The sequence below is a fragment of the Amycolatopsis panacis genome (assembly GCF_003600245.1).
Classification (GTDB): Bacteria; Actinomycetota; Actinomycetes; order Mycobacteriales; family Pseudonocardiaceae; genus Amycolatopsis; species Amycolatopsis sulphurea.
In genome coordinates, this window is record NZ_QZFV01000021.1 from 113,204 (window position 1) to 156,540 (window position 43,337).

Below are 43,337 nucleotides of genomic sequence, written 5' to 3' on the forward strand. Positions count from 1 at the left end.
GTTCGAGGGTGCGCCCGTCCCGGGACTGGTACAGGACATGCACGATCTCGCCGTCTCCCGACCACCACCGGCGCTGGAGGGTGTAGGGAGTGCCCAGGACCTCCGGTTCGCCCGGGACGGTCAGGTTCTCCTTGGTGCGCACGTCGAGCACGTGCCACGTCATCGTCGGCTGCGCTTCGTCGCCGGGCATCGGGTAGCGCACCCGGTGGGTCACTGGCCGCCCGCCGTCCTTCGGGCTGGATTCCACGAGGACCTGCTCGGGCAACTCGCGCTGATCGATCCGGTGGGTGATCAACCGGGTGGATTCCGGCGACCATTCCGCCACGAGCAGCGAAATCATCCCCAGCAGGGGCAGCTTCACCTTGGTCGCGGCCTCGGCCACTCCGCCGTAGTCCCAGTGCTCCTCGGCGTCGTCGGTGAGTGCGAACTCCTGCTCCCCGTCCCGGCTGCGCACCCAGACGTTGCCGTCCCGCCGGAACGCCACCCACGCCCGGTCCGGCGACGCGATCTCCCACGGCAGCAACGGCACCGGGTCGTCCTCGACCCGGGTGCAGGTCCCGGCCTGATCCGACCATTCCCAGCGCGCGTCGAACGCCGAGAAGCGGATGACGTCGGGGTCCTGGCCGGGGACCTCGAACTCGATCGACGTGAGCGGCAGGTCGTCGGCCTCGACGGCCGTCCCGCTCACCCGGGACAGCGCGGCGGCGAGCCGGTCGTGGTCGAACGCGTCGCGTCGGGTGCTCTTCGCGGGCTCCACCAGGACGTAGCTTCCCCCGGCCTCGTACCAGAATCGCGCCCCGTCGTCCGACCATTGCGGGACCACCTCGGCCCGCGGCACGAGCCGGGCCCGGTACGGCGCGAGCATCTGTTCCGCGCGGGCGTAGTCGGTTGTGGTGAGCTGGACGCGTTCGGCCGAGTCGGTCACAGCGGATCCTTTCGTCGGTGCCAGGCCGACGACGACACACTCCGACGCCGCGTCGGGGTCAACGTTAAAGTGAGCCAGATCACAAGCCATCGCCGCGTGCCGTGACCGGTCGAAGGAGAGAACCGTTGCTCAGTAGCGAACTCGCCGACGTCGCCGGGGTCACCGTCCGCATGCTGCGCCACTACCACCAGATGGGGCTGTTGCCCGAACCGCCACGGTCGGCGGGCGGCTACCGGCAGTACGACGTGGGCCACCTGGTCCGGTTGCTGCGCATCACCCGGCTGACCGCCCTCGGCGTCCCCCTGGCCGGCATCCCCGCGGTGCTGGACGATCCGGCCGCCGCCGAGCGACTGCTGGACGAACTCGACCGCAAGACCGCCGCGGAGATCGACCGGCTGACCGCACGGCGGGAAAGCATCGCCGTGCTGCGCCGCACCGGCTCCCCGCCGGACTTGCCCCCAGACCTCGCCGCGCTCCGCTCGCCCGGCGTGCAGGAGCCCCCGATGAACCGGCACCAGCACGAGCATCTGTTGCTGGCCGTGCACCTGCTCGAAGAGGCCGGCCGTGCCGAATTCATGGCCGTGCTCAGCACCAGCACGCCTGCCATCGCTCCCCTCGCGGCGCGGCTCTACGCCCTGGACGCGGACACGCCCGAAGACGACCTCACCAAGCTGGTCGGCGATATGGCCGACCTGCTGAAACCGATGACCGCGGAACTGCGCGAGCCGCCGCGGCTCGACCGGCGGGCGAAGGCGCTGCTGGATGAGCTGAGTGAACAGAACCTCCCGCCGGTCCAGTGCCTCGTGCTGCGCCGGGTCGAACAACGGCTGGCTCAGGCCGGGCCGGAATCGCGTGCCACCCTTCCCGAAGCAGCCCGGGAATGATGTGACGTAGACCACAGCGGCTGACTGTCCCCCGGCGCCGTAGCCGCTCGTCCACCCGGCGAAAGCACCGACGGAGGAGGATTCCATGCACAAGGTCATCGTTGCCGAGTTCCTGACGCTCGACGGCATTGTCGAGGACCCGGACGGCTCGGGCGGCACCCCGCACGGCGGCTGGGCGTTCCGCTACGGTCCGGGCCCGGTCTCCGGCGACAAGTTCCACCTGGGCACAGTCCTCGACACCGGCGTGAAGCTGCTGGGCCGCACCACCTGGGAGCTGTTCGCCCGGATCTTCCCCACCCGCGATGACGAGTTTTCCCGCCGCCTGAACGCAATGGAGAAGCTCGTCGTCTCCCGCTCGCCCGTCGACCTCGGGCGATGGACCAACTCGTCCCGGCTCGACGGCGACCTGATCGAGGCCGTCACCCAGCGGCTGCGTCGTCAGGACGTCCTGGTCACCGGCAGCGGTACGATCGTCGACCAGTTGGTCGCGCACGATCTCGTCGACGAATTCCGGCTGCTGGTGTTCCCCACGGTCGTCGGCAAGGGCAGGCGGCTGTTCGAGGGCGCCACCGCTCCGCTGGACCTGGAACTCGTCTCCAGCGAAGACGCCGGCGCGGGCGTGCTGCGGCAGGTATACGAGCGGAAGGGCGACCGATGCGCTACGCACTCCTGATCAACGAACGGCCCGGCGCCTACGACGGTCTCGATGAGGCGCAACGGGCCGCCATCACCGCCGAGTATGTGGCGCTGCGCGACGACGAGCGGGTGCGGTCGGGGGAGCGGCTGCGCCCGGCGTCCACGGCCACCACGCTGCGCGCCGGCGGCCTGATCACCGACGGGCCGTTCGCCGACACCAAGGAGGTGTTCGGCGGGTTCTACCTCGTCGAAGCGCCCGATCTGGATTCGGCGCTGGAGCTGGCTGCGCGTATTCCGGCCGTCCGGCTCGGCGGGTCGGTGGAGATCCGGCCGCTCGTCGAATGACCGGGTTCGGCGAGGACTTCTCGGCCGTCTTCCGGGCGGAGTGGGCCCGCATCGTCGCGACGATTGTGGGCTTCTGCGGCGACTTACACGTCGCTGAAGACGCGGCCCAGGAGGCGTTCGCCGTCGCCGCGCAACGGTGGCCGGTCGACGGCGTGCCGGACGTTCCGCGCGCCTGGCTGGTCACCACCGCGCGGAACCGTGCGATCGACCGGCTTCGCCGCGAGCGGCGACTCGCCGAGAAGCTGCGCCGGCTCGACCCGCCGGAGGAGGTGACCGACATGGCGACCACGGCGTTCCCCGACGAGCGGCTGGTTTGCCGTCGGTCTCAGCATCGTCGGCGTCAGCGTCTTCCTCACTCATCGCCAGAGGACCGGGCGCTGTCCCGGAGACGGAGGGCGGGGGTCTCGTTGAGTTTCAGCACACCGATGGCTTGCGGGCTGACTTGGGCACCAGCGGCGACGGAGTGGAGGATGCCGTTGTAGATGAGGTCCCAGATACGGCGATCCCGTTGCAGTTCCTCGAAACTGCGGGACAGGCCCAGGTCCTTGTCGTAGAGGAACAGGTGGAACGTGGTGCCGCCGTAGGACACGTCGATCTTCTTCAGTTCGTACAGGTCGACCCACAGTCGCTTTTTCACGCCCCAGCGCGAGCGTTCCACCATGAACCAGTCGGCCCCGGCGGCGTAGGTGAGGTAGCTGAACGGACCCGCCATGAGGATGGTGCCGACAGCGACGAGCACCCACATTTGCCAGTATCCGAACGCGGCAAGCCCATCACCGCTCAACAGCGAGATCCCAGCCACGATCACGAGCATGAGTCCGATGCCGGTCAGGACCAGCACGGCTTTCCCTCGGCGGCTTTCGCGGTGCCACGCCAGCACCGGTCCCAGCCCGGCGGGTGGTTCGGGCTTGTAGGAGAGCCGGGTCTCACGGTTGGGGTCGAGGACCGGATCGCGTTGCTTGGCACCGACGTACGACAAGCCATGCGGCGGGAACGGCTCGCCGCTCTGCGGGTCCGGACGCAGCGGTAGCCGGTCTGGGCATGAGGATCCGTTGTCCGGCGGCGGCTCGTTCGTCATGTGGTGTGGCCTTTCGCTCACTTCGGTACCAGCCAATCGGCCACGGCTTGACCGCCGATGGCACCAGCGATCCCGCCAACTGTGCCGACGACGAGAGACCCGACTGGCCCGAGCGGAGCGCCCGCGATTGCCCCGGCTGCCATGCTGGCTCCGGCGGCACCGAGGGCGCCGCCTGCGACCAGTGCCGAGGTGTCGGCAACGGCCTTGCCCCAGGTCTGCTCGCCTTTGGCTGCGCTCCACGCTTCGCTGCCCGCTGTGATGAGGCTGCCGACGTAGGGCATGCCTTTGAGCAGCTTCTGACCGGTCCGGAGCCCGATCCCCGCTTCCGGTGGCAGTATGTGCACGGCACCTTTGCCGGGGGTAGGCGGAGATGAGCTTGCGGACCGGTTCGGGGACTTTTTCGACGTACTTCCCGAACTGCTGTGCCCGGGTCTCGTAGTCGGCCTTGTTGCCTCGGGACTCGTCGGCCGCCCACTTGAGTAGTTCCTTCTCGGAGGCGGTCATGGTGAGCTGGGTGCCCTTGGCCCAGTTCTCGAAGAACTGGGCGCTGCCCTCGGCGCGCTGTGCCTTGAGCAGGTTTTCCATGCGCGGGTTTTCGAACGAGGAGATGTAGCCGTTCACGCGGGCGATGGTGGTGGTGCCCACCTTGTAGCCGTCGATCGAGACCGCAGGTCCTTCCGGCAGCACGAGGGTGTCTTGGAGAGCGTGGTGGGCGTTGCCTTCGGTGGTGCGGGCGGCGTCGACGATGGCTTTGCACTCGTTGTAGACGGCGACTTTGGCGTTGTAGTCGGCGACGAGTGCGTTGTACGCCTTGATGTCCCCGCCGTAGACGCCGATCTTCTCGTGCAGGTTGTTCGCGGTGCAGACCTCCACGGGTGCGCCGGGCTGGGGCATCGACACCGGGTCGGGTTCAACGATGAACGGGCCCTGGACGTTCAGTTTCCCGGCGGCGGCCTTGGCGAGCGCATCGTGCATGCGGGCGACCACGGCGTCCAGTGATGCTGCGAAGTCCCGCAGGCTACGTTCGCCGCGGCCTGCCCAGTCGGCCATCTGGTCGGCGATCACGTCGACGTGGTCGATTGATTCCCGGAAGGCGTTGCTGGCCGGTCCGTGCCAACCGGCTTCGGCGCTGGTGCGTGCTCCCCGGACGCTTCCCGCGGCTTGGTGCCCTGCGTCGACCACGGTGTGCAGCCAGTCGGCGGCGGCGACACAGGTGCTGGAGCTGCCGTTGACGGTGGTGTTGAGTGCTTGTCCCATGCTGCTCTCCCCCTTCAGCCGTGGACGTGCGTTTCCCGCTGGGTATCCGGGTCGGAGTCCCGTTTGTCGTTGAGCTTGAGTTGTCCGGCGTGGGTGTTCTCGATGTCGTCGTAGGCCCCGTTCGCGGCATGCACCTTCGATGCGGAGCCGCCGAGCGCACCGGCTGCTGCGGTCGCCATCCGGATCACGCCTGCCAGCGCCGCGCCGACTCCTGCGGAGGAGAACCCGGCATCGACACCGGTCACGGCGCGGGCGGCCACTCGGTCCAGCAGCTGCTCTCCGTGGTGTAGTTGCCCGACGATCCCGTTGAGCGCATCCGGTGTGTAGCTGTAGCCGCCGTTCTTCTCCCCATAGGGCATGCTCATGCCTTATTCCCCTCCGATCGCCGAGCGTGAGTTCCAGTCCTGCACCGGCCCTGTATGTCGGGACTCCTCGGCGAGGACCGGGTTGAGCAGGACACCGTGGGCGCCGGATTCCTCGATGGCGTCGGCCATGTGGTCCATGTGGATCGCCACCCATGGCTGGTGTTCCCCGCAGCCCACCACCAGCAGCTCCGGGGTGGTGTAGGCCAGCATCACTGGGCGTCCACGCCGGTCAGGTTGCAGTTCCAGTTCCACGACGTACTGGCCTTCGCGGACTGGACGTGAGGGCACGTAGAGCAGCCCGTTGTGTTCTTCCAGGGGTTCCAGGGTGTCCAGGGGCGACTGCTCGCGGCTGTCGACCTCCGGGTAGCGCGGTGCGAGATCCAGCACCGCGTCGAGCACCACGACACCGACGTCGAGGTCTTCGCAGAACGCCATCAGCCGGTCGCGGGTGATCTGCACCCACGGTTGTCCCGCGCCGCAGGCGCCCACCAGCAGGTCGATCGCGGAGTAGGCGACCACAGCCAGTTCCTGGCGGGCGGTGCGTCGCAACTCGATACCGCCAGGCTGACCACCCTCGGCTGGGGTGACCAGAGCGAACAGCAGCTCGGGTAGCCGATCCTCGGCGTCGTCGAGCCGTACTATCGCCCGCCGGGCCCCAGCGGCGTCCATTCCTGCGCTCACGTCCTCCCTGTCACTGCTCACCCGCCATCGCGTCCCTACCGTCCGGCCCCCACCGGTCTGGTAGCACATGCCGTACTGCGCCATGACGGGTGTACTGATGCTGTGTTCCCTCGGCTGCTGAGTGTAGCCATTGCGTCGGCAGCCGGAAGAGCTTCACTAAGTTCGGCCAGGAGTCACCCGGGTGGACTAGCGAACGCCCACCTCGGGTAGCACCCGAAATACCTAGTAGGCCGAGGACGGCGATCGGCAATTCAGGAATACCGAGACCGGCACTCCGCAGGGAGGCATTCTCTCGCCGCTGCTGGCCAACATCGCTCTGTCGATTCTGGACGAGTACTTCGCCCAGGTCGAGGGTGGTCCGGCGACTCGCGAGTGGGAGCGCCGCAAACGACGGCTGCGTGGCCAGGCCAGCTATCGGTTGATCCGGTACGCGGATGATTGTGTGCCACGAACGCGACTGGAGGTTGCGATGTAGAAGATCGCACCGATGGTTGCGGTGCTGCACTGGTGATGGAGGTTGGCCCTCCGGGATCGCCCTGCAGGGGGAGGTCCCAAACCACCGTCAGTTGCTGCGGTGAATGAGCCGTGGTGGTGAGCGTGACGGAAAAGGCGCACGTGATGCGTCAGGTGGGAGCCGGGAAGGCGAACGTGAGTGAACCACTGATGAAGTGTCGAAAGCGTATTGACGTCATCGAAACCAGGGTCCAGTTGTTGCCCTGGGATAAGTCAGGGGGATACCTGTCTACTGCCCTGATGGTGACCGGCATAAAGGTGGCGCGAGCTCGGTTCAGGCACTGGTGTGGAACGTGGGAACGCCTCGCTCCGATGGCGTCGGTCGGGTGTTGGGCTGGCCGGCGCGAGGGAGAATTCCGAATAGCGGAAACTATGAGGGAGAGAGTACCGATGCGGGGCAGGCGGGCGGACCGTCTTGTAGTAGCGATGATGCCTGGTAATGCGGGCGGAGCGAAGGGGACGGGTTGCCCTGGTTCGCTTGGTGGTCAACCGGCGGTGCGGGGAGGAGCCAGGTGAGCGGACCGAAGCAGCAGGACAAGCCGTTTCAGATCGACAAGATTGTGGTCTGGGAAGCTTTTCAGAGGGTGAAGGCCAACAAGGGCGCGGCGGGTGTCGATGAGCAGTCGATCGCCGAGTTCGAGCAGGATCGGGACAAGAACCTGTATCGGATTTGGAACCGGCTCTCATCGGGCAGTTACTTCCCGCCGCCGGTGAAAGCGGTGGAGATCCCGAAAGCAGGAGGCAAAGGGGTACGCGTTCTCGGCATTCCCACGGTGGCCGACCGGGTCGCCCAGACGGTGGTGAGGATGTATCTGGAGCCGAAGGTCGAACCGATCTTCCATCCGGACTCCTACGGCTACCGACCGGGAAAATCCGCGTTGGACGCGGTGGGGACGTGCCGGAAGCGGTGCTGGAGAGCGGATTGGGTGATCGATCTCGACATCCGGGCGTTCTTCGACACGGTGCCCTGGAATCTCGTGCTCAAGGCGGTCGCTCACCACACTGACCAGAAGTGGATCCTGCTCTACGTGCAGCGCTGGCTTCAAGCTCCGCTGCAACGGCAGGACGGCACACTGGTCGCCCGGGATCGTGGGACTCCGCAAGGATCGGCGATCTCGCCGCTGTTGGCGAACCTGTTCATGCACTACGCGTTCGATGCCTGGATGGTGCGGGAGTTCCCGAACATCGGGTTCGAACGGTACTGCGATGACGCGGTGGTGCACTGCCCCAGCGAAGCGCAGGCCCGCCTGGTGCGGGACGCGATCGCTGCCCGGCTGGCGAGGGTCGGTCTGGAGTTGCATCCGGACAAGACGCGCATCGTCTACTGCAAGGACGCGGACCGCACCGGCTCTCACGAGCACGAGAAGTTCACGTTCTTGGGGTATGAGTTCCGTCCGCGGCTGGCCAGAAACAAGCGCGGCACGCACTTCGTGTCGTTCTTGCCCGCGGTCAGCACGGACGCGATGAAGGCGATGGGCCGGGAGATCCGTTCCTGGCATCTGGCCAAACGCAGTGACAAGTCCCTCGATGACCTTGCGCGGATGTTCAACAACGTCGTGCAGGGATGGATCAACTACTACGGGCGCTTCTACAAGTCTAGGTTGCTCTACTTCCTCCGCAGGCTCAACCGGCACCTCATGCGGTGGGCCTGCCGGAAATACAAACGGCTCAAACGCCGAGAACGCCGCGCAATGACCTGGCTGGCCGAGATCGCCCGGCGATCTCCCCGCCTGTTCGCGCACTGGCGGCTCGGCGCCCGTCCTGACGGCTGGGCAATGGGAGCCGGATGAGTCGAGAGGTTCAAGTCCGGTTCTGCGAGAGCCGGGCGGTGCGATCCCGCCCGGCTACTCACCTCGTCGTGCTCGTGTACGGCCAGGAACACGACGTGGTTGCCCTGCGCGAAGAAATCGACCTGGTCCTGGCCACGATGGGCCTTCGCTTGTCGGGACCGAAAACCAGGTGCGAACGGGCAGGGGGTCCGGTCGGTGACCCGGGTGCTGTCGCTGCTGTCCGCGGTCGCGCGGGGCCCGAAGACGCTCACCGCGCTGGCCGGACATTCCGGGGTCAGCCTGAGGACGGCCTCCCGCCTGCTCGGCATCTTGAAATCCACCGGCTATGTCAGCCAGGATACCGACGGCGCCTACATTCCCGGCCCCGAGCTGATCTCCGCGACCGACCTGTGGGCCGGTATCCGGTCGATCGCCATGCAGACTGTGGGAGACCTGCGTGCGCGGGCGGACGCGTTCTTCGTGGCGCCGGTGACGACCGGCTGTGCATCGAGTCCGCGGAATCCAGCAGGCTGGTCCGGCGTCCGCCTTCCCGGCGAGCGCAGCCCGATTTACCTTGGCCCGGAGGGAAAGGCGTTGTGCGCCGAGATCAGGGAGCGAGGCCACGCCTACAGCGCCCGCGAGTCGACGGAGGAATCCTGGTCCGTGGCCGCGCCGGTATACCGGCAGCGCACGCTCGTCGGCGTGCTGGCGGTCCTCGTCCCGCTGGCCCGCTCCGACGACGACTACGTCCAGCGGCTCACCCGCCTTACCTGCGAAGTCGCCGCCAAACGGAGGGGGTGAGCCTTCGCGGAATCCCGTCGTACGCCGCCGGACCGAACACGGACCCGGTGCGCCAACGCCATGCCACGGCAGGCGCGGATGGGCCGTCCGGCGGCTGGCTCAGCGCCGAGGCCGGGTGAGCCGACCGCCCACGATCGTCGCGGTGACGTCCGCCGCGCGCGCGACCAGCGGGAGCTGGCGCAAATGAGCACCTCGCGTCCGCGACGTCGCCGGGTCGATCTCCATCGCGTCGAACGGCTCGCCGACGACCAGCCCCGGCGACTGCCGCCGCACCCGCGGCAACCCGAGTGAGCGGTGGCCTCCTGCCGTGCCGGCCCCCCACAGCGCTTCCGGAGTGAAGATCCCACGGCGTCGACACCGCAGTCGCTGGTCGAGCTCCAGGCGGCCGAGCTCCTCCCACGGGTCGATGACAACATGCTGGTCGGACCCGATCGCCAGGCACGCCCCCGCGGCCAGCAGTTCGGGAGCAGGGCCGATCCCGTCACCGAGGTCGGCCTCGGTCGTGGGGCACATGACGATCGTCGCGCCGGCCTCACCGAGAAGGCGGATGTCGTCGGGGGTGAGATGCGTCGCGTGCACGGCCGAGAACCGTGGGGACAGCAGCCCGTGCGCGGACAGCAGCCCGACCGGCGTCAAGCCGTGGCTGTCCAGGCAGGCTTGATTCTCCGCGGGCTGCTCCGATACATGCGCGTGCACGGGCACGTCCGCAGGCAGTCCGTCGGCGATCACGGCGAGATCGTCGCGCGACACGGCTCGCACGGAGTGGATCGCCGCACCCAGCGTGACCAGTCCTCGTCCGCTGCCGGCGAGCGTGTCCCGCAGGGCATGCCACCGTGCCAGCCACCTGTGCACGTCGGCGTCCCCGAACCGCCGCTGTTCGGCGCCGAGCGGCTGCCCCACGCCACCCCGCAGGTAACACGTGTCGAGGAGCGCGAGCCGGATGCCGGCCGACGCGGCGGCGTCGGCGAGCGCGAGTTCCATGGCATGACCGGGATACGGCTCGCCATTCCGATCATGGTGGACGTAGTGGAATTCGCCGACCGCGGTGTAGCCGGCGTCGCGCATCTCCGCGAACACCCGCGCAGCCAGGTCGCGATAGCTGTCCGGGGTCAGGCGAGCGGCGGTCCGGTACATCCGGTGGCGCCACTGCCAGAAGTCGCCGCCATCGGCGTGGGTGCGGCCGCGCAGCTCACGGTGGAACGCATGGGAATGTGCGTTGACGAATCCGGGGACGACCACGCCGAGCGGGGTGTCGCCTGGCCGGGGCGACACCCCGACTGCCACCTCCGCTATCTCCCCGCCTACGACTCGCAACCGCACCTGTTCGAGGAACACTCCGTCGACGAGCGCGAATCCGCAGTGGTAGAACCGGTCGACGGCGGTCATGGGATCGGCTTCCCAGCGAGGTCACGCAGGACGGCGGCCAGTCCCCGGGCGCCCACTTCACAGTCTTCGTCGCGCGCGGTCTCACCCGGTGCGTGGGATACGCCGGTCGGGTTCCGCACGAAGATCATCGCGGCCGGGAGGTACGCGGAGAGCACACCGGCGTCATGGCCGGCACCGGTCGCGATGGACGGTGCCCCACCGAGCACGCCGGCAATACGCTCGGTCAGTGGCTGATCGAACGCGACCAGCGGCGAGAACGACTCCTCACGGACATCGAGGACGCAACCCTCGGCCGCCACGCATTTCCGTATCAACGCGACGGTCGAGTCCAGCTGGGCACGCACCTGCGCGTCGGAGTGGGCGCGGATGTCGAGCCACGCGTCGACGCGCGAGGCGATCACGTTCGTCCCGTTCGGCGTGACCGCGATGCGGCCGACCGTACCGCGGGCCGTCGGGTGCTCCAGCGCGACGTCGCGAACGGCCAGCGCCGCCGCCGATGCTGCGACGACGGGGTCGCGCCGTCCCGGCATGGGAGTGGTGCCCGCGTGATTGCCTTCGCCGGAGATCGTCAGCCGCCACCTGCCGTGTGCCATGATCGCCGAGGCGACGGCGAGCGGCAGACCGCGCTCTTCCAGGTCGAGGCCCTGTTCGACGTGTAGTTCGACGAACGTGTCCAATAGGGCGACGCGGTCACGATCGGGACCGATCCGGGACACATCCATACCCGCCTGCCGCCACGCGTCCGCGAGCGTGACACCGCCACTGTCGACGCGGGCCAAAGCCGCCTCCGGGGTGATCTCGCCGGCGAGCAGCCGCGCGCCCAGGCACGGCATGCCGAAGCGTGATCCCTCTTCCTCGCTGAAGGCGCAAATCGCGATCGGGCGCGCGGGACGCCAGCCTTCCGCGCGCAGGAGCGCCACCGCTTCGAAGGAACTCGCCACACCGAGGGGACCGTCGTAGGCGCCCCCGCCGGGGACCGAGTCGAGGTGGCTTCCCGTTGCGATCACACCGGGTCCAGGATCGCCCCACCACGCCCAGAGGTTGCCGTTCCCGTCCACCTCGACGGCCAGCTCGAGCTCCCGCGCCGAGCGGCGGAACCAGTCACGCAGTGCCAACTCGGCCGGCTCGAGCAGGTGACGCGAATATCCCCCGCGCACGGGATCGCGACCGATCCCACTGATCTCCTCCAGCCTTTCAAGCACCGACACGACTCGCCCCTCTCACCTGGCTGCGCGAAGATCGCGCGTGTCGTCGGTCGATGTCAATGCGGTCACGGACGTGGTTGGTCGGCATGGGCGCTGTCAGGGCCATTTCTGTCAAGGAGTCGTCTTTCTCACGGGGTTTTCGAAGTGGTGATCGACGCACCATGGCGCTACATGTCATCTCCCCTTCCCGCGGGCGAGCGGTCGGTGCCGGGCCGGGGCTGGCAGACCGAGCCGAAGAACGTGGTCAGCTGATCGGCAACCGTCTCGGGCTGCTCCAGCGGGCAGGCGTGCGCCGCATCCGGCACGCACCGCACGGCACCGCGCCGCACACCCCTCGCGATCTGCGCCGACCATCGTTCGGGCACGAGCTGGTCATACTGTCCCCACAACGCCAGGACCGGCGGCGCCACCTGCGCAAGCCTCGCCGTGACGTCGTAGTCGGCGAGCGCCTCACAGGCGCGCGCATAGCTCTCGTCGTCTGTATCGCGGAGCGCGCGAAGCAGGCGATCAGCCCTGTCGGCGTGCAGTGCACAGGTCGACGGAGCGAACCAACGCCGCAACGAGCCGGCCACGAGAGAACCGGTTCCACTCGCTCGCACCGATGCCGCGCGCTCGGCCCACGCCGCGGGGGAGTCCACGCGCGCCCCTGACGAGACGATCGCGGCCGCGACGATCCGGTCGGCGTGCCTCAGTGCCAGGTCGAGTCCCACCGTGCCGCCGATCGAGACACCGGCATAGAGGAAGCTCGACACACCGCGCGCCTCCAGGCGCGCCACGATCCCGTCGGACAGGTCGCCGATCGTGAACGCCTGTCTCGCGGCAGGCGAATGACCGTGTCCGGGCAGATCCCAGCACATGACCCGGAACGACCGCGCCAGCAGCGGGACGGCAGCCGCCCACAGCGCAGCGGAGGTGCCCAGCGAGTGCCCGAGCACGAGGTGAGTCGCGCCGGCGGGACCGACCGGATCGGTGAACGTGAGGGCCGGGCCGGCCACGACCTGGTCCTGCGATCTTCGCCGGTCGACCGCGGTCATGGACGGGCCCGGCGCGTCGCGTCCGCGCCCTTGTTCGAGCACTGGCGTCACCTCACGTGATTGAGAAAGTGCCTGGTCCGTTCGGAACTCGGCGAATCGATGAGCTGCCTGGCCGGCGCGATCTCCGCGATCCGGCCCTGATCCATGAACGCGACGCGGTCCGCGACGTCGCGAGCGAACCGCATCTCGTGGGTGACCGCGATCATCGTCATGCCGCCCTCGGCCACGCGGCGCATGACCGAGAGCACTTCACCGACCAGTTCGGGGTCCAGGGCGCTGGTCGGCTCGTCGAACAACATCAGCGTGGGCTCCATGGCCAGCGCGCGGGCGATGGCCACACGCTGCTGCTGTCCGCCCGAAAGGTGACGCGGGTAGGAATTCTGCAGGTGCTCGAGTCCTACGTCCGCCAAGGCGGCCTTGGCTCGCTCGACCGCGTCGCTCTTGGCGAGGCGGCGGACCTTGACGAGCCCGATCGTGACGTTCTCGAGCGCGGTCAGGTGAAGGAAGAGATTGAAGTGCTGGAACACCATGCCGATGCGCTGGCGGTACCTGGCGATCTCCGACTCACTGGCCTCGTGCAGCTCACCGTTCTTGACGACGGCGCCGGCGAACTGGTCCGCCACGCGGATGTAGCCGCTGTCGCTCTGCTCGAGATAGTTCACGCAGCGAAGCAGGGTGCTCTTGCCGGACCCGGAAGGCCCGATGAGACAGAGCACTTCGCCGGGCATGACCTCGAGATCGATCCCCTTGAGGACCTCCACATCGCCGAAACGCTTGACCACGTCGCGGATGGTGACGAGGGGTTGCCGGTTCATTCGGGCGCCTCCGCGAGACGAGGTTTGACGGGATTCTTCTGGGGGCCTCCGGACAGGGAGTACTTCTTCTCCAGGAAGTGCTGGCCGAAGGTCGCCAGCGTGACGAGCACCAGGTACCAGAAGCCGGCCACCATCAACAGTGGGATGACCTGGAAGTTGGAGCCGTAGATCTGCTGGGCACGCGTGAGCAGATCGCCGCCACCGATGACGGCGACGAGCGCGCTCGCCTTCAGGAGGCTGATGAACTGGTTGCCCGTCGGCGGAATGATCACCCTGATCGCCTGGGGGATCACGATTGTCCGCATGATGAGTCCTCGTTTCATCCCCAGACTGTGGGCCGCCTCTCGCTGACCGTCGGGAACCGACATGAAGCCCGCCCTGATGATCTCCACCATGAAGGCGCCTTCATGAAGTGACAGTCCGATGATCGCCGCTGTGAAGCCGGTGATGAGGGTATTGGTGTCCCAGCTGAACCCACCGATGCCCACTCGCGGGATGAACAATGCCGCGTTGAAGCAAATGAGCAGGAGAATCAGGAGCGGCAGTCCGCGGAAAAGGCCCACATACGCTCGCACGAGGGTGCGGAACACCGGGTTGCGGGACTCGCCGAGCAGCGCCAGCAGGCAGCCGATGAGGACCGCGAAAACCTGGGAGATGAGCGACAGCTCAATCGTAACCCACATGCCTTGCAGGATGGGATCGGAAAAGGCGTACCGCGCGAACACGGGCCATCCCATGTTTTCGTTGGTCGCGAAACCGTAGACGATGCTCGCCGCCAGCAGGGTCGCCACCACTCCGCTGATCCAGTAACTCGTGTGCCTGCGCGGAATGGGCTTTGCGTGGGGGTCTCTCACCTCGGCGTTCGCCGTCGGATCGGCCACGGTGCACCGTCCTCTCGTTGTCTCGTGAGCAGGTGATCGAGTGCCGGACGAGACGGCATGGACGCCGCTCGATTACCTGCGGCCGGACATGCGCGACGGTCCACCGGGCGCTCTCCGCATCACGCGTCGCGCAGGAATAGAAGGGACTGTTCCGATCGGTAACGCTCCACGCCCGATGTCGTCGGCGTCGCCTCGATCAGAACCCGCAGGCTCCGCACGGCTGCGGCAGCGTCAGCGGACGAGTCGTTGCCAGGTTTATGCCGGGCTCGTTCAGCCCGTCCTCCTTGATGTCCCACTTCGCCATGACCTTGTCGTAGGTGCCGTCCTTGACCATCGCGTTGAGTGCACCGAGTAACGCCTGAGCGGTGCTGTCGGCATCGGGCGCGACGACAATGCCGACATAGGTGCGTGACAGCAGTGGGTTGGGGACGACGTCAAATGCTTTGTTGGACACCTTCGCCTGCCACGCTCCGGTAGCGGTGTTGGTCACGGCGAAGTCGATCCGGCCGGACTGCAGGGCGGTGTTCTGGTCGCCGGCGGACGGGAAGTTGGTCACCTGCACCGGTGCGCGTCCCGCCGTCTTGCAGTTCTTCGTGAACAGCTCCACGTCGGTGACGAACTCCGTGCCGGTTTGCACGCCCGCGCGCAGGCCACAGACACTCAGCGGGTTCTTGGTGATGCCCTTGTTGTTCTTCGAGCTGGTGAGGACACTCTTCGTCGCGTACGCGTAGTCGATGAACTTGACCGTCTTCTCGCGCTCCACGTTGTCGGTGATGCATTCCATGGCAGCGGTGAAGCGGCCACTTTGGACTCCGGGCAGCAGACCGTCGAACGAGATCGCCTCCTGCTGGATCTTGACCCCCAGCCGCGGGGCCATCGCCATCAGGAGATCGTGGTTGAAGCCGTCGATCTGACCGGAGTCGTTGGTGAAGTCGCACGGCGGGTACTGAGGATCTGTCGCGACCATGAGCACACCCGAGTCGCGAACCTGCTGCGGAAGCTGGTCGTGCAATCCCGGAATGACCTGGGCGCTGGGCGTCTGGTCCGCGCTGGGCGACGTGGTCCCGGACGCGCAGCCGGAAACAAGCAGTGCCGTGGCGGCTACTAACGAGAACGTGGCTACGAGCGCACCGGAGTTGGGCATCGCTGGCTCCTAATACGGGTGGGGACGACGGGTGTGTTGAACAAGACTATTCATGTGTGTCGGTGAATGTATCAATCGATATGCAGCTGGGCAAGCCCTGGTTTCGCACGTCGTCAAGCTGTTTCGCGGCTGTAACCCAGGGCCTCGCGCCGGCCCGTGCGGCGCGGCGCCTTCCGGTCATCCACGGCCGCGGACATGCCGAAGGGGGTGGGCACCCCGGTGTGCCCACCCCCTTCGGCATGCCGCCACAGTCGTGACGACGGTGCGACCGGCCCCCTCAGTTCACCGCGCCGAGCGGCACCCCGCTGATGTCCACGAAGACCCCGTCGAGGACTTCCGCGGCGATGGCCTCCATCTCGCCCGCCATGATCCGGTCGTCTTCGAGGAAGTCGGCATTGGCACGGACGAGCCCGTAGGTGGGGCGATTGGCGGGCGCCGCGCGGCCTTCATTGCGCAGGTCCAGCCCCTGCGCGGCGCACAACAGTTCGATCGCGACGATGTAGGCCGCATTGCGCACCATCGGCCCCAGTCGCAGGGAGGCGTGGGTGGCCATGCTCACGTGGTCTTCCTGGCCCGCGGAGGTGGGGATGCTGTCCACACTGCACGGGGTCGCCTTGGCGCGGTTCTCCGCGACGAGCGCGGCGCTGGTGACCTGGGCCATGATGAACCCCGAGTTCAGTCCCGCGTTCTCCACCAGGAAGGGCGCCAGCCCGCTCATGGAGGAGTCCATCAGCATCGCCTGGCGACGTTCGGAGATGGAGCCGATCTCGCAGATCGCCATGGCGATGATGTCCGCCGCGTAGGCGATGGGCTGCCCGTGGAAGTTCCCGCCCGAGAGCACGGCACCGTCGTCGGGGAACATCAGCGGGTTGTCGGAGACCGCGTTGATCTCCTGTTCGATCGTGCGCGCCGCGAACGCGAGGAGGTCGAGTGCCGCGCCCATCACCTGCGGCTGGCAACGCAGGCAGTAGGGGTCCTGCAGGCGGCGTCCCTCGAACTCGATGCCGAGCACCGGGCTGTCTTCGACCAGGCGCCGCAGGGCGCCCGCGACGCGGATCTGCCCGTCGTGCCCGCGGATCTGCTGGATGCGGTCGTCGAGCACCACCTGCCGGCCCGCCGTCGCTTCCAGGGTGAGTGCCCCCGCGGCGAGTCCGGCGTTGAACACCGCCTCGGCCCCGAACAACCCGCGCAGGGCAATGGCAGTGGAGGCTTGAACACCGTTGAGCAGGGCCACGGCCTCCTTGGGGCCGAGCACCACCGGCGTGATCCCGGCCTTGGCGAGTCCCTCTGCGGCGGTGTATGTGACTCCATTGATCCGCACCCGGCCCTCGCCGATCAACGCGCCGGCCAGGTGTGCCAACGGTGCGAGGTCTCCGGACGCGCCCACCGATCCCTGGGCGGGGACGACCGGCAGCACGTCGGCGTTGATCAGCGCCGCCAGCATTTCCGTGATCTCGGTGCGGACGCCGGAGTGGCCCCTCGCGAGTCCGATGAGTTTGACGACGAGGATGGCGCGCACGATCTCGTCGGGCAGTGGGTCACCCACCCCGACCATGTGTGAGAGCACCGACCGCCGCTGCAACTCCGCGAGATCACCGGGGGAGATCCGCCGGTCCGCGAGCTTCCCGAAACCGGTGTTCACGCCGTACACGACATCTCCGCGGCCGATCGCGTCGAGGATGACCTGATGTCCTCGCCGGACGTTTTCCAGTGCCTGTTGAGTGAGCTCCACCTTGACGGGGCCCCGGTAGACAGGCCGGAGCGCGTCGAGGCTCAAACGCTCGCCGCTGATGGCGATGGTGGTCATGGTGATCGGTCTCCTCTACTTCGTCGCGGTGAGCGCGCGCCAATGCAGAAATTCATTCAGCAAGCACGGTCACCGTATACACCCCATGCAGTCGGGGCAACCTTGCGCGTATGGTTTCGCCATGACCCACACGACGGCCGTCGTCCTCGCTTCCCGCCCAAGCGGTGCGCCCGTTCCCGGAAACCTCCGCCTCGAAGTGCGGAAAGTGCCTGCCGTGCAGGAGGGCCAGGCGCTGTTGCGCACGATCTACCTGTCCCTGGACCCGTACATGCGCGGCCGGATGAACGCCGGCAGGTCGTACGCGAAGCCGGTCGGGATCGGCGAGGTCATGGAAGGGGGGACGGTCTGCGAAGTGCTGGAATCGGCCTCCCCGCTGGTCACTCCCGGGGACATCGTGCTGGCGCATTGCGGGTGGCAGACGCATGCCGTCGAGGACGCCCGGCTGCTGCGCCGGATCGACCCGGGCAAAGCGCCCATCTCGACCGCCTTGGGCGTGCTGGGGATGCCGGCCTTCGCCGCGTACGTGGGTCTCACCGAGATCGGCCGCCCGCGCCCTGGCGAGACACTCGTGGTGGCGGCCGCGGCCGGGCCGGTCGGCTCCATGGTGGGGCAGATCGCGCGGTTGCACGGCGCGCGCACTGTCGGGATCGCGGGCGGGCCGAGGAAGGTCACCTGGCTGAAGGAACTGGGTTTCGATGTCGCGATCGACCATCGCTCACCCGGTTTCGCGGACGATCTGAGCGCGGCTGTCCCGCACGGCATCGACATCTACTTCGAAAATGTCGGCGGTGCGGTGTGGGACGCGGTGTTCGATCACCTGAACGACTTCGCGCGCGTCCCGGTCTGCGGTCTGATCTCGCAATACAATCAGACGAACCCGCCGGCGGGGCCCGATCGGCTCCCGTTGCTCATGAACGCCATCAACACCAAGCGGCTGCTGGTCCGAGGATTCACCCAGCGAGATTTCGTGGCGACGCACTACGAGCGGTTCCAAAGCGACGTCTCGGGCTGGCTTGCCGGCGGAAGCCTCAAGTACCGGGAGGACTTCGTCGACGGCATCGAGAACGCCGCCGAGGCGTTCTTCGGGCTTCTTCAGGGCAAGAACTTCGGCAAACTCATCGTCAGGGTCTCCGACGACCCGACGAGTACCGCGCCCGCGTCGCACGGCGAGTGAGGCGATCCCGTCGACGATCGAGAGGCTTTCAGGCCTCGAACACGTCGAGATCGAGAGCGTGCCGCTCGAAGCGCTCGAGCCCGTCCTGCGAACTGCTGGGACTGGAATCGGCCATCGCATGAAGCAACGCGCTCGACATGATGTTGACCGCGGCCGAAGTGTCGAACAGTAAACCGCTGGCGAGCCGGACCGTGATGAGCTCGTCGGCCTCGTGCCCTACCGTCGCGAACGACTCGTCGCTGAGCACCGCGACCTTCAGCCCGATCTTTCGTGCGTCGCGCACGAGCTCGCACGCCTCGCGGGGGTAGCGGGGAAGAATGAAGAACAGACACCAGGTAGCACCCTGGCCGTGTGCCCGGGCGAGAATCTCTTTCGCCTGGGTGTCTCCCCGGTCGATCACGGAGATTTCGGAATGGACCTTCGCGCCGAGATAGGCGAAGTGCTCCGCGAACGAGCGGGACACTCGAAGCCCGACGACTGGAAGCGGTTTCGACGACATGATGGCGGCGCCGACTCGGGAGATCTGTTCCCCGAGACCGGCCGAATTGCCCAGCCACTGCAGGTTCGCGATCTCGGCGCTGATCGCCTCGTCGAGGGGACTCGCGTCCACGGTCTCCGGCGCGAGCGTGGACATCTCCAAACGCGCCCACTTCTGCAGGGCGCGTTTGAAGTCGGAGAACCTGGCGTAGCCCAGTGCCGTGGCGAATCTGGATACCGACGGCTGACTGACGCCGACCTGCTGCGCGATGCTCTCGCTCGTCAGGAACGCCGCCGCGTCGCGATGGTCGACGATGTAGCGCGCGATCCGTCGCTGCGCCGGAGAGAGCCGGGCATTCCTCAGCCGGTCGTAGATGTCGTTTGAGGAGGTGCTTGCACTCCTCGTCATCTCGGCCCTCCTATGGAGCTGTCCTCGAGGCTCAGCGCTTCGCCGCGCTCAGGAGCCTGGTGATCAAACGTCTCCAGTATCTCCAGGAGCAACCTCGCGGTGGTCTCGGGGTCGCTGATGTTGGGAGAATGTCGCGCCCCGATCTCGTGGACGGAAGAGGAAGGCGCATGCCGGGCGATCTTCCGCGCCCAGTCCCGTTCGACGAGGTCGTCCCGCACGCCGCTGACGAGCGCGAGCGGAACCTTCACGTCCCGGAGGTTCTCCGGATACCTGTCCGCGGCCCTGGCGGCCGCACTGAACGGCGTGGCCAGCCCGGCCGCCGCGACCGCTCGATAGTGACCGGGGTTGCTCACATCCCGCATCCGGAGATCGACGTGGCTGTCGATACCGTCGAAATCACCGGTGAGAAGGCGGACGATACGCAGCATGTCCGCCCTGGAGCCGTCGAAATGCGACAGCGACACCAATGATTCCTTCGTGCGATAGGGGCCTCCGGTCCCCGCGATCGACACGGCCGACCGCACGCGCCACGCACACCACGGCAGTGTCGGCGCGCGCAGGGCCATGGCTCCGCCGAAGGAGTTCCCGACGAGGTGCGCGGATGTCGCGCCCAGCCCCACCGCGTCGAGCAGTCCGGCGACCTGGCGCAGCCTGAACTCGTAGGGAGCGACGTCGAGCTGGACCATTTTGCTGGAACGCCCGTAGCCGTACAGGTCCGGTGCGAGCACTCGGTAACGTGTGGCCAGGATCGGGATCACGTCACGCCAGCTTGCTTCCGCCGATCCGCCCCACGCCCCGTCGTGCAGGAGCACGACCGGTCGCGCGCCGCGGTTTCCCGCGGCCAGGTAACTCGTCTCCAGCCCACCGAACGTGGTCTGGGCCCGCTCGATTGGTGCCATTCCATTATCCCGTCTCACAGGAATTCGTAATCGTCTTCGTTGACCGACTCGGTGATGTCCCAGTACTCGACGTTGGTGTACGGCCAGATCTGAGATACCCGGCCATGTCCGTTCTGGTACCACGTACGCACGTAGGGTTGGCCCCACGCCATTTTGCGATTGCCCTCGTCCACCCACGCGACGAAACGGTCGAGCGCCTCCGGGCGCACATCGATCGCGGCGATCCCCCTGCTCAGGATCTCGTGAACCGCCGACAACGAATACTCCACGGCGCGTTCGAGCATGAAATGCAGGCTTCCCGCGACGACGCCACCGACATTGGGGCCGTAGACGAGGAAGAAGTTGGGGAACCCCGGGACGGTGATGCCGTTGTAAGCGCGTGCGTCGCCATCCCAGAAATCGTGGATCTCGCGGCCGTCGCGACCGATGACCTCGACTTCGTCCAGATAGTCGGAGGGCTTGAAACCGGTCGCATACACCACGACATCGACCTCGTGTTCCTGGCCGGCCGCGTCGACGATGCCCGTCTCGGTGAACCGTTCGATTCCCTCCGTCACGAGCGTCGTCTTCGCCGACCGCAACGCGGCGGCCCACACCTTGTTGTCACGGAGCATTCGCTTCGCGCCCGGCGGATAGCTCGGAATCGCTCGTTCGAGAAGGTCGGGTCTGCCTTCCAGTTGCTCCTCGACGCGGGCGGTGAGGTACTCCCTCAGCTCCTGGTTCTTCGGGGAGACGCTCGCGGGGGCGCCCGCCCAGTTCTCCTGAGCCGTCACCGTGTGCGCTCTGCCCGGGATCCCAGTGAGGATGACCCACAGCCGGTACCACTGCACGTAATGCGGCACCTTGCGCCGCAGCCAGGTGAAGGCGTCCGTGACGCGGTGGTGGTAGTTGGGTGCCGGCAGCATCCAAGGCGCGCTGCGCTGGAAGATGACGAGCGAGTCCACCTCGCCGACAATCGCCGGCACGACCTGATACGCGCTCGCGCCGGTACCGATGACGGCCACCCGCTTGCCCGTGATGTCGACGTCGTGGTCCCACTCCTGGGTGTGCATGGCCGCGCCGCGATACAGCTGCGCACCGGCGATCTCCGGGATGTTCGGCCGGTCCAGCTGCCCCAGCGCACTGACGACGGCGGAGAACCGCCGCAGCTGCTCGGTCCCGTCGGCGCCGCGCGTCGTGGCCTCCCACAGCCGTGCTTGCTCGTCCCATCGCAGGCGCACGAGGCGGGTCGAGAACTCGATCTCGTTCGTGATCCCGGCACGGTCGGCGACGTCGCGAAGGTAGTCGAGGATCTCGCCGCCTCGAGCGAACTGATGGGGCCAGTCGCCCCGCTGGGCGAAGGAGTAGGAGTAGCCGAAGGTCGGCGTGTCGAGACGGACACCAGGATAGGTGTTCTTCGCCCACGTCCCGCCCACGGTCGTGCCGGCCTCGACGAGGACGAAGGGGACACCGGCCTGCGCGTACCGGTAGGCCGCCGCGATGCCGCCGACTCCCGCGCCGATGATGAGCGTCGAGAACGCGCGCCCCCGCGCCACTCCGTCGAAGTGCCAGCCAGGCCGTCCGCCCTTGCGCTCCGCGATGTCGAGCTCGTGCGTGAGCATGTCGGCCCACTCGTCGCGACCACCCGTGAGATAGCCGAGGATCTCGCGCACGGTCGAGTCCGGCAGCATCGCGACGGAATCGATCTTCTGCTCGCGTATCCGCCGCAGCCCCGTCAGCGCGAGCGCGGCCGCCTTCTGCCGCTGATCCGCCGTCATGTCACCGTGTGGATGTGGCTCCGTGTCGATGGGAGTCAGCGGGGGCATCAGGTCCGCCGGCAGGAAGGTGGTGTCGCGGAGTACGGCCGCGATCGCGGCCAGCAGGACCGGCAGCTCCGCGCCGGCCACGATCTTCTCGAGGAACGCGTCGTCTTCGACGATCACCTCCGATCGGGGCTCCCAGTACAAGTCGTCGAACTGGTCAGTCCCCTCGTCCCGGCGCTCGCGAGTGCGTGCCATGTCGAGTTACATCCTCTCCGTCGGCCAACGCCCGTCTGTATAATCCTATTCGAATCTGGCGAGTTCGCATAGACTGGTGTCATCCACGCCACGAGTCCCGCCGCGGATGCGCCGGCGACGACGGGCCGACAAGACAGTGAGGAAGATCCGATGAGTGTCTCAGCTGACATCGTGCAGGAATGGTTGGACAGCTTCGGGCGGGTCTGGCGCGAACGCGACGCCAAGGGGGCTGCCGCGATCTTCACCGAAGACGCCAGCTACCGGAACACCCCGTTCCTCGAAGAACCCTTCGTCGGCCATGACGCCATCGAAGGGTTCTGGCAGGTCGCGGTCGCCGATGTGGCAGACGTGGACTTTCGCTACGGAGTCCCGGTGATCGAGGGCGATCGCGTTGGCGTCGAGTGGTGGACGACCCTGAAATCCGGCGGGGAAGATCACACACTGGCCGGCAACTTCCTCCTCACGTTCGCGGGCGACCGGGTGTCGGATCTCCGTGAATCATTCGTGAAGCAGAAGGGCGCGCATCGGCCCCACGCCGGTTGGGGACTGTGACCCATGGCCGGCGGGGCGGAGAACCGAAGTGACATACTGATCGTCGGCGCGGGCGTGATCGGCGCCAGTGCCGCACTGGCGCTGGCGAAGTCGGGCCACGACGTGCTCGTGATCGATCGCAACAGCGGCATCGGCGACGGATCCACGGGTGCGTCAGCCGGGATCATCCGCGTGCACGCCAGCGACGCGCAGAGTTCGGCACTCGCCGACGACGCGCTGGCGGTGTGGCGCGACTGGCGGGAGTTCCTCGGCGCGGACGAGTCGGAGGACCTCGCCCGGTTCGTGCGGTGCGGTTCGCTCATCCTGGACGCGGGCAACGGATTCACCGACCAGGCAGCCCTGGCGATGAGCGGCGCCGGGGTCGCCTTCGACCGGTGGACCCTGGACGACATGAGCGGCCATTTCCCGTACTTCGATTTTCACCGGTTCGGGCCGCCCCGGTCCGTCGAAGACGAGGCGTTCTGGGCGGAACCCACCGAGTTTCTCGGCGGCGGTCTCTACACGCCGCAGTCGGGCTACGTGGGAGATCCGACGCTCGCCGCGGTCAACCTGATGCGGGCCGCGCACCGGGCGGGCGCGCGCCTGCGGCTGCCGGCCACCGTGGCCGGCTTCGACGTCGACGGCGACCGTGTGGTGGGTGTGACGCTCGCGGACGGCACCGCGCTGCGGGCCGGGGCCGTGCTCGTCGTCGCCGGGCCGCACAGCGACAGCCTGCTCCGGGGCATCGGCGCGACCTCCGACTTCCGCGTCCGCACCCGGCGCATCCGCGAAGAACTCGGCCACGTCCCGGCGCCCCCTGGTCTGGACCTCGCGCTGCAGGGCGTGCACCTCGTGGACGGCGACCTCAACATCAACTTCCGGCCGGAACGCGGCGACGCGTTCCTCGTGGGCAGCAACGGAGATCGCGCCGACGAGCAGACCGTCATCCAAGATCCCGACGTGTTCGACCGGCTCGTGACGGCGGCCGCCTGGGAGCGGACGACCTTACGGCTTGCCCGGCGCATCCCGGACCTGGGCATACCGCGTGCCCGCACGGGTGTCGTCGGGCTCTACGACGCCGCCGAGGACTGGCTGCCGATCTATGACCGCACCTGTTACGACGGTCTGTTCGTGGCGATGGCGACGTCGGGCACGCAGTTCAAAACCGCACCGATCGTCGGCGAGCTGCTCCGGTACGTCGTCGAAACCGAGCTGAACGGACGTGACCACACCGCCGGACCGTTCCACAGTCCGGTCAGTGACCGCACCTACTCGACGGCGCAGTTCTCGCGGCTGCGCACTCCGCGCGAAGACCAGGTGCGAGGATGACGGGCGCGCAGGAGTCCGTCCTTCTCGACGGCATCTCGGAGCTGACGACGAACGACGAGGCGAACGGAGGCAGGGTCACCGACGCCGCGCTGGTGATGGAGGGCGGCCGAATCGCCTGGGTGGGCGCGGCCGGTAACGCACCGGCCGCGGACCAGCGGATCGCGCTTGGCGACCGAGCGGTACTTCCCGGCTGGGTCGATTCCCACACCCACATGGTGTTCGCGGGCGATCGCACCGCCGAGTTCGAGGCACGCATGGCCGGTCGCCCGTACTCGGCCGGGGGTATCAATGTCACCGTTGAGGCCACTCGCGCCGCGAGCGACGAGGATCTCGAAGCGAACATCACGCGGCTCGTCGCCGAGGCGCGCCGCGGTGGGACGACGACGATCGAGACCAAGACCGGTTACGGGCTTACCGTGGCCGACGAGGTGCGGGCCGCACACGTGGCGCGCCGGCACGCCGATGCCGTGACTTTCCTCGGTGCCCACGTCGTACCCGAGGACCAGGACCCGGCCGGCTATCTCGAGCTCGTCACCGGCCCGATGCTCGACGCCGTCGCACCTCTGGCATCGGCGGTGGACGCATTCTGCGAGACTGGCGCCTTTGACGAAGCGGCGACGCGGCTGGTCCTCGAAACCGCACGAGAGCACGGTCTTGCGCGCCGGCTCCACGGCAATCAGCTCGGGCACGGGCCGGGCGTGCGGCTCGCGGTGGAGTACGAGGCCCTCAGTGTGGACCATCTCGGCTTCCTCACCGAGCACGACGTCGATGCGCTCGCCTCCTCCTGGGCGGGTGGCACGCGAGGCACGGTCGCCACGGTGCTCCCGGCCTGCGACCTGTCGACCAAGATGCCGCTCGCGCCCGCCCGGCGGCTGCTCGACGCAGGCGCCGTCGTCGCGATCGCGTCGAACTGCAATCCGGGCACCTCGTTCACCACCTCGATGGCGTTCTGCGTGGCCACCGCGGTGCTGCAGATGGGGATGTCCGTGCGGGAGGCGGTCCGCGCGGCGACGCTGGGCGGTGCGATCGCACTCGGCGTGCACACGGACGGATGGCGTGATCCGCACGGCGTACCGCAGCCGGCTGTCGGCGTCCTCCGGGCCGGCGCGCGAGCGGACCTCCAGGTGCTCGATGCGCCTTCGGTCACCCACCTCGCGTACCGCCCGGCGGTGCCGCTCACGCGCGCCGTGTGGAAAGCCGGCGTCCAGGAGATCTGAACCCAGTCCACGTGCGCCATCCGAGTGCCGAGAAGGGAAACCACATGTACCCGAGACTCGACGGCAGGACAGTCCTCATCACCGGCGCTGCCGAGCGTGCCGGCCGCGAGTTCGCGCGTAGGTTCGCGGCAGCCGGGGCAGCGGTCGCCGTGAACCACTGGAAGCAGCCGGAGCTCGCGGAGGAGACCGTCGAACTGATCCGCTCCGCGGGCGGCGACGCGATCGCGATCGAGGCGGACGTCTCGGACACGGCGCAGGCGCGGTCGCTGGTGGACCGGACATTGGCCTGGCGAGGTGACCTCAGCGTGCTGATCCACAACGCGAGCTCGCTTCGGGCGAAGGAGTTCGAGGACGTCACCGAGGACGACTTCGACGCCGCGTTCGGCATCAACATCAGGGGCCCCTTCTTTCTCAGCCAGGAGGCTGCGAAAGTCATGCGGAAACAGGGCCACGGCCGGATCATCGCGCTGGTGGGCAACTCGACCAACGAGGCATGGCCCAACCTGATCCCGCACAGCCTGTCCAAGACGGCGCTGATCCGGCTGATGGAGCAGCTCGCCGTGGCGCTGTCACCGGCAGTACAGTGCAACGCCGTCGCCCCGACGCAGTTCTTCCGCTCTGACGACGGAACGAACGACGCCCTGCGGCGCTACCGCGGCGAGCCGTTGGTGGAAGGCGACACCTACCGTGTCGGCACCCGCTACGAATTCCGCAACGGCGACGCCGACGATGTCGCCGAGACCCTGCTGTTCTTGTCGACGTGCTCGCCCTACCTGACCGGTACCGTCATCCGCCTCGACGGCGGCAAGGCGCTCTACTAGGGCGTGCGCCGGCCGCGGGTTCTACCGGCCAGACCCTCATACCTTCCTGCGATCGAGGAGCACATCAACGCGCTCAAGGCCGACCGCGAGACCGCGCTGACCAAACAGGCGCGTTCTCCCAGGTCGCTGTCAGCATGCGCGACAAGCTCGACATGGCTGGTCTACGCCCCGGGCGTTCGCGAGCGCATCGAGAAAGCCCGTGCACAACAACGAATCCACGACGCGGACCACGGCCGCGAGTGCGCAGGCGCGGCCGCCTCGTTCGCGCAGGGGGTCGATGGCTGGCATTGCCGTCCGAGCGAACGGGTTGAAAACAGGGGTGCGGAGCTTGGCAGGCGGAGCCGAATGTCGTGTCGTTGGGAACCGATCTGGATCACGTGGTCGTGAATGGTGATGCGGCTGACGCGGGTAAGCCGATCGCTATCCAGGAAATCGCGAAGATTGTCGCTCCGCGAGGAACTGAAACTGCCTGCCGGGAGGGAGCCGCCGGACCCCGGATGCCCTCGAATCGGTGATCGAGAGACTGCGCGGGAGTGCGCTCATGTGTGCTGCCAGGGTCGCCCGGTCGAGCTGGGGAGGCACGGGGCTGAGTTGGCCGCCGCGGTGTCCGTCGAGGACGTCGGTGACGAACTGCGCGACGGTGCCGGGTGGCGGTGCGATGTGGTCGCGGAGGTGGCAGATCTCGGGTGGTTGGTCGTTGCCGCGCGGTTCGATCGCGACGGACCAGCCGAGTCGTTCGTCCCAGACGAGCATCAGGTCGCGGTGCGGACGGTCGGCGGTGCCGGAGGTGAGCCCGAGGTAGGCGGTGGCGGTGTCGGTCACTTCGTGTGTCACCGCATCGAGGGGGACGCCGACCTGTTCGGCCACTTGGCGGACGTAGCCCGCCAGCGCGGTCTCCAGGTTCGGCGTCGTGGCGCCGGCGGTGGGCTTGAGGTCCAGAATGGACAACAAGAGGTTCTCGTCCTGGGGATCGTGCGCCATGCGGGTGACCGTGCGTGCTGCGCGGACGCGGCGTTGCTGGTGCTCGCGCAGGTGACGGGTGCGGCAGGAGGCGAGTTGCGCCGCAGGTCCTTCGCACGGCGGGACGGGGGATGAGGTCACGGTCGGCACCTCGAAACCCGGACGGGCGAACGTTGTGGAGAAGCGGGTGGGCGGGCGGGCGCCGCCGGGCGTCCACGGCGACGTGGACGCCCGCCGGGCGTGGTGGTGGTCAGAGGACCGACACCGCCGTGGCCTGCGGGCCGCGGTTGCCTTGGCCGACATCGAACTGCACTCGGGCGTTCTCGTCGAGGCTGCGGAAACCGCCGCCGGTGATTTCCGAGTAGTGGACGAACACGTCGCTGCTGCCGTCGTCGGGAGCGATGAATCCGAAGCCCTTTTCGGAGTTGAACCACTTCACAGTGCCTTCAGACATATAGTTTTTCCTTGTCGCGTCGAACATGCGGCACAGCCTCGGGCGAGGCGGCCGGGCTGCGAGCGTGAAACCAAGGAAGCCGGAAAAGGGCACCGAGACGACGCTCGCCAAAAACCTCTGCGGCGTCGGAAACAACGAGCACAAAAATCTTCAACCACATGCAGTGGAGCACACGGGCGTGCGGGCCGTCAAGCGAGGGCCTGCACACCCCCGTGCTCGACGTGGCCCGCCGATGCGCGTACGGTCGGAACCGGCAGGCGCGCCGCGCTCGTCGACCCTGGGTCACGAGGACCCTTGACGACGCTGTCCGACCTGCGACCAAGCCTCTGCCTACCGGAGGCGCACCGACACACACTCGACGCTGCCGTTTCGGCGCTCATGTGTCACCGCTGGCCGTGTTCACGTGCCCGGCACTTTCCAAGGAGTTTCTTTTGTTGCGCACACCTGTACGTTCCCGCAGCGCCCGTGCCCCGGTCTCGCCGGTGCTGTTCAGCCATCCCGTCTCGCATGCCGCCGGACGTACGCTCTCCGACGCCGATCAGCGCCGTACCCGTGGCGTGCGGTTTTCCTCCTCTGCCGCCGGAGCGTCTGCGACGTTGCGCTGGTGAACGACCGCGCGCCGGGGTACGGCAGTCTGCTCGCCGAAGTTCGTGAAGCGGGGCTCCTGCGCCGCCGCCACGGTTATTACGTCGCGGTGATCACCGCGAACCTGGCGGTGTTCGCCGGAGCGTGGGTCGGGTTCGCCTTCCTGGGCGACACGTGGTGGCAGTTACTGATCGCGGCCCTGCTGGCCGTGGTGTTCGCGCAGCTGGCGTTCGTCGGCCACGATGCCGGGCACAAGCAGATCTTCCGGACCCGGCGCCCCAACGACGCGGTCGGTGTCGTGCACGGCGGCCTGGTCGGGATGAGCTACCAGTGGTGGATCGACGGGCACAACCGTCACCACGCCAACCCGAACCACGAGGAACACGACCCCGACCTCGACATCCCGGCGCTGGCCTTCACCAGCCGGCAAGTCCGCATAAAACAGGGCTTTCTCCGCTGGATGGCCAAAAACCAGGCGTTCCTGTTCTTCCCGTTGCTCACCCTCGAAGGGCTCAACCTGCACATCTCCGGGATTCGGGCTGTGTGGCGCGGTGAGACGAAGATGCGCCGCCTGGAAGGCGTCTTGCTGACCGCGCACTTCGCGGGTTACCTCACCGCGGTGTTTCTCGTGCTCTCACCCGGTCTCGCGGTCACGTTCGTCGTGGTGCACCAAGCTCTTTGGGGTGTCTACATGGGCTGTTCGTTCGCGCCGAACCACAAGGGGATGCCCACAATGACCGGGCGGCCGGTCGACTTCCTGCACCGGCAAGTGCTGACCTCACGCAATGTCCGCGGCGGGAGGGTCGCCGACTTCGTGCTCGGCGGGCTGAACTATCAGATCGAGCATCATCTCTTCCCGAATATGCCCCGCCCGCACCTGCGCCGCGCTCAGCCGATCGTGGAACGCTACTGCCGACGCCACGAGATCCCTTACGTCCAGACCGGTCTGCTGCACTCCTACCGGCAAGTCCTCGGCCACCTGCACCAGCTCGGCGCACCGTTGCGTGCCGCAGACCACGCTCGCGGTCTCTGACCGGAAACCGGAAACGTTCAACACGCGGAAGCCAGAGTCGGCGGGCGTCCGGCCCGCGGTCTCGGAACTGGTGAGTTCACTCCGGCGAGATCAGACAAATTCTCCTCAAACCGTTACGGGCGTACCGCCGGTGAGGGCGGCACACCCACGGTGTCAGTCTGCGCGCTGTGGACTGGAATTCCGCTGCTGGGCTTCGTGTAGCTGGTCTTCGAGGGACACGATGCGGCATGCCGCGTCGACGGCGGTGCCCTGGTCGACCAGCTCCCGCACCCTGGCGGCGATCCGCAACTGGCGGCGGGAGTAACGCCGGTGCCCGCCGGCGGAGCGTTGCGGCTGGATCAGGCCGGCTTCGTCCAGGCTGCGCAAGAAGTTCTGAGTCGCGCCGAGCATGTCCGCGGCGCGGCCCATGGTGTAGGCGGGGTAGTCCTCGTCGTCGAATTTGTCCGCTCCGCCACCGGTCACGGCCGGGTCGTGTTGGTCAGGGATCATTCCACCTCCACATCACAAGGGACCCCGGGTGCCGTACAGGCACCCGGGGTCCCAGGGGTTTGGGTTTCATCATTGCCGACCGGCATGCATGCCGGACTGTTGTACCCGCATCCGGTCACAAAGCGGACCGTGCGGGGATCGCTGAGTCGTAACCGAGAACCACCTTCCAATCTGATGGGACTGCGGTACCCGCGCGGCGCTAGTGCCCAGCCGCGGCGGGCGATCCAATGATGTGCCCTATCCCTTCTTTCCTGTGTTTCTCTCTTACTCGGTACCGCTGCGATCATCACCGGCTGGAACCCCTTACCTAGATCGGTCCCAGCACGCCTGATGTCGCTTGGGGAATGTGGGGCCTTGTGCTGCTCGGCCCCACATCCGCCATCTTCTTCACTGCATACTGCGAACTGACATCACTGCGCGCGGATACTCGTGCTCATCCGCGTCTGCTGCACCAGGGCCGCTACTGCTTCGTCTTCACTACCCGGCCCCGGGTTCGCCACCAGCCGGAACCCCTTCCGTGATCGGCTCCGTCCCGCGTGGCGGTCTCGCTTGTCTTTTCGCGGGCAGTTACGTCATCTCCCGCGCCATCTGACGTTTGTCTCTCTCCGAACAAGGAGAAGACTACACGCCCCTGCCGTTGAATGTCTACCCCCGCCGACATAGATTTACTGGACGGTCAGGTGAGGGGATGTCTGAACCGGCGCACCGCAGGTCAGCGTTCCATGCCTCGCCTGGCGACCGCGTGGAGCAGATGTCGGCCGAACTCCGAGGTCGGTCGACATCCGGACGACGAGAGGACGCGTGAGCGTGGGCTCGCCGATGCCGCTCGAGACCTGGGTGAGCGGACCGGTCCGCGCCACCATCGCGACAATGACGGCCGATCCCTGGCGATCAGCCGTGCTCGACCACCACCAGGACGAGATCCGCGCCCGCCGTACGCGACTCGGGCACGTCATCCAATAGGTCGCTCGAAACGAAGAAGGCGGTGCTGACAAACCCGTTACCGGACGAGCCGCGATCGGCACCGGCGGACGGACTGTCCGCGCCGCCATCGACGCGTTCCCCGACTCCTCCTCGAAGATCAAGATCAACCCGAACACGCCGCGCGCTGACACCAATGTGCTTGACCGGTCGCGGAGCTGCTCGCACCCGGCCGGGCCGTGGCTGATGTCACCGAGTCCCTCGAACACCTTGCCGCCGCATTCCGCCACGCCCCGGGCCGGTCCGCCGGGAACCTGGCACCCCGCATGCTGAGAATTCTTGGCCTCTCCATTTGGGAGCGGTCGAGTGCGGTCCTGCCTGGCCTCGACCTGGCGTTGGGACGATCTCGTCACGCACTGACTGGCTGGCCGGAGGTGTGCAATGCGGCTGATCGTCGCGATGACCGGGGCAACCGGGACCGTGCTGGGGATCCGTGTGCTGCAGGCGCTGCGCGATCTCGACGTGGAGACGCATCTGGTGATGAGCCGTTGGGCACGAGCGACCCTGGCGCAGGAAGGTGCGGTCTCGGCGCGTGAGGTCGAAGCCTTGGCTGCCGTGGTGCACAACTCGCAGGATCAAGGTGCCGCGATCGCGAGCGGTTCGTATCGGGTGGACGGCATGGTCGTCGTGCCGTGCAGCTTCCCGGGGGAACCTCACCAGGCGGTACGCCTCCTCGACGGGCTGCCATAGCGACATTGTCCAGCCCTCGGCCACCGTGTTGTCCGCGATGTCGACACGCGACCAAGATCCGTTCGGCGCGGTCAAGGTGTGTGCGTAGGGTCGTCGCGTCGCCTCGTTGAGAAGCGCGCCGAAGACCACGTCTCGCGGCGGTAGGCGTCGTCTCCGTTCGGGCCGTCGTCGGAGAGGGTGGCGAACCCGGTGTAGTACATGTGTGCGGAGTAGTCGCCGCCGGAATCGTGGTGCGGGGGATGCTGTCGCCGTATTCGATGGCGCAGGCGCCGAGTTCCAGTGAGCCGCGCGGTCCGGCATCGGGGTGGGCCCGAGGCGGGCAGCCGACGGGGATGGACGTCGGCGCGCGATTTCGGTCGGGGTCCTGCGGAACGGCCGGGGCAGTGCGCCGCCCCGAAAGTGGATCTTCGGGGCGGCGTTTTCGCTGGTCACCGTGCTGCAGTCTTGGTGGGCCGCCAGGGGCTCGAACCCTGGACCCAGGGATTAAAAGCCCACGGGTTCGATCCTGTCGATCTTGACATGGTCTTCGTTCGCAGGGCTTCTACCTGCGATGTCGTCGACTTCAAGATCATATTTGTGATTGCTGGCGGCCAGTCTGGTCTCCGCTATGTCTCCGTTCTTCCTGCTGTGCTCAAGGCGAACACCGAGCCACCCTGCTCGCCCGGCACGCGGGCGCTGCTCCTCGACCTCGCCCCAACGCTCATGGCTGGACGCACTGGACCTGCTACGCCACCGGATCGGGGACAGCAGGGTCAACGCCAATCTCGACGACGCCGAAACCCTCGTCCGACGAGCCGGGCGGCTGCCCATGGCCATCCTCATTGCCGCCGACCAACTCAGTCACGACGCTCCTGCTGCGGGCCTGCGGCGAGTCAGGCGACTGCGACGCCCGACCACGACGCCCGCGCCATAAATGCGTGCGTACGCGAGCATGTCGACGGCTCAGCGCTGACGTAGGTTTCACATTCCCCTCCCCAGCGTCTGTGAAGCAGTTCCCCAACGGACTGGTAGGCGGGCGGGTGCGCGTAGCGGGGTAGAGTCGTCCCATGTGAGGGTGTGTGCTGGTTCGCTCAATTCGAGGCCAGGAAGTCGTTCGAAAAGTACCCGGAGGGCAACGGTCAACTGCAGCCGCGTGAGATGGGCCCCGGTGCAGCGGTGTGGTCCATGACCAAACGCGACGTGTGGGTTGGGTGTTCGGGTGAGGTCCAGGTTGCCGGGATTGATGAATATCGCCGGGTCGTGATTGGCGGAGGCGATGACGGGTAGAACTGCGTCACCGGCGTGGATCCGTTGCCCATGCAAGGTGAAGTCCTCCGAGGCGACGAGAATGTTGATGGCGTTCATCAAGGGGACGTACCGCAGTAGCTCTTCCACGGCGTTGTCGATTTTTTCGGGATTCTCCCGGAGATGCCGTAGTTGCTCGGGGTGTGTGAGCAGCGCCAGCAGCGCATTGCTGGTATGTTGGATGTTCGTCTTGTAGCCGGCCATGAGCATGGTCACGACAAAGCTGACAACGTCATCTCGGGTCAGTTCGCCTCCCGCGCGGCGACTTTCCCTGAGCAACAAGCAGATGTAGTCGTCACCTCCTTCACGTTCCTTGTGGTCGATCAGTTGTGATGCGTAGTCCTGTAGTGCGTACAGGGCCGCGAGCACTTCGTCCTGCGGGCGACCGGCGGCACTGAGGAGCGTGAGAGTGTGTGGCAGATAGACGTCGCGGTCGATATGCGGAAGGCCGATGGTGTCGCACAGTACTTGCAGCGGCAACGGTTCGGCGAAGGACGTGACGAGATCGGCGGTTTCGCCGGAGGCCTCCATATTGTCGATCAGCTGTTCGACCATCGTCTGGATGCGAGGTATCATGCGTTGGAGATGCCGTCGGCCAAATAGCGGCAGTACGGTCCGGAGCACCCGATTGTGGTGCTCGCCGTTCATCTCAAGAAAAGTGGGCAGGCATTGCGGTGGTTGAGTTCCCTCGTGCACAGGCCAGGCAGAAAGCAGCGGCCGGACAAGTCGGGGGTCGGCGAATGCCGCGCGGACGTCGGCATAGCGGCTGAGGAGCCATCCGGTCTCACCGTTGGGTAGTCGTGCTTTCACAATGGGCTGTTCGATGCGCAGTCGAGCGTATGCGCAGGGCGGCCTCGTGGGATCAGCGTCAACCGCGGGTATGGAGATGACAGTGTCGGGTTGGCCGGGTTGGTTGCCAGGGGCCATTGCTGGTACCTCCAGAGTCATGGCACTGGTGCGCACCTTCCTGTGCCCACCTGAACCGACTCCGATTTCGGAATAGCTTTACAGGTAATGTCGAGCGATGATGTTTTTTCACATTGTCAATTGTTGTGCAGGCTGGGAAAATATCAGTCGAGATTTGCCTGCAAGACTTCGACGCTATCCTTCCTCTTGTCTTTCTCCGCGATCGGCGGCATGAGCCCTTCCGTGACTTCGCTCGGACGTTCCGAGAGCCGGGGAAATCCAAGCAAGTCGAGAGCAGTGTGCGCGTCCGAGGCTACCTGGATGAGCGCACGTTCGGCCAAGCCGAGGTAGCCATGGGCGACCATGCTGTCCAGGAAAGCGAGCAATGTGTCGAAGAATCTGCCGCAGTTGACCAGGACGACGGGCTTGTCATGGAAACCGAGCTGGTTCCAGGTCGCCACTTCCAGGAGCTCGTCCATGGTGCCGAATCCTCCGGGCAACACGGCGAATCCTGATGAGAGACGGTACATGAGCGCTTTGCGCTCGTGCATCGTCTCTGTGACGATGAGCTTGGCGCGGAAAGGATCAGGACCTTCGCGTTCGTAGAGAGCGCGTGGGATCACGCCGGTGACTGACGCTCCTGCGGCCTTGGCGGACTCGGCGAGAGTGCCCATGATGCCGACACTTCCCGCGCCGTACACCAAGCCGACACCGCGATCACCCAACGCCCTGCCGAACTCCTCGGCGGCCGGCAAATGCTGGGGATGTTTACCGACGCGTGAGCCGCAGAAGACGCCGACCTTTGGGGAAATCGACGGGTCGGACGCAAGTGGCTCGACTGGTATTGTTTGGCGCATCAGACGGATTCCTCCACAGTTCTGGACGGTTCACGAGGCTTACCGGGCGGTGCACTGGATCCATCTGCGCACGACGAACCCGATCGAGGAACGCGCTGCGTAGCTCTCAGCAACGCCAGGTGAACGCGTGACGGGAGTTGGTATCGACTTGGATTGCCGTGGCGGGCACCGGACTCACCAGGTTGCCAGAATTTGTGCCGGCATGATTGCCATCCGGTTGGGGTGCCATGGGATCTCCTGTTCCGGGGCGGCGAGGCGGAGTGCGGGGAAGCGGTCGAGGAGGACGCGAAAGGCTGTGTCCGAGTGGCGACGGACCAGATGGGCGCCAGGACAATGGTGGCGGCCGTAGCCGAAGCGGAGGTGGGGATTGGGGGATCGGGCCGGATCGAGGGTATCGGGGTTGGTGAACGCGGCTGGGTCGTAGTTCGCCGCATCCAAGGAGAGGAGGATCATGTCGCCCTCTTTGACTGTGGCGCCGCCAAGTTCGGTGTCTTGGGTGACAAAGCGTGGGATGGCGTTACCCAGGACAACGCTGTATCGCAGAAGTTCCTCGACGCACTGCGGCATCGTTTCCGGATGGTTCCGTGCCGCATCCAACATATCCGGACGCTGCAGAAGGTTGAGTGTCGCGACACCCAGGAAGCTCGCAAAGTCCTCATAGCCGCTGACATAGAGGACGGCGGCTATGTTGGACAGCTGCGTGTCGGTCAGGCCCCGCGTTCGAGCCTTGAGATCCGCCAGGCGGTCGAGCAGGCCGCGCGGTTGTCCGGGGTGCCGGGCGGCCATGTGCTCGCGCATGTAAACGCGAATTTCCTCCCAGTTGCGGGCAAGCTCGTCGGTGGTGGGCGTCACCATGGTCAAATCGAGGTCGGCCCGTATTGCGAGCCATTCGCGGTCGGCGAAGTTCAGGCCGAGCAGCCGGCACAAGCACTGGGCAGCAACCCACTCCGCGAAGTGGCGCTGCAGATCGCCCGGGAGCCCGTCCTGCACCATCTTGTTCAGTCCCTCGTGGGTCGCCTGGGCGACCCAGTCAGCGGGCAGATCGGGCTGAGTGCGGCCGAGCGCCTGCAATGTCTCGTCGCGCAGCCCTGCCTTCTGGAGGTGGTTCATGGCATTCAGCAGCTCCGGAGCCAGGATCGGGGTGTCCTGCTTGGGGCTGTTCGTCTCAGCCAGGACAGACCGGGAGAACTGCCGGTTCCGCAGCACATGCTGGGCGAGCTCATAACCGGTGACAAGCCATGCTTCCTCACCGGAGTTGGTGGTGACCCGGGCGATCGGGCAGCGGCTCCGCAGGGTATTCAGCTCCGGAGCCAGCCGGTCACCTTGAGTACTGAAAGGGTATCGTGGGAGGGGTACCTCGGAGGCGGATTCGCCGCGAGGATGTACGTCCGGTGCGGTCATAGCGTCTTCCCTGTCCTCAAGGACCCGTTGGCGAGCGGCCGGCCGAGATAGCCTGCTGAGTAGAAGAACTCGAGATAGCGATCGAGCAGGTGCGCGTCGACGGGTGGGCAGTGCAGGCCGCTGCCGGCGAGGTCGCGATCCACGTTGACGCGACCCAGTTCGGGAAACGTGCCGGTGAAGTACATTTCTTTGACTGAGATGTCGGCCTTGTTGCTGCGGTCCACGCACAGTGACACGAACGGTGCTGTTGGGCTGGTCGGGTTCTGGGCGACGTATCGGACGAGTTCTGTGACCCATTCGTGGTAGGGGCGTTCGTGGATTCGGTGGCCGGTTGCGCGCATTCGGTCGAGCATGTGGTGCAGGGCGGCCGGGCGGGGATTGGTGAGGTGGTAGGTCGTCCGGGTGGTGGCGCGGGTGGTGGCGATGTGGACGATCGCGTCGGCGAGGTAGTCCACGGGGACGAAGTCCAGGGGCAGCGGGATGGTGGGGGCGAGGCCGGTTTCGGCGATGGTTTTGAACAGGGAGCAGATCGCTGTCTCGGTGTTGCACGCGCCGGTGCGCTGGTCACCGGTGATTTCATAAGGCCGGTAGATCGCGATCGGGAGTCCTTGGCCGGCGGCGTCCTGCAGCATCTTCTCTGCTACCCATTTGCTTTCGGCATAGCCCATGGTGAGCCGGTCGGGATGTTCGAGGGGCAGGTCCTCGTCGACGTGGCGGATCCCAGCGGTGCCGAATCCGGCGACCACTGCGATCGTGGACAGGAAATGGACGGGCACACCACGTCGTGCGGCGAGTTTCACGATCTGCCGGGTGCCATCCACATTGGCTGCGCTCAGTGCGTCGTACGGGTAGAGGAAGTTGACGTGTGCCGCGGAGTGCACGATGAGGTCGAGGGTGTCGGCCAGGTGGTCGAATTCGCCGGTCTTCATTCCCAGGCCGGGTGTGTTCAGATTTGCGGGGATACCGACGATCCGGTCTTCGGATGCAGGCTGTTCGAGGCCATATCTGGTGAGATTCGCCAACACGCGCCTGCGGGCGTGGGAGCGATCTCGGGCACGGACCGGGCAGTAGACGACGGCGTCCGTGGTGCGCAGGAACCTGTCGAGCAAGTAGGCGCCGACGAAGCCGGACGTACCGGTCACCAGCACCGCACGCGGCCTCCTCCACGACGGCGCTGGTTCCTGAGGCCGGGGCAGGACGAATCCAAGCCGGCCCTCGGCGGCGAAGTCCACCGGGGAAGGCGTCCCCGCGCTACGGTGAACTTGTACCGTTTCCACGGCTTGAGTGAAGCCATTCAGGGTCGGTGTCTGCAGCAGGCTGCGGATCAGGGCGCTGCCGTACTGGGCATCGAGGCCGAGCGTGGCGAGCGTTCGGGTCACGACCTCGGCCGCGAGCAGAGAATCACCGCCCAGAGCGTGGAACTCATCCTCGGGTTTCGGGCAGACCTGGAGCACGGTCTGCCATATCGTGGCGAGCGCACCGGTCAGCCCCTGGTAGACCGGGGTTGCCGGCGACAGCGAGGGAAGCGTTGGAAGCGCGAGGTCATGGAGCCGCTTCCGGTCGACCTTGCCGGCGGCTGTCACCGGAAATTCCGCGACCTCGAACAGTTGTGTCGGCACGGCTGCCGCGGGCAGCCAGGCGGCAAGGTGCTGGCGGACCTGATCGACAGGTACTGTCTCGCCGGGCCGCGCCGGGGTGACATACCCCGTGAGGTCGTCGTCGCACAGGTCGACCACGGCCTCGCCGACAGCGTCGTGTGCCTGCAGCCGCGCCTCGACCTCGTCCAGTTCGATGCGGTGTCCCCGCAGCTTGACTTGCCGGTCGGTGCGACCCCGGTATTCCAGGTGCCCGTCCGCACGCCGGATGGCGCGGTCCCCGGTGCGATACAGCCGCCCGCCGGGGACACCGGCGTGAGCCGGAAACCGTTCGGCGGTCAGGTCGGGATCGCCGAGATACCCCAGCGCCAGGCCATCGCCGCCGACGAGGAGCTCCCCCTCTTCCCCCGTCGCTGCCAGGGTGCCGTCGTCGCTCACCACGCAGCACAGCGAGTTCTCCAGCGGACGGCCAATCGGCACCGTCGGCTCACCCGCCGGCAGTTCCCGCACCTGATAGGCGGTGGACACCACGCTGTTCTCCGTGGGGCCGTAGAAATTGACGAGAATGGTGTCCGGGCACGCCGCGAGCACGGCACCGGCCAACCGTGAGTCCAGCGCTTCCCCACCCGCGGACACGAACCGCAGTGTCCGCAACGCCTGTGGCCGGGTCCGCGCGATGCGGTGAAGCACCCCAGTGGTCAGATAGGCGATCGAGACCCGCTCGACGACCAGTCGCGACTCCAGCACGTGCGGGGCGAGCAGCTCTTCGCGATCAATCAGGACCAGACAGGCGCCGTTGAGCAACGCGGCCCAGATCTCGATGGTGGAGGCATCCGAGGACAAGCCGTACGCGTGCAGCACGCGGTCTCCCGGCCGGGGCCGCTGCGACACCAGGTCCGAGAACGCCAACCGCACGACACCGCGGTGCGGGATCGCCACCGGTTTCGGGTACCCCGTGGAACCTGACGTGAACATGACGTAGGCGCAGTCGGTCGCCGCAACCTCAACCTCGGCCGGCATGTCCGCCACGGACCGGGGACTGTCCAGATCGGCCACATCCAGACGGGTGCGCACCCGCCGCAGACGGCAGACGGAGCCGGGCAGGGTCACCACCGTGTGAACGCCCGCCTCATCGGCCATTGCCTGCAACCGATACGGCGGCGCCGTGTCCTCCAGCGGCACGTAGACAGCACCCGCTTTGAGTATTCCGAGGAAGGCCACGAGCGCGTCCACCGACCGGCGGCCCACCACGCCGACCGCGTCGCCCGCCCTCACATTCACCGCGCGCAGCCTGCGTGCCAACGCGTCGGAAAGATCCTTCAAATCACCGTAGGTCAGGCGCGTGCCGTGATGCATTGCCGCAGTCGCGCCAGGTCGCGCCACCGCCTGGGCATCGAACAACACATGCAACGGACAATCCCGCGGATAAGGAACAGTCGTCACATTCCAGCACGCAGCAGGCTCTGTAATTGCCTCAACCGATACCAACAACGCTCTCCTCTTTGCTTGTTTCTCACCCGTAACGCTGAGCCTTGAGAATCCGGGTCGGCAGCCTCAAAATTACGGGCACAAACGCCCCGCCTGCTAGCATTCGGTGCACAACTACAAGACTTTGCGAAAAAGTAGTGGATCTATTGCCATCGGGGGCCGAAACCCTCACAGGGTGACGAGGCCGGTCATGAACTGAACTCTGCGGCAAAAGCCGAGAAATCAGCTGTCCGCCATCGTTGTGGTCGCATTCGTAACAGAATATCCTCGGTCAACTGCCGACTGTTCGCCTCCAGATACGCTTCCGCCGTCCCGTCGTTCAGATATCGATGCGCCAGCGCCCTGCGCTGGTTCGCCGGCACAGGATCCTCAATGGCGACGACCGGACCCTCCACGCTGACGTACCGATACGGCGTGGACTCGTCCTGCACGCACAGACTGAACCTGTCCGCCGCGCGGACAAGTCCGGCCTTCATGGACAGCCTCGCTGTCTGCACCACAACCTCACCCCCCGGTACGTAGCCGTACCAGACTGGAATCAGCAAGGGAGCGCGCTTGTCGCGAGGGTCCTGAACTCCGAGCACGCCTACTCGCACTGCGGAAAGGAACATCTCCCGATCATTTACAGACATAGCCGGGCCGGTCAAGAGCACACCCCTAAGAAAGCGCGAAGTTGCGCGAGTTGCAGCCTCGCGAAGGACTATTCAATAGTGCACGAGACGAAGAGGGTGGGGTTACTCCACCTTTCTTCGACGCGGTGGTATCACCGTGTTGGTAAATTATTGACGATTAGTTCCCGTATACACAATAGGCTATTGGCGTGAACCAAATTGTCGACACGAAGGGCTGTCAGGGCGCCACGTGGCTCACCGGAACCTACTCCGTCCGGCCGTATGGATCGCATCCCGCAAGAAACCCAAAGGTGGTGAACGGCGGTGTCAAGTGGTGGATGCACCAGTTGATTCGCGTAGCAGTTTGTTGAGTACTTCGGCAGGTTTGCGCCATCCCAGTGTCTGTCGTGGACGGCCCTTCAGTTTTTCTGCGACGGCGTCGAGTTCGGCTTGAGTGTGGCCGTTGGTGTTTTCGTTGGTGCCGCATTGCCACGGTGAATGCGGATCGTAGAAATAGACATGGCGGTGCACTGATCATATGACGCCGCCCGTTGAAACCGCGCAAAGTTGTGCGCGTAGGCGAACACCGTTGGCCCCTCGACCATGCCTCGGCCGGTTACCATGTCGCCGGGGTCCAGCCGTCGGGCCTCCAGCCCGAACGTGTGCGAGCGATGCTTGCGGAACTGCTCGGTCTTCCGGAAGATTCCCGGGTCGAACAGCAGATCCAGCCGTCCCCGCACGGTCAGCTTGCCGCGATCGTACTGTGTCTGCGTGCTCTTTGCGGACGGGCCAGCGGCCGCTCGCTCGCGGGCGTCGCGCAGTTCGCCCGCAGCGATCTGGTGGTCATCGCCATCGTTCACCCTTTTGCAAGGAAATTCGACCTCGATCGGAGACGCTGAACCCGTTCTCTGCAGCCCATGCTCGAATGTCGCCGCCGCGCTTTCGATCAGCGGCGGACGGCGACCGGGCGCTCGAAGGTCCTTGGCTGAGCTGGTGAACGGCCGACGAGCCTCGCGCGGGCACGAGCCCTCACATGGGCGACGCGAGTCCGACCGTCTCCGGCTGGTCTCCGCCGCCCGGCACACCTCCACGCAGCCTCACCCACACCAGGCCAGCGCAGCGCTCTGACCTGGCATTATGTGGTGGGCCGCCAGGGGATCGAACCCTGGACCCGAGGATTAAAAGCCCGCGGGTTCCATCGCGGTGATCTTGAAACAGGCTTCAAATTCAGGGCCCCTACCTGCAGTTTTGCCACCCTCAAGATCGTGTTTGCGGTTGCTAATGTCCGTGCTGGGCTCCGTTATGTCTCCGTTCTTCCTGCTGTGCTCCGCTGGGGTAAAAGTGCCGTCTGACCTGCGGCTCTGCCTCGTCTGTCGGTGCGTCATCGGTGGTTCGGTGGTGCCCGGGTGGGGACGACGACTTCCGTGCCGGACCGTTCGGGTGTCGATCGAGTGGTCGAGCGCTGGCGTTCGATCGGGTTGGCAGCATTGTCGATAGGTGTCGCATGCTGGCGCCGGTGGTGATCGAGGCGTCCAGGATGTGGGGTGGCCTGAACCCGCTCGCTGGCAAACCGTCCGCCGGCGAACGGAGAGCGGTCCGCGGCGGACCGGATCGTTCGCCGAGTGACAGTCGTACCTCAGGCGCAGCAGCCGACGGGAGGCGAGCGCGCCATAGCGTGATCATCGGTGTTCCGAGGACAACGAAGAATCACGCTGTGGCCGCGCGGGCCTTGGGCGCGGCATGCTGCGAATGCAGTTGCCTGAATGTTGGGCGTATCGCCTAGTCGGCAACTGCTGCGTCGTAGTGGCTGAGGGGGCGGCAATTTCCTAATTTGACTGTGCTGGCGGAATGCTGGTAGTGAACTTGTGTAAGCCGGAGACTGGCCAGCCCGAGTACGCCGAGTGGGTATTGCTTGGCGTCCGGCCGTTCCTGAATGTTGTGACGGTCGACGTTGCCGAGCGCGGAGACCAGGCCCGTGGCGAGATTTCGCCAGCCGTCCGTTTCGTTGGCTTGATTGCCCAGCGCGAGTGGCCCTCCAGTCGCGAACGCGGTGACGAACAGCGCGTGACCGACAAGGTTCCTCCCTTGTTTGTCGGTTGGCGTGCCGGACCAGCGTCGCACTCTGTCTTCGACATAGATGACGGCTGCGCTGGCCACTTGCTCCCAGCGTTCCTCGCTGACGGAGTGTTTGACGTGATCCCACAAGCTGGCGTCGTAGCTGCCGCCTTCCACGGCTGTCGCGCCGCTTACGAGACTGAGTTCATAGATCGCCGCATCGATGAGCCCGACTGCCTCGGCGACGCGGCCGCGGGAGAACCGGGCGTCGCTCTCGGCTTGGTCTGGAGAGTTGACCCAGAAGCCGACGAAGTACCTGAGCGCGATGAACTCCTTCAGTGCCGACGACTCGTCCCCTAGTGAATTTCGTAGTACCGCCACCACTTTTGCTTTCCATGTCGCGTGCGCGGGTGGGCGTGGAAGCCTGGACGAGTTGAGAGCTTTCCGCCTCTCTCTTGAGTTCCTCGAGTTCGGCAATGGCGTGCTCGGGTTTCACATACATGGATCTATTCCGCACCGTTTGAGGATTGCCCAGACCGTGGAGGCGCCACCCTTGCGGCCCATGCCGGCGAGTTCTCCGGTGATGCGCCGGTATCCCCACCCAGGATTTCTTGGGCCATGCGCAGAATCAGCTCGCGAGTTGAGGGCCGCGTGGGTGGTCGTCCTGGTCGTCGACGCTGGTAAGTCCAGCGTCGTTTGACCAGGTCGGCGTGCCAGCGTAGGAGCGTGCCTGGGGTGACGAACAAGTGCCGACGGTGCGCGCAGCAATCGGGCCAGTGCGCTGATGACGGCGCGATCCGCCCAGGACGGCCGTGGCCGCGCCGACCTGCCGGCGCAAGACGGCCAGTTGATGGCGCAGTAGGAGAATCTCCACGTCCTTGGCGGTGTCCGAGCGGACGAGCAGGGCTGCCCAGGACAGGAGTCGGCAGAAGGTCAGGTATACGAGTCGCAACGCCTCGATCGTCGATCATGCCGAACGCGATCCGTCTTCTGGCACCCCTGGTCAACGCCCATGACCGAGTATCGGGCACCCACAGTATCGGTGTCCAGTCCGAGCGCGTCCCGCACCTGTCGCGAGTCGTCCGCGACCCACTCCCCGATCGCGGTGAACGAGCAGGCACCGGCCAGGACCGCGCACACTGCCGGGGCCAGGATCGCCATGATCGGATGTCGCACCCCACGGGGTTGACGAGGATCGGGTATCCCCGCCAGCGCGGCCAGCAGGCCTGGCCCGACACGATGGTGATCCACGGCCATGGGTAGGTGGCCCACAACGGGTGGATCGGGGATGATGACGCGGCGGCCATGATTCCTCGTGACGATCAGGCTGTAGGGGCCTTCATGATCGCCACGAGGGCCATGCCGTGCCACAGTCTTTCCCTGGCGTGTCAAGTGCTCAGCGCACGTCAGAATCGGTCCACCCGGCCTTTGCCGAGGCCTAGTGTCAAGCCCCGGGTTTGATGGAGACTGGATTAGTTGGTTTCCAGGGTTGCGGTGACCGGGTGGGTCATCGCGTGTAGTGCTTCGTACTCGGCGGGTGGGACGTGTCCGAGCTCGCCGTGCAGGCG

40 protein-coding genes and 3 pseudogenes (1 of these 43 cut by a window edge) are annotated in these 43,337 nt (G+C 66.5%); 15 read left to right on the forward strand and 28 right to left on the reverse strand.

The window, feature by feature from the left end; all coding sequences use genetic code 11:
- Positions 1–925, reverse strand: the 5' portion of a protein-coding gene (locus D5S19_RS02085) for a S9 family peptidase (protein WP_233573667.1). 1,355 nt of this gene lie to the left of the window's left edge; only the first 925 of its 2,280 coding nucleotides appear in the window; it begins with the start codon at positions 923–925; its stop codon lies off the left edge, out of view.
- Between the two features lie 125 nt (positions 926–1,050).
- Between D5S19_RS02085 and D5S19_RS02090 the strand changes: the two genes are divergently transcribed.
- The 4 genes and pseudogenes from D5S19_RS02090 to D5S19_RS32760 all read left to right on the forward strand — a co-directional run.
- Positions 1,051–1,809 (forward strand): MerR family transcriptional regulator, encoded by a 759-nt coding sequence (locus D5S19_RS02090; RefSeq protein ID WP_120021617.1) that lies wholly within the window; start codon positions 1,051–1,053, stop codon positions 1,807–1,809.
- 85 nt (positions 1,810–1,894) lie between these two features.
- Entirely contained in the window at positions 1,895–2,482 is a 588-nt protein-coding gene (locus D5S19_RS02095; protein WP_120021618.1) for a dihydrofolate reductase family protein, read from the forward strand.
- A complete protein-coding gene (locus D5S19_RS02100; protein ID WP_120021619.1) occupies positions 2,464–2,790 on the forward strand; it encodes a YciI family protein in 327 nt (108 codons plus the stop codon). Before D5S19_RS02095 ends, D5S19_RS02100 begins: the two co-directional genes overlap by 19 nt.
- A pseudogene (locus D5S19_RS32760) lies at positions 2,787–2,960 on the forward strand (RNA polymerase sigma factor); the annotation flags it as partial. The gene D5S19_RS02100 and the pseudogene D5S19_RS32760, both read left to right, overlap by 4 nt.
- Here the strand turns inward: D5S19_RS32760 and D5S19_RS32765 are convergent.
- From D5S19_RS32765 to D5S19_RS02115, 4 genes are read right to left on the reverse strand one after another with little or no spacing between them, the layout of a single operon-like run.
- Entirely contained in the window at positions 2,874–3,146 is a 273-nt protein-coding gene (locus D5S19_RS32765; RefSeq protein WP_233573672.1) for a hypothetical protein, read from the reverse strand. The pseudogene D5S19_RS32760 and the gene D5S19_RS32765 sit on opposite strands and share 87 nt — an antisense overlap.
- Positions 3,143–5,125: a hypothetical protein gene (locus tag D5S19_RS32770; RefSeq protein WP_233573668.1), complete on the reverse strand. Its 1,983-nt coding sequence runs from the start codon at positions 5,123–5,125 to the stop codon at positions 3,143–3,145. Before D5S19_RS32770 ends, D5S19_RS32765 begins: the two co-directional genes overlap by 4 nt.
- 14 nt (positions 5,126–5,139) lie before the next feature.
- On the reverse strand, positions 5,140–5,490 hold the full coding sequence (locus tag D5S19_RS02110; RefSeq protein ID WP_120021621.1) for a hypothetical protein: 351 nt from the start codon (positions 5,488–5,490) through the stop codon (positions 5,140–5,142).
- 3 nt (positions 5,491–5,493) lie between these two features.
- Entirely contained in the window at positions 5,494–6,192 is a 699-nt protein-coding gene (locus D5S19_RS02115; protein WP_147397308.1) for an SAV_915 family protein, read from the reverse strand.
- Positions 6,193–7,196: 1,004 nt separating this feature from the next.
- On the opposite strand from D5S19_RS02115, the gene ltrA reads away from it, so the two are divergent.
- Both ltrA and D5S19_RS02130 read left to right on the forward strand, forming a co-directional pair.
- A complete protein-coding gene (gene ltrA, locus D5S19_RS02125) occupies positions 7,197–8,474 on the forward strand; it encodes a group II intron reverse transcriptase/maturase (RefSeq protein ID WP_120021623.1) in 1,278 nt (425 codons plus the stop codon).
- Positions 8,475–8,669: 195 nt separating this feature from the next.
- Positions 8,670–9,254, forward strand: coding sequence for a helix-turn-helix domain-containing protein (locus tag D5S19_RS02130; protein WP_158605470.1), 585 nt, complete (start codon positions 8,670–8,672; stop codon positions 9,252–9,254).
- Between the two features lie 99 nt (positions 9,255–9,353).
- Here the strand turns inward: D5S19_RS02130 and D5S19_RS02135 are convergent, their stop codons facing one another.
- The 7 genes from D5S19_RS02135 to hutH all read right to left on the reverse strand — a co-directional run bounded on the left by D5S19_RS02135 (position 9,354) and on the right by hutH (position 17,526).
- Entirely contained in the window at positions 9,354–10,640 is a 1,287-nt protein-coding gene (locus D5S19_RS02135) for a formimidoylglutamate deiminase (protein ID WP_120021625.1), read from the reverse strand.
- Entirely contained in the window at positions 10,637–11,848 is a 1,212-nt protein-coding gene (locus D5S19_RS02140) for an allantoate amidohydrolase (protein WP_120021626.1), read from the reverse strand. The genes D5S19_RS02135 and D5S19_RS02140 overlap by 4 nt, the downstream gene beginning before the upstream one ends.
- A 164-nt stretch (positions 11,849–12,012) precedes the next feature.
- Positions 12,013–12,921, reverse strand: coding sequence for an alpha/beta fold hydrolase (locus D5S19_RS02145; protein ID WP_199730273.1), 909 nt, complete (start codon positions 12,919–12,921; stop codon positions 12,013–12,015).
- A 5-nt stretch (positions 12,922–12,926) separates the two neighbouring features.
- Positions 12,927–13,694 carry an amino acid ABC transporter ATP-binding protein gene (locus tag D5S19_RS02150; RefSeq protein ID WP_120021628.1) on the reverse strand — a complete coding sequence of 256 codons (768 nt, stop codon included), beginning with the start codon at positions 13,692–13,694 and terminating at the stop codon, positions 12,927–12,929.
- A complete protein-coding gene (locus D5S19_RS02155) occupies positions 13,691–14,575 on the reverse strand; it encodes an amino acid ABC transporter permease (RefSeq protein WP_147397309.1) in 885 nt (294 codons plus the stop codon). The genes D5S19_RS02150 and D5S19_RS02155 overlap by 4 nt, the downstream gene beginning before the upstream one ends.
- A gap of 196 nt (positions 14,576–14,771) precedes the next feature.
- Complete coding sequence (locus tag D5S19_RS02160; protein WP_120021630.1) at positions 14,772–15,719, reverse strand: ABC transporter substrate-binding protein; 948 nt, start codon at positions 15,717–15,719, stop codon at positions 14,772–14,774.
- A gap of 277 nt (positions 15,720–15,996) precedes the next feature.
- Entirely contained in the window at positions 15,997–17,526 is a 1,530-nt protein-coding gene (gene hutH, locus D5S19_RS02165; RefSeq protein ID WP_120021631.1) for a histidine ammonia-lyase, read from the reverse strand.
- 121 nt (positions 17,527–17,647) lie between these two features.
- Here hutH and D5S19_RS02170 point away from each other — a divergent pair, with 121 nt between their 5' ends.
- Positions 17,648–18,700: an NADP-dependent oxidoreductase gene (locus D5S19_RS02170; RefSeq protein WP_120021632.1), complete on the forward strand. Its 1,053-nt coding sequence runs from the start codon at positions 17,648–17,650 to the stop codon at positions 18,698–18,700.
- 28 nt (positions 18,701–18,728) lie between these two features.
- On the opposite strand, the gene D5S19_RS02175 is transcribed toward D5S19_RS02170, so the two are convergent.
- Genes D5S19_RS02175 through D5S19_RS02185 form a run of 3 tightly spaced genes read right to left on the reverse strand, consistent with a single transcriptional unit; the run spans position 18,729 to position 22,482 of the window.
- Complete coding sequence (locus D5S19_RS02175) at positions 18,729–19,586, reverse strand: MurR/RpiR family transcriptional regulator (protein ID WP_120021633.1); 858 nt, start codon at positions 19,584–19,586, stop codon at positions 18,729–18,731.
- A complete protein-coding gene (locus D5S19_RS02180; RefSeq protein WP_120021634.1) occupies positions 19,583–20,485 on the reverse strand; it encodes an alpha/beta fold hydrolase in 903 nt (300 codons plus the stop codon). The genes D5S19_RS02175 and D5S19_RS02180 overlap by 4 nt, the downstream gene beginning before the upstream one ends.
- Before the next feature lie 14 nt (positions 20,486–20,499).
- Complete coding sequence (locus tag D5S19_RS02185; RefSeq protein ID WP_120021635.1) at positions 20,500–22,482, reverse strand: flavin-containing monooxygenase; 1,983 nt, start codon at positions 22,480–22,482, stop codon at positions 20,500–20,502.
- Positions 22,483–22,665: 183 nt separating this feature from the next.
- Between D5S19_RS02185 and D5S19_RS02190 the strand changes: the two genes are divergently transcribed.
- The 4 genes from D5S19_RS02190 to D5S19_RS02205 are packed head-to-tail and all read left to right on the forward strand — an operon-like array spanning position 22,666 to position 26,380.
- Positions 22,666–23,034, forward strand: a complete 369-nt coding sequence (locus tag D5S19_RS02190; RefSeq protein WP_199730275.1) for a nuclear transport factor 2 family protein — start codon at positions 22,666–22,668, stop codon at positions 23,032–23,034.
- Between the two features lie 3 nt (positions 23,035–23,037).
- Positions 23,038–24,342, forward strand: coding sequence for an NAD(P)/FAD-dependent oxidoreductase (locus tag D5S19_RS02195; protein WP_120021637.1), 1,305 nt, complete (start codon positions 23,038–23,040; stop codon positions 24,340–24,342).
- Positions 24,339–25,559: an imidazolonepropionase gene (gene hutI, locus D5S19_RS02200; protein ID WP_120021638.1), complete on the forward strand. Its 1,221-nt coding sequence runs from the start codon at positions 24,339–24,341 to the stop codon at positions 25,557–25,559. Before D5S19_RS02195 ends, hutI begins: the two co-directional genes overlap by 4 nt.
- Before the next feature lie 44 nt (positions 25,560–25,603).
- Positions 25,604–26,380, forward strand: a complete 777-nt coding sequence (locus D5S19_RS02205) for an SDR family NAD(P)-dependent oxidoreductase (RefSeq protein WP_120021639.1) — start codon at positions 25,604–25,606, stop codon at positions 26,378–26,380.
- Between the two features lie 420 nt (positions 26,381–26,800).
- Here the strand turns inward: D5S19_RS02205 and D5S19_RS02210 are convergent, their stop codons facing one another.
- Entirely contained in the window at positions 26,801–27,481 is a 681-nt protein-coding gene (locus tag D5S19_RS02210; RefSeq protein WP_199730277.1) for a DUF6292 family protein, read from the reverse strand.
- A gap of 109 nt (positions 27,482–27,590) precedes the next feature.
- Positions 27,591–27,794 (reverse strand): cold-shock protein, encoded by a 204-nt coding sequence (locus D5S19_RS02215; RefSeq protein WP_120021640.1) that lies wholly within the window; start codon positions 27,792–27,794, stop codon positions 27,591–27,593.
- A gap of 434 nt (positions 27,795–28,228) precedes the next feature.
- On the opposite strand from D5S19_RS02215, the gene D5S19_RS32275 reads away from it, so the two are divergent.
- Together D5S19_RS32275 and D5S19_RS02220 are read left to right on the forward strand one after the other, a co-directional pair.
- Complete coding sequence (locus D5S19_RS32275; protein WP_199730287.1) at positions 28,229–28,402, forward strand: hypothetical protein; 174 nt, start codon at positions 28,229–28,231, stop codon at positions 28,400–28,402.
- Positions 28,396–29,412: a fatty acid desaturase family protein gene (locus tag D5S19_RS02220; RefSeq protein ID WP_120021663.1), complete on the forward strand. Its 1,017-nt coding sequence runs from the start codon at positions 28,396–28,398 to the stop codon at positions 29,410–29,412. Before D5S19_RS32275 ends, D5S19_RS02220 begins: the two co-directional genes overlap by 7 nt.
- A 153-nt stretch (positions 29,413–29,565) precedes the next feature.
- On the opposite strand, the gene D5S19_RS02225 is transcribed toward D5S19_RS02220, so the two are convergent.
- Complete coding sequence (locus D5S19_RS02225; RefSeq protein ID WP_120021641.1) at positions 29,566–29,901, reverse strand: helix-turn-helix domain-containing protein; 336 nt, start codon at positions 29,899–29,901, stop codon at positions 29,566–29,568.
- Between the two features lie 801 nt (positions 29,902–30,702).
- Here D5S19_RS02225 and D5S19_RS31885 point away from each other — a divergent pair.
- Positions 30,703–30,864 carry a hypothetical protein gene (locus D5S19_RS31885; RefSeq protein ID WP_158605471.1) on the forward strand — a complete coding sequence of 54 codons (162 nt, stop codon included), beginning with the start codon at positions 30,703–30,705 and terminating at the stop codon, positions 30,862–30,864.
- A gap of 399 nt (positions 30,865–31,263) precedes the next feature.
- Positions 31,264–31,572: a flavoprotein gene (locus D5S19_RS02230; protein WP_120021642.1), complete on the forward strand. Its 309-nt coding sequence runs from the start codon at positions 31,264–31,266 to the stop codon at positions 31,570–31,572.
- A gap of 960 nt (positions 31,573–32,532) precedes the next feature.
- Here D5S19_RS02230 and D5S19_RS02235 read toward each other — a convergent pair.
- The 10 genes and pseudogenes from D5S19_RS02235 to D5S19_RS02285 form a co-directional block, all read right to left on the reverse strand.
- Positions 32,533–33,411 (reverse strand): cytochrome P450, encoded by an 879-nt coding sequence (locus tag D5S19_RS02235; RefSeq protein WP_199730279.1) that lies wholly within the window; start codon positions 33,409–33,411, stop codon positions 32,533–32,535.
- A 515-nt stretch (positions 33,412–33,926) separates the two neighbouring features.
- Entirely contained in the window at positions 33,927–34,619 is a 693-nt protein-coding gene (locus D5S19_RS02240; protein ID WP_120021644.1) for an LOG family protein, read from the reverse strand.
- A gap of 174 nt (positions 34,620–34,793) precedes the next feature.
- Positions 34,794–36,020, reverse strand: coding sequence for a cytochrome P450 (locus tag D5S19_RS02245; RefSeq protein ID WP_120021645.1), 1,227 nt, complete (start codon positions 36,018–36,020; stop codon positions 34,794–34,796).
- Positions 36,017–39,103 carry an amino acid adenylation domain-containing protein gene (locus D5S19_RS02250; protein ID WP_199730281.1) on the reverse strand — a complete coding sequence of 1,029 codons (3,087 nt, stop codon included), beginning with the start codon at positions 39,101–39,103 and terminating at the stop codon, positions 36,017–36,019. The genes D5S19_RS02245 and D5S19_RS02250 overlap by 4 nt, the downstream gene beginning before the upstream one ends.
- A 188-nt stretch (positions 39,104–39,291) precedes the next feature.
- Positions 39,292–39,714: a pyridoxamine 5'-phosphate oxidase family protein gene (locus D5S19_RS02255; protein WP_233573669.1), complete on the reverse strand. Its 423-nt coding sequence runs from the start codon at positions 39,712–39,714 to the stop codon at positions 39,292–39,294.
- Between the two features lie 327 nt (positions 39,715–40,041).
- Positions 40,042–40,233: pseudogene (locus D5S19_RS32280) on the reverse strand (transposase); the annotation flags it as partial.
- Positions 40,234–40,271: 38 nt separating this feature from the next.
- A pseudogene (locus D5S19_RS33485) lies at positions 40,272–40,574 on the reverse strand (carboxyl transferase domain-containing protein); the annotation flags it as partial.
- A complete protein-coding gene (locus tag D5S19_RS33490) occupies positions 40,558–40,737 on the reverse strand; it encodes an Lsr2 family DNA-binding protein (RefSeq protein WP_120021648.1) in 180 nt (59 codons plus the stop codon). The pseudogene D5S19_RS33485 and the gene D5S19_RS33490, both read right to left, overlap by 17 nt.
- A 756-nt stretch (positions 40,738–41,493) precedes the next feature.
- Entirely contained in the window at positions 41,494–42,153 is a 660-nt protein-coding gene (locus D5S19_RS02275; protein WP_158605473.1) for a TIGR02391 family protein, read from the reverse strand.
- A gap of 549 nt (positions 42,154–42,702) precedes the next feature.
- Positions 42,703–43,026, reverse strand: a complete 324-nt coding sequence (locus D5S19_RS02285) for a transposase family protein (RefSeq protein WP_120021650.1) — start codon at positions 43,024–43,026, stop codon at positions 42,703–42,705.
- Positions 43,027–43,337: the final 311 nt, after the last annotated feature.

Excerpts from the sequence above, each read along its gene's own strand:
- D5S19_RS02225 (WP_120021641.1), bottom strand. The coding sequence starts at position 29,901 with ATGATCCCTGACCAACACGACCCGGCCGTGACCGGTGGCGGAGCGGAC.
- D5S19_RS02100 (WP_120021619.1), top strand. The coding sequence starts at position 2,464 with ATGCGCTACGCACTCCTGATCAACGAACGGCCCGGCGCCTACGACGGT.
- D5S19_RS02240 (WP_120021644.1), bottom strand. The coding sequence starts at position 34,619 with ATGCGCCAAACAATACCAGTCGAGCCACTTGCGTCCGACCCGTCGATT.
- D5S19_RS02235 (WP_199730279.1), bottom strand. The coding sequence starts at position 33,411 with ATGGTCGAACAGCTGATCGACAATATGGAGGCCTCCGGCGAAACCGCC.
- D5S19_RS02195 (WP_120021637.1), top strand. The coding sequence starts at position 23,038 with ATGGCCGGCGGGGCGGAGAACCGAAGTGACATACTGATCGTCGGCGCG.
- D5S19_RS02205 (WP_120021639.1), top strand. The coding sequence starts at position 25,604 with ATGTACCCGAGACTCGACGGCAGGACAGTCCTCATCACCGGCGCTGCC.
- D5S19_RS02110 (WP_120021621.1), bottom strand. The coding sequence starts at position 5,490 with ATGAGCATGCCCTATGGGGAGAAGAACGGCGGCTACAGCTACACACCG.
- D5S19_RS02255 (WP_233573669.1), bottom strand. The coding sequence starts at position 39,714 with ATGTTCCTTTCCGCAGTGCGAGTAGGCGTGCTCGGAGTTCAGGACCCT.
- D5S19_RS02135 (WP_120021625.1), bottom strand. The coding sequence starts at position 10,640 with ATGACCGCCGTCGACCGGTTCTACCACTGCGGATTCGCGCTCGTCGAC.
- D5S19_RS32770 (WP_233573668.1), bottom strand. The coding sequence starts at position 5,125 with ATGGGACAAGCACTCAACACCACCGTCAACGGCAGCTCCAGCACCTGT.
- D5S19_RS02285 (WP_120021650.1), bottom strand. The coding sequence starts at position 43,026 with ATGGCCGTGGATCACCATCGTGTCGGGCCAGGCCTGCTGGCCGCGCTG.
- D5S19_RS02185 (WP_120021635.1), bottom strand. The coding sequence starts at position 22,482 with ATGGCACGCACTCGCGAGCGCCGGGACGAGGGGACTGACCAGTTCGAC.
- D5S19_RS02230 (WP_120021642.1), top strand. The coding sequence starts at position 31,264 with ATGCGGCTGATCGTCGCGATGACCGGGGCAACCGGGACCGTGCTGGGG.
- D5S19_RS02170 (WP_120021632.1), top strand. The coding sequence starts at position 17,648 with ATGACCCACACGACGGCCGTCGTCCTCGCTTCCCGCCCAAGCGGTGCG.
- D5S19_RS02245 (WP_120021645.1), bottom strand. The coding sequence starts at position 36,020 with ATGACCGCACCGGACGTACATCCTCGCGGCGAATCCGCCTCCGAGGTA.
- hutI (WP_120021638.1), top strand. The coding sequence starts at position 24,339 with ATGACGGGCGCGCAGGAGTCCGTCCTTCTCGACGGCATCTCGGAGCTG.
- D5S19_RS02095 (WP_120021618.1), top strand. The coding sequence starts at position 1,895 with ATGCACAAGGTCATCGTTGCCGAGTTCCTGACGCTCGACGGCATTGTC.
- D5S19_RS02150 (WP_120021628.1), bottom strand. The coding sequence starts at position 13,694 with ATGAACCGGCAACCCCTCGTCACCATCCGCGACGTGGTCAAGCGTTTC.
- hutH (WP_120021631.1), bottom strand. The coding sequence starts at position 17,526 with ATGACCACCATCGCCATCAGCGGCGAGCGTTTGAGCCTCGACGCGCTC.
- D5S19_RS02160 (WP_120021630.1), bottom strand. The coding sequence starts at position 15,719 with ATGCCCAACTCCGGTGCGCTCGTAGCCACGTTCTCGTTAGTAGCCGCC.
- D5S19_RS02215 (WP_120021640.1), bottom strand. The coding sequence starts at position 27,794 with ATGTCTGAAGGCACTGTGAAGTGGTTCAACTCCGAAAAGGGCTTCGGA.
- D5S19_RS02175 (WP_120021633.1), bottom strand. The coding sequence starts at position 19,586 with ATGACGAGGAGTGCAAGCACCTCCTCAAACGACATCTACGACCGGCTG.
- D5S19_RS02180 (WP_120021634.1), bottom strand. The coding sequence starts at position 20,485 with ATGGCACCAATCGAGCGGGCCCAGACCACGTTCGGTGGGCTGGAGACG.